The following is a 56,846-nucleotide window of genomic DNA, read 5'->3' on the forward strand; positions in this document are numbered from 1 at the left end:
TGGTATAGGAACCTCAATATTACGAGTTTGCCTCTTTCTATTAAATACTTATCTTCAATTGTCAACAGACCCTAGCCACCAACCCAGCAGCCAGAGCATTCTCTAAAAATAGAAAAGCGCAATCGCCATGGATGTTTCAACAGAAAAACCGGACAAGCACCCCACGAAGAAAACTGTTCATGGGGAGTTACCGCCAAGCTGGGTTCGTGTTGTCATCGTCTTGCTATTGCTCATTTCGTTACTTGTATCATCACTATCAATTCTCGCTCTGCTCTACCAAAGCGGTGATCTCTTAATTCTAGCCAAGGAAAATGCCCGGGCAATGATTGGTATTCCATGGGCAGGAGGCGCAGCATTTATAGTCGTCCTAGTCTTGCGCACCTCTTTCGGGGAAATCGACTTTAAGTTTCTTGGAATGTCATTCGCAGGCGCATCAGGGCCTATTGTTATGTGGGTTTTATGTTTCTTGGTAGAAGTTTATGCTATCCAACTACTGTGGGAAACATGATAATTACAATTATGGGGTTACTGTTCCACACTCGGAGAAATATTTAGGTCCAGGTTTGATTCAGGCGATTCGTAAACAAGCCCATTCGGACAATTGATATGAGAATACAGTACCCCATTTTGATCGAGAAAGGCACTAAAGGCAACGCGTGGGGAGTTATCGTTCCGGATCTGCCTGATTGTTTCTCGGCTGCGGATGCAGCGGGCATGAACCGTTCCGCATTCCTGACTGAAGCGGCAATCAGAAAAATGTCCTCGTAAGCCGCGCTCTTTGTTAGATTTCCGGACTGAACGAAGAGATGCTCAACAGTTAGGTGGACTAGTTCAGGTTTTCATCCAATTTACTTAATACACACCATCCGCACCTGATGAATATCGGTAATTCCCTGTAGCACCTTCTCGATGCCGTCCTGCTTCAGCGTGCGCATCCCATCGCCCAGCGCTGTCACCAGCATTTCCGCCACGCGCGCACGCTCCTGGACATTCTTTTTCAATGCATCACTGGCCGTCATCAGTTCATGCAATCCCACCCGGCCGGAGAAACCGGTACCGGTACAATCATCACAACCGACCGGCTTGCACAAGGTAATTTCACCTTTGTCATTACCGTATTGTTTAACCCAATCGTCGTGGATTGCCTTACGCGCTGCTTCCGGATCCGCTTTAAACCGATCAATATGATTCAGTTCTTCGCAATATTCCATTAATAATGCCTTGATCTCACGTTCACTGGCTACATACGATTGCTTACATTTACACAAGCGTTTCGCCAGCCGTTGCGCCAGAACGCCCAGTAGCGCATCAGAAAAATTAAAGGGATCCATTCCCATATCCAGCAAACGAATCACGGACTCCGGCGCGCTGTTGGTATGTAATGTGGCAAAAACCAGATGCCCGGTTAACGAAGCTTCGATACCGATACTGGTGGTTTCCTTGTCGCGCATCTCGCCGACCATGATGATGTCCGGATCTGCGCGCAAGAAAGACCGCATGATCACGGGAAAGGTCAAACCTGCCTTGACATTGATTTGCACCTGACGTAATCCCTTTTGTGTGATCTCAACCGGATCTTCCGCAGTCCAGATTTTGGTTTCAGGGCGATTAAGATGCTTCAAAATGGAATGCAGCGTGGTTGTTTTACCCGAACCCGTAGGACCACACACAAAAAACAAGCCATAGGGCTTACTGATGATTTTTTTCAGCTCTTCCAGGTTGCGGGCGGTAAAACCCATTTTATCCAACGGGATGGGTTCTCCAGCCGACAGAATACGCATGACAACATCTTCCATGCCACCCGCAGAAGGAATGGTGGCAACACGCAGCTCAATATCCAAGGGGGAAAATTTTCTAAACTTAATCTTGCCGTCCTGCGGTCTGCGTTTCTCGGAAATATCCAAATCACACATGATCTTGATCCGCGTCACCAGTGGATTGCGATAACTGGCTGGAATCTCGATGTAGGGCATTAATGAACCATCCTTACGGAAGCGAATTTTGGTTTTCTCTTTTCCTGTATAAGGCTCTACATGGATATCCGACACGCCCATCTTGTAAGCATCCACAATGATTTTATTGACGAGCTTGACCAGTTCATTATCCGAAGCTGCTGAAGATTCTTCTCTTTCGCTGGTGATTTCCTCAGCCGTCTCTCCTTCAAGATTAAACAGCATTTCGGTAATATTACCCGTAGCAATCTCATCCTGGCTGCCACCATAGAATTGTTCAATGGTTGCACCAAATTCACGCTTGGTGGTAACCACATAGATAATCTTGTGTTTGGGAAAAATCGTGCTCGCAATGCGCTGAGATTTAATCCACTCAGGATCCAGCGTTAAAACCACCAGGCCATCTTTCGTTTCATCAATGGGCATCCAGGCATTACTTTCCACATAATCCTTTTTTAAATTCTTAAGCAGATCCATCGGTTTGATCCGATCTTTCTTAAAAGGCTCATAACGAGTATCAAAAAATGCAGAAAGCGCTTTACCGATGAGTGGCAAACCAATCTGCAGCTCGTCTACCAGTACATCTTCCAGGTCACATCCTTTCTTGCGCGCAGAACGCGTGGCCAATTCAAGTTCAGCTGCGGAAATCACCGCATCGAAAATCAGATAATCATATTTTGACTTGGGTACTTGAGCGGATTTTGAACGTTGTTTAAATACCGTTGTTGCAAGCACCCGGCAGATTTCAACCACACCGTCAACAGCGATTGCTGTAAATGGCTGCCCGCCTTTATGATTGATAACCTGAACCACGCCCATTAATTCTTGGGTATCCTCACTCAGAACCGGTGCAACGAGCATTTGTTTGGTACGATAACCGGTACGCTTTTCCGCTTCATATGAAAAAGTAATCAATGTATTGATCTTCTTCAATTCACTTTTGTTGTAAACATCCTCAATATTGACAACTTCCTTCTTCAAACTCACGTAACCTGTAATCGTACTTTCAAGCACCGGCAATTTCAAATCTTGAATCGAGTCGAATCCTGTTTTAACCCGGGTGGTCAGGAATGCTTGATCCTCACTCAGGGTATAAATAATCAGCCGGTCTGCATTGAACAAAACACACAGATCCTTGCTCACTTCCAGCATGATCTCATCCATATCACTGGCAGCATGTATCTTACTGATAGCTGATTGTAGATTTCCGGAAAAACTCGCTTCACTGTTATCCGTAGCATCGTTTCGCATCAGTGTTGTAGTGGTTGTATTCATGACATCAATTCTCCAGAATTCCCTAAAACTCAAATAACTGATTTTTCTCAAGCTTACGCGGATTAAATTTCGCCATACACTGCTGTATTTCATTCATGGTTATTTCAGCTTCACCCGGCTTCAAGTGAGAGATAAATATTTCAGCATTTCGTTCGAGCTTCTCCAATTCCTCTGCCAGCAAACTGGGACAAAAATGCTTGGATCTAATGGCAATCTCTCTTTTCTGATTGCAAAAAGCCGATTCAACGATGAGATACTTTAAATTCTCAATCTTATTGACGACAACCCATAACGCATCATTGGTTGTCGTATCCCCGGTAAATACAAGACTGGCTCGGCCTGAATCCAACTGATAACCGACCGCTGGAACAGCATGATTTGCGGGCAATGGCGTAATTCTGCGTTCCTTCAGACTGATGGTATTATCCAGTGATAAGGCTTCATAGCGCATATACGGTGAGCAATCATTAGGAATTTTTGTAAAATCCGGCCATAGATGCCAATTAAATAAATGCTTTCGCAAACTATCCAATGTCGCTTGCGTCGCATGGATCGTGATGGGTTTGGCTCGTATAGAACCAACCGTATCAACCAGAAAAGGAATACAAGCCACATGATCCAAATGTGCATGCGTGACAAAAACATGATCAATTTTGATCATTTCATCCATACTCAGCGTGCTCACGCCAGTTCCCGCATCGATTAAAACATCATCATCCAGCAACATGGCACTGGTCTGCGCACCGTCCCCTATCCCGCCGTCACATCCCAAGATTCTGAGCTTCAATCTATTGGCCTCAGAAAAATAGCTTACTTAACCAATAAAACCGGAATATTTGATAACTGCATGACTTTACTAGTCACCGATCCCAGTAGCAGGCCTTGTATATTCCCTTTTCCACGTGGCCCCATGACAATCTGATCATAGTGCTTCTCGGCAGCAAAGCGGACAATCATTTCAGCCGGATCGCCGACAGTAATATGATACTGGTAGGCAATTCCAGCTTGAGTAAGTAAATCGCGGGCATTCTGAAGACTTTTCAACCCTTCTTCCTGATGATATTGTTTGATATCCGCCTGATTGATAAATAATGACACATTGCCATCCAGTGGGTGCTGAACACTCAGCAAGTGAAGCTCCGGTTTTTCCTTATACCAATCCAGCAACTGAATGAAGTCAGTCACTGCTTGACTGGAATTATCGGAACCATCGACAGGTAGTAAGATTTTTAACATGATCAATCTCTCAGTTTCATATATCGATAAGCAAACAATTACTGTTTGGGAGCTGTGTCGTCGACCAGATCAATCACTGGCTTGACTTTAACTTGTTGCCGGGCAGCTAATACTTTGCCCGCAGTAATTACAATTAATGCAGCAGCAACCGGTGCAATCCAATGCAAATACTTCGCTTGTGTACTGACCCATTCTTTGGTAACCACATCAGTCACCACCATGTCACCGGCAATCCATCCTAGCAAACCGGCACCAATGACAATCGTTACCGGATAACGATCCATGATTTTCATCACCAATTGACTACCCCATACAATGATGGGCACACTGATCACCAAACCAAAAATCACCAGACCGATATCGTCCTTGGCGGCACCGGCAATGGCAATCACATTGTCCAGGCTCATCACGGCATCAGCCACAATAATGGTTTTGATAGCGCCTACCAAAGTTGTACTGGCATCAACCTCGTGTGCGCCTTCCGGTTCAGGTTGCAGTAATTTGACGCCAATCCATATCAGTAAGGCCGCACCGACAATCTTTAAGTAAGGCACCGCCAACAGACTTAATGCAAAAAAGATCAGTACCACACGTAACGTAATGGCGCCGAAAACGCCCCAGAAAATTCCCAGCTTGCGTTGCTGTTCAGGCAACCGCCGACAGGCAAGCGCGATCACCACTGCATTATCTCCACCCAGCACAATATCAATCGCAATGATTTGCAGGACAGCAATCCAGAATTGCGGACTATCAAAACCCATTTAATTTTTTCCTAACAAAAATACAATCCAATCAAAAGAAACATCACCTTAGTTTCAATAATACTTACTACGTTCCAGTCTCAACCCCTATGAACTTCAGCAGTTCATCTTTTTGCTGCAATGTATCGTTATAACCCAATTCTATTAAATCCCGGCAAAAAGGCGCCTCAAATAACACATAACTTAATAAGGTCGACCCATTAGGTCCCATTGCACCGATCGCACGATAGAGATAACGCATGATCCACGGTAAGGTATACGCATATTTTTGTGCAATTTCGTTAATACCCTCGCTGGGCGCTATCATCATTGCTTCAACGGGACGCAGCGATATATTTTTTTCCTTAATCAGCTCGCGGGGAATCAGTTTAATTGTTTCGTTAATGCGCAATAACCGCTCCAGATCAACATCCAGGCTATCGACAAATATACTGTTCAGTGCATGACCGGCAATCTGCGCAAAAGGCGGATAACTCGTAGCGCTGACACGTTTGGGTTCATCCGTGACCGGTTTACGTACACCAATAATCAGCACCTTATCGGCTCCCAGATGAAGCGCCGGGCTAATCGGCGCTAACTGGCGCATTGATCCATCGCCAAAGAATTCGCGATTCAATTTCACGGCGGGAAAAATAAAGGGTATCGAGGAAGACGCCATCAAATGCTCCGCGCCAATATCCACGGGAATACCTAATCGTTGCGCTCTTTTCCACGGCAATACTTCTCTTGCTGCCTGATAAAAAGTCACCGATTGCCCCGAGGTATAACCCCATGCGGTCAACCCCAATGCATGCAATGCGCCTGAACGAATAGCATATTGAATAGAACGAAACGAAAAGCGACTTTTCAGTAGTGCTGCTAAGGGTGCGTTATCCAGTAAAGAAATCGCATTATGCTGACCATATTCAGTCGATACTAATGACAATAGACAGCGTAAAGTATTATGCATCACGCCTACAAAGTCTGATCGATAAATCTGGTCTACATGGAAATTTGACCAAACAGCTTCGAGTTGCTGCACGCCTTCTGCAAAATTATTCGCTGAAACCGCAATGCTGGCTGCGTTAATGGCGCCCGCTGAGGTTCCACAAATCACGGGAAAGGGATTGCGTGTCTTATCGGGCAATAATTCAGCAATCGCCCGCAATACACCTACTTGGTAAGCTGCTCGCGCCCCACCACCGGTTAGAACCAGCCCAACCTTCGGCATGGCTATTGTTGTATGCTGCTCATACACGGATACGGACTAAGAATTCTGCTTGCACTTTCTCCAACGCATCCCGCAAGGTTTCTTCAGGTAAACTATTCAAAGAGCTTGATAGCATCTTTGCCGCCTGACAGGCGGAATTCGGCAATACCGTGCTGTCCAGATTGGCAACAAAAACCGCGGCAGCTCCTGCAGCATTCAATAAACTTTGGCGCTCATTCATTAATATTTCCACTTCTTCTCTTAACATGAAAATCTCTTGTTCTTTCAGTATAGTATTAGGCATATGATGATCTCTTATGACATCGAAACAGTGTGCAACTTGTCAAGCACTATATCAGAACTATAATTCATTTAAGTTTTGAACTCTGTGCTGTTTGCCACCTTTTTCTATCATTTCCAGAAGCAACCAACCATTCAACCACACTATCTATATGATGAACAATCACTTATATACTACACTATATCCGGAAATCGCACCTTATCGGCAAGGATCACTCCCCCTGGACAAGCTACATACCATGTACTGGGAAGAATCGGGCAATCCTTCCGGCATACCCGTGGTATTTCTTCACGGCGGCCCTGGCGCTGGCGCAACACCAGCGCATCGGCGCCTCTTTGATCCGGCATATTATCGCATTGTCATTTACGATCAAAGAGGCGCGGGGCGCTCAACGCCACTGGGTGAAATACGCGATAATACAACGCCTCATTTGATCAATGACTTGGAAGTACTGCGGCAACATTTGGCAATTGAGCGATGGCTGGTATTTGGCGGTTCCTGGGGTAGCACACTGGCCCTTGCCTATGGCGAAGCACATCCTGAACGCTGTTTGGGTTTTATTCTGCGCGGAATTTTTCTTTGTCGCACAGAAGAGATTGACTGGTTTCTGTATGGATTACGCAATTTGTTCCCGGAAGCCTGGCGCGAATTTGTCGCGCCACTATCAGCCACAGAACGCAATGACATTCTTGCCGCTTACTACCAGCGCTTAATACATCCTGATCCGGCCATCCACATACCCGCCGCACGTACCTGGAGCACTTATGAAGGCTCCTGCTCGACACTATTGCCGAATCCAGCCACGGTCAGCTATTTTGCCGGTGACACTGTCGCACTGGGACTTGCGCGCATGGAAGCCCATTACTTCAGTCACCATATTTTCTTACCGGAAAATTCATTACTGGATAACGTACACAAACTGCACAGCATTCCCGCCACCATCGTGCAAGGCCGCTATGATGCGGTTTGTCCGATCATCAGTGCCGACGACTTACATCGTGCGTGGCCGCAGGCTGAATATATCATCATTGACGATGCAGGTCATTCCGTCTGGGAACCCGGCATACAAGCTGCGCTGCTCAAAGCCACTGATCAATTCAAAACACGTAGTGACTGACAGATCGGGGCAGTGATGCAAGACTAAAGAACAGGCGAAGAAATGCAGTTTATGCGTAATAAAGAGAGCACTCTTAGCCTGTTTTAGCACCGTAGCGGCAACGCAGATAGTTTTTCAACTGCCTGCTAGAGATGCAAGCCGCACTCGGTTTTAGGTTTTCCCATCCAGCGGCCGCTGCGGCCTTCGCCTTTCACCGTACAATGCGTGCATCCAATGGAAGAATAGCCACCTTCCACTAACGGATGAAATGGCAGATCATGCTCACGAATATACGCGTCACGCTCTTCACGCGTCACATCAATCATCGGGTTAAACTTAATAATCCCACGACGCTCCTCAAAAATATCCAGGCCCGCACGGTGGTCTGTCTGCCAGTTCATCAGGCTTGATACCCAAATATCGTAATTGGGTTTGATCGCTTCCAGCGGATTGATCTTGTTAATGGTGCAGCAAAAATCCGGATCCGTTTCATACAGCTTTTCTTTTTCACTATATTGATGCTGGTAATCATCCGCCTTCAGATCTTCAACTCTCAGATGGTAGAGCTTGATCAGATAATCGCGATACATCAGGGTTTCCGGAAAATGAAACCCGGTATTAATAAAAAAAATAATCTGTTCCGGCCGGATGCGGGAAATAATGTGCAAAAAATACGCAGAGGTTGCCGCAAAGGAGGACGTCACCATGATTTTTTCAGGCTTGAAATCGGTGTAAAGCTTATGCAAACGCACTTCAAAATTGAGTGGCCGGTAACGCTCATTCAATTCACTGATAGCTTGCGCGCTTAAACCTGCAGTGTTACTGGGACTTTGAACTACGGATGCTACTTCGGACATAAGGAAATACTCATTCGTTAAATAATACAGAATATGTATGGATCGATTTAGATTTGCTCACGACGTGACCGGTTAATTATAAGTGCCTGAAATGACACGAACACCGAGTGGACAACAGATTCATCAAGTAGTAGTGCAAGGTGAGGAAACATTCATCTTTTTTCTCTCTGCAATCTACCGAGTATTCAGTAGGTTGTCAAACACGCTGAGTCACTTTTTCCCGATAATTTCCCGATTCAGATTGCTAATTTCTCAAATTTCGGCTTACCACCACAATTCGCGAAACTTTAATGATACTGCAACAACGCTGACATCAGCATGTCATCAGGGATTGCTAGCATGTCGACAGCATAAATCGAATGTTAGTTGGTACGGCTTATGCGCACACAATCGATACATTTATGACCACATCAGCGGTTGTTATATGTCACGTGTTACTTACAAATAATATATTAGAGGCCACTTATGAAAATGCAAAAAATATCATCGTTGTTAGTACTTGCTGCATTGTGCTTTATCAGTTTCAACGTCATGGCAGCATGCGCGCCACAAGTCCAGACTAAATTAGCCGCAGCGCCCTATGATACTTTGAATGCAATACTTACTCCCGCCAAGGTAACCAGCTTCAGAAACAAACTGAGTGCGGTTAAAGATCAACCTACTTACGCAACCCTGCTCACCGAAGCCAATGCAACAGCAGCGATCATTGCCAATGGTCGTGTCGTCGTTACACTACCGGACGGAACCGTAGTTGTGGATACTGCCAAAGGTGCAACTAATACATTTGCTAATTTTGAAGCCAAAGCAATCAATGAAAATCACAATACCCGCGTTGCTATTTTAGATGCTCAAATCTATGACTGCGGCGTCGGTTTGGAAACCAAAACCAGCTCGACAACAGGCGTTTCGGAAGTTTATCTGGCTAAACGCCTCGGTGCCTATCTGGATAGCGTCGGAACAGTCAGACTGTCACACAAATAAAAGCTGATTAAGGTAATAACCTCGTTATTCAGCTCGAAGTAGTGGGTTGCCATCCGGTAACCCACTGAGTTTTTCCGCGGCAATAAAACGAAATTTGAATTTCCAGAAGACACACCTCCGATTATTTCATCCATAGATTTCCGAAATAACCACCTATTTCCATCATCCAGGCAATCCCCAGATGTACGGCCAAACCGCCCACGATGGATTGTGTTCTATGGGCAATAATACCCAGTATCAATCCACCGAAGAAAGAAGAAATACACTCGAACAGAGGCTTGCCGAAATGAATGCTGCAGTAAAAGGTGGCCATTGGCAAAATAGCGGCCGGCCCGGCATAACGGACAAACGCAAGTACCAAAAATCCGCGGAAGAATAGTTCGATGGTCACAAAATCAATCCCGTAACTGATCTCATACAGCAGCTGATATCCCAGCAGATTGTCTGTGTATGGCGCAATAAAAGCGATTTGCTTTAATCTGGGATAGGCACTCAGAAAATCGGCTTGCGTACTGGCAAAAACGATCAGCGGCACCATCATAGCCAGCATCCACAAATAGGGGCGCCACCGCAAACCCTGAACAGTCATGCCCCAGAAGCTCTGTTGGGTAGGCAGTATCTTATATAAAACGATTAATGGAATCAGCACGACCAGGAGTTTAAACGGCAGGGTGGTAATCACGGTCAGATAATTACCCCACATCCCTTCCATGATATTTTCCAGTGGATTGGCAACGCTCACTTTTAATGCAAATACAGCAGGCGCAATCACAAGTAACAGCCCAAACACTGGCGTGACAATTACCAATTGCCGTCTGAGTGCGATGGCAAATACATAAGGAATGATGAAAGCACAGCAATAAACCAAAAATAGCGCAATGAATTGCTCAAGCCGGGAATCAAGACCGGCGATGATTTCACGTTCGATACCCAGTTGATAGTTCAGGGCGATCAGAATGCCCATCCATACACTGCAAAAAAGTAACAGCCATTTATCAATCGCTAAAACATATTCGCGCAGATACGTCAGGATAACCGTCATGTGAAGGAAATTATTGGCAATGACAAAATTCTGATTCAATCTCAGATTCAGTTTTCAAATTTGGCAGCAAACGGATAGGATGTTGATGATACTCATGATCAAATTGTAGAATCATTGATCCTGAATGACCTCACGATAAATCGCTTGCATCACGTCATTATTGTATTCCTGAATCAGAATCTGCGACCTAAACAACGCCTTGAGTTCAACCAGGCTGATTACAATCAGTAACAACACCCCAATGAACGCCATTCCGGTGAATAATAAAACTACGCCAAGCAGAAATATGCAAAGATTAATTGAACCCCGGATCCATTTCCCCAGATAAAAATGATGCAACCCGGCAATGAACAAATAGTTCAATGTGGCATAGGTATCCGGATCCTTCAGATCCTTTTCCACCCGTTTGAAAAATAGTAATCTTTTTTCGTCGGGTAATGCACGCACCAGTTGCCTGATACGCTCTTCATCTTCCTGAATCGCTTCTTTCGTTTTCATACAGTGACTCAGCGAGCCAGCGTGATGATCACGGCCTCACGTTTCCAGAAAAGTAAAAAACGCTTCTGCTCGACAAACTGAAATACCAACGTCCAACCATCCGCGGCTTCTTTGTTGAGAGTTACTTCCAAGCGCTTGATTGGAATACCGGATGCCCCCAGAAAAACCGTTCCCAGTCCTCCTTCAGTCACATATAACACTTTATATTCCTTATAAGCCATTATTTCATCCCCTTCGATTTAATCAGATTTATACCTAAAGCTTATGCGCTGCAACCAATCGATCCATGATACCGAACAACAAACCCATACATTATACCGGCTCAAACTTCTCTGCATTTCTGATAAATCATTTTCCTAATTCAGAAATTGTCTGTTGAAGCATGAAGGGGTAAACTTCCGATACATTTCTGTTCATTTCTTAGTTGAAAATAGAAATTTAATTTTAAAACTGAATACAGGAGTTTTTTTGATGGAAAGAATTGTCAAGTTATCTGTAATATTTTCAATATTTTTCTTTTTCTCTACTCAAGCAGCCGCTCAAGCGGGCGCTTCCGATAGCTATTTTGGAAACGCGAGCGAGAAATTTGTCAGTGGCATTGCAAATGCAGCTACCGGTTGGATAGAGTTACCAAAAAACATTATCCTGACTTCACAAAAAGAGGGACCGCTTTACGGTATTACAATTGGAACCGCAATGGGCGTTATGCACACAGTCGGTCGTAGTCTAGTGGGAGTGCTGGATGCGGCTACTTTCTTTATTCCAACCAAACCATCCGTTAATCCGCCATATATCTGGCAAGATTTTTCGAGAGAAACTTCTTATTAATGTAAAGATTTTTCTTTCTACGCAACATATAAAAATAGAAAAACGCCGCTTGATCACATCATGCGGCGTTTTTTAATGGTTTTCTAAAAAATCCTAACGTTGCGCTTCAAGCGCTGCAATTCTTTCTTCTAATGGCGGGTGTGACATAAACAAGCTTTGAATGCCCGAACCGATGCCGCCGGAAATGCCGAAAGCAGCGAGTTGGTCTGGTAGGTGCACTTGTTGACTGGTTAATTGCAGACGTCGCAACGCGGCAATCATCTTATTTCTACCAGCAAGGCTCGCGCCACCGGCATCTGCACGAAATTCACGCTGACGGCTAAACCACATTACGATGATGCTGGCCAATATTCCCAACACAATTTCCGCAATGATGGTGGTAACCCAGAATGCAGGGCCGTGACCATTCTCAGTTTTGAATATCACGCGATCAACCGTATGACCAATGACACGCGATAAGAAAATGACGAACGTATTGACCACGCCCTGTATCAGCGCCAGTGTAACCATATCGCCATTGGCGACATGACTGACCTCATGCGCCAGAACCGCTTCAGCTTCGTCCTGACTCATGGTATTGAGTAAGCCCGTACTCACAGCGACCAAGGCATTATTTCTTGACATACCGGTGGCAAAAGCATTGACATCCGGTGCATCATAAATAGCCACTTCCGGCATATCAATACCGGCTGCCTTCGCCTGACGTTGTACAGTAGTTACCAACCAATGTTCTTGTGCATTGCGTGGCATCTCAATGACTTGCGCGCCAGTAAATCGTTTTGCTGTCCATTTCGACATGGCAAGCGACATGAAGGAACCACCAAATCCAAAGACCGAAGCGAATATCAATAAGGAATTGATATTCAGGCCGGTGCCCTGTTCATCCAGGATTCTTTCAACGCCCAATAATCGTAAAGTAATGCTTAAAACAACAATAATGGCCAAGTTTGTCGCTAAAAAAAGCAGTATTCTTTTCATTGTGTTTTACTCCATGTTCTCAATAATCCAAACAGATCGTTACATAAGATCCAATTAATTATTTTCAAGGCAATCAAGCCTGAATTTTCTTGCCAGATTGAATAATTTTTCTACACTGATGTTGGAAGTATGTATTGGATACTCGCATCCATCCGCATAAAATTAGGTACAGAATTCCAAAGAGAGTTCAGGTAGAACAAGGCCCATCAGAAAGATATTGATTTTTTTAGGTAGCCTAGAATTGCCTCGGCAGGAAAATAAGATGTACGATTGCTACTGAATAGTCATATTGACTGACAAGTCCAGAACTAAGGCTGTGCGCCTTTAACAATCTGGAATAATATTTCATTTTGTTTCGTCATGCCGAGATCGCTGCGAGCACGTTCTTCAATTGCTTCAAGGCCTTGTTTCAGATCGTTAACCTCTGCCTCAAGCATATTATTGCGATTTTGCAACATCAAATTGTTCTCACGTGCCGCAGTCACTTCCTGTTCCACTTGCCAGACTTTTTCCCAGCTTGCTTTGCCAAACCACAATGGGTATTGCATTAAGGCAATCAACAAAAACAGTATAAAAGCCAGCAGTTTCATTATTTGAGTTGATAAAATGCTTTCCGACCTGCATAGTTTGCCGAATCTCCTAAATCTTCTTCAATACGTAATAATTGATTGTATTTGGCAAGACGATCGGAGCGGGATAGTGAGCCTGTTTTGATTTGTAATGCGTTCGTAGCAACGGCGATATCTGCAATAGTGGTATCTTCGGTTTCTCCGGAACGATGCGAAATGACGGCGGTGTAGCCGGCACATTTTGCCATTTCAATCGCAGAGAAGGTTTCAGTTAATGTACCGATTTGATTGACCTTGATCAGTATGGAATTGGCAATGCCGCGATTGATTCCTTCTTGCAGGATTTTTGCATTGGTGACAAATATATCATCACCGACGAGTTGAATCGATTTTCCTAATTTATCAGTGAGTAACTCCCAACCATTCCAATCATGCTCACTCATGCCATCTTCGATGCTGATAATGGGATATTTATCGACCCACGAGGCAAGATAGTCAACAAATTGCGCCGGCGTCAGGTGCAATCCATCCGATGCCAGATGGTATTTACCATCCTGGAAAAATTCGGAACTGGCGCAATCAATGCCGATGGCGACTTCTTTACCCGCCTGATAGCCTGCTTGATCGATGGCTTGTACAATCAATTGCAACGCTGCTTCATTATTAGCCAAATTAGGCGCAAAGCCGCCTTCGTCACCAACGGTTGTGGGCATGTTTTTATCGTTGATGAGTTTCTTCAGCGCGCTAAAAACCTCTGCGCCACAGCGAATGGCATCATGAAAATTTGCAATCCCCAAGGGAACGATCATGAATTCTTGCATGTTGATATTGTTATTGGCGTGCGCACCGCCATTAATCAGGTTCATCAGTGGCACCGGCATCGACATCAAACCGGCACCGCCTAAATAACGATATAGTGGCAGTCCTGACTCTTCCGCAGCGGCTTTGGCAACCGCCAGTGATACCGCTAAAATTGCATTGGCACCCAGCCTGGATTTGTTCTCAGTGCCATCCAGATTGATTAATTCTTGATCAATGAAACTTTGATCAACAGCATCCAGCCCCATGAGTGTTTCAGAAATTTCGGTATTCACATTTTCTACTGCTTTCAATACCCCTTTACCTGAGTAGCGTTGTGCATCCCCATCTCTCAGTTCTACCGCTTCCCTGGTTCCAACGGATGCTCCGGAAGGAACAGAAGCACGGCCTAACACGCCTGACTCCAGCAATACGTCTGCTTCAATGGTTGGGTTGCCGCGAGAATCAAGAATTTCACGGGCGATGACATCTACTATTGCACTCATGCTACATTTTCCCTGTTATTTAGTTAGTGTTATTTCTGCTGCTGCAATTACGATAAATTTAATATCTTAGTTAAAAATGGCTGTGTTCCAGATGATTAAAGTCACATGCGAAAAGTATTTATGAATTATTGCGCACGGCGTGTAATTTTTCATCACTGACATATTGGCGATTATCAGAAAAACGGATGGCTGCTTGCACATAAGATTTGAATAGCGGATGGCCCAGTCGCGGCGTAGAAGTAAATTCAGGGTGGAATTGACAACCCAAAAACCACGGGTGCTCGGTCTCAGGCAGTTCTATCATCTCACACAGACTTTCTTCCTTGGATAAACCGCCAATACAAAGCCCTGCTTTTTCCAATTTGGGAATATAAATACTGTTAACTTCGTACCGATGGCGATGACGCTCGATAATTTTATCCGCGCCATAGGTTTTCCAGGCTAACGAGCCTTTTTTCAGAAGACATTCCTGCCCTCCCAATCGCATACTGCCACCAATATCAGAATGTTCATTTCTGGTTTCGATGTGTCCATCCCGGGTACGCCATTCAGTAATCAATCCTATCACCGGATAGGGGGTTTCAGGATTAAATTCAGTGCTGTGAGCCCCTTTCATGTTGGTTTTATTACGTGCATATTCAATGACAGCCAGCTGCATTCCCAGGCAAATGCCTAAATACGGAATACGGTGAGTGCGCGCAAAATTGATGGCCATGATCTTGCCTTCCACGCCCCGCTTACCGAAACCGCCAGGAACCAGAATTGCATCCATATGGATTAAACAATCAGTGCCTTCTTTTTCAATATTCTCAGAATCAACATAAGTAATATTGATCTGACTGTTGGTATGGATACCGGCATGAATCAACGCTTCCGATAATGATTTATAAGACTCGGTTAAATCGACATATTTACCGACGATTGCAATATCGACGGAAAATTTGGGGTATTCCAGTGCATGTACCAATTTTTTCCACACACTCAAATCTGCAGGCTTGGCAAGGATATTCAGCTTATGACAGATGATTTCATCGAGCATTTGTTCATGAAGCAATGCCGGGATTTTATAGATACTGTCTACATCGATTGCCGAGATGACAGCTTCTTCCTGCACATTGGTAAAAAGCGCTATTTTTCTACGTTCTTCCTTAGGTAATTCACGGTCTGAGCGGCACAACAGGACATCAGGCTGTATGCCGATTTCGCGCAGTTCTTTGACAGAATGCTGTGTGGGCTTGGTTTTTAATTCACCGGCCGAACCAATATAGGGTAATAGCGTCAGGTGAATAAAACAGGTGTCATGACGCGGATGCTGTACAGCCATCTGACGAATCGCTTCCAGGAAAGGCAGTGATTCGATATCACCCACCGTACCACCGATTTCGATAATCGCAACTTGTGCATCACCCACACCGGCTTGAATATACCGTTTTATCTCATCCGTGATATGGGGAATGACCTGTACTGTGCCGCCGAGATAATCGCCGCGTCTTTCTTTGCGAATAACACTTTCGTAAATTTGGCCCGTGGTAAAGTTATTAAGCCGGGTCATGCGCGTGCTGATGAAACGCTCATAATGACCCAGATCAAGATCGGTTTCAGCGCCATCTTCCGTCACAAACACTTCACCATGTTGAAACGGGCTCATCGTGCCGGGATCCACATTAATGTAAGGATCCAGTTTCAGCATAGTGACTTTAAGCCCGCGCGTTTCAAGCAGTGCGGCCAGGGACGCGGCAGCAATGCCCTTACCCAGGGAAGATACAACACCGCCAGTTACAAAAACATATTTGGTCATAAGTGACTACAGTAATCAGAATAACGCAAAGAAATCATCAGATCGTTTTTGTATGACATGTGAGCGGACAATGTTATCCAATGTTTGTTAATGAATTTCAGCAAGTAAAACATTCATCATCTGTTCGGCTTGATGGTGATAACTACTACCAAAAAGATTTAAATGATTAAGAATATGATAAAGATTATAGACTATTTTGCGAATATTATACCCGGAATCCAGTGGATATTCGTGTCGATAGGCAGAATAAAAGTCGGTTGCAAATCCACCAAACAGTTCGGTCATAGCAATATCCGTTTCACGATCACCGTAGTACACCGCAGGATCAAACAAAACCGGATTTCCCCTTTCATCGTAAGCGTAATTGCCGCTCCACAAATCGCCATGCAAGAGCGAAGGCGCTGATGACATGCCCGCAAGAATCTTATCCAAATCAATTAATAACCGCTCTCCCAGCGTTTGCAGTTTGCCATTAAATCCATTCACTTTGGCGAGACCCAATTGATAACCTAAACGTTGTGTGCGCCAGAAATCTATCCAATCTGAAGAAAGCGTGTTTATTTGCGGCGTTTGCCCGATGGTATTGTGACGAGTCCAGCCAAATTGCCGCGCAGTGATGCGATGCATGGCAGCCAGTTGCACGCCCAGATCAGATGCTTTGCCACGTGTGCCATGGTTCATATCCAGGTATTCCAGCACCAGCCAGGCAGTGTCGCCATTCTGCCCATAACAAACAGGCAGCGGAACGCGTAACGTATGCGATTGATGAATTTCCATCAAGCCATCCGCTTCCGCTGCAAACATGGCAAGGCTACTTGGCGTATTGAGCTTAACAAAATAGCGCTGCAGGCCATCGACAATACGAAATGCTTGATTAATACAGCCACCTCCGATGGGATAGCTTTCTGTGACGGTAAATTGGCTATTGGTAGCTGCCGAAATTTGTGCACTGATGTCATGCCATACCTGCATGGTGTGAGCCTACCGGAGAATTCTGCCAATATGGTTTACGACAACCATTGCCTGGCCTGATGAATGGCTGCCTGCACTTGATCCGGTGCGGTGCCGCCGGTATGTCTGCGGCTTTCCATCGAGCCTTCCAGCGTTAAAACAGCAAAAATATCCGCTTCAATTTGAGCGGAAAATTGTTGCAGCTCATTGAGCGCAAGATCGTTGAGATCACAGCCTTTTCGTTCGGCAAACTGTACCGTCTTTGCCACAATCTCGTGCGCATCGCGGAATGGAATGCCTTTCTTAGTCAGGTAATCAGCCAGATCGGTCGCCGTAGCATGGCCACGCAATGCCGATCGGCGCATAATTTCCTGATTCACCTGAACACCGGTCAGCATGTCGGCGTAAATTCGTAGCGTATCCGTTAACGTATCGACGGTATCGAACAGGGGCTCCTTATCCTCCTGGTTATCCTTGTTATAGGCCAGTGGCTGCGCTTTCATGAGTGTCAACAACGCAACCAGGTGGCCATTGATGCGACCGGTTTTACCACGCACCAATTCAGGCACATCCGGATTTTTCTTCTGCGGCATAATGGACGAACCGGTACAAAACCGGTCGGCCAATTGAATGAAACCGAAGGATGGATTCATCCATAAAATGAATTCTTCCGACATGCGCGATAAATGCGTCATGATCAGCGCGGCGCAGGCGCTGAACTCAATGGCAAAGTCCCGATCTGAAACGGCATCCAAGGAATTCTTGCAAACGCCTTCAAAACCCAGTATTTCCGCCACTAATTCGCGGTTGATCGGGTAGCTGGTGCCAGCCAGTGCAGCCGCTCCCAGCGGCAATTGATTCACGCGTTTCCTACAATCAATCAAGCGTTCGATGTCGCGCTTCAGCATCTCAAAATAAGCCATCAAGTGATGACCGAATGATATCGGTTGGGCCACCTGCAAATGCGTAAATCCCGGCATGACCGTATGAGTATGCTGTTCTGCCAGGTTTAACAAGGCATGTTGCATGGCTTTGATTAAATCGACAATTTCATCAATCGCAGCACGTAAAAACAGGCGAATATCGGTTGCGACCTGATCATTACGTGATCGAGCAGTGTGTAGTCGTTTACCGGCGTCACCGATCAATGCGGTGAGACGCTTTTCGATATTCAAATGCACGTCTTCCAGCGCCAGTAACCAGGTAAATTGATCATTACGAATCTCATCACGAATTTGCTGCAAGCCTTGCTGGATCGCTGCTAAATCCTCATTGCTGATAATTCCTTGCGCTGCAAGCATCTGTGCATGCGCCAGTGATCCCTGAATGTCATACTCGGCCAGGCGTCGATCAAACCCAATCGATGCGGTATAGCGTTGCACAAGCTCTGAAACCGGTTCATTGAATCGACCCGACCATGTTTTTTTATTGCTTTCTGATACTGACTTATTATCCATTGGGTTACTCTGATTTCTGATTTCCGACTTGCAGGGAAAGCGATTATAAAACATAAATGCCCGGTCAAATGCATCGACAGTCATTTTGCAACACTGCAGTTCTTCAAACTTTATTGATTACCTATTTGATTTAAAGATATTAAATATTAAAACCAGTCGCTATCAGCATTTGTCGTTGAAATTAAATTTTGACGGTGAAATAACACACAACCCGTTTAATTGAGACGCTGCGCTTTTACTTCGATCGGGAATTAGTGGATAATTCGGCCTTTCCCCTGTTACATCATCTACACAAGGAGTTATCCATGACGGATCGGAACAAGCAAAACCAGAATATACAATCCCAAGCTAACACTTTATTTTCAATGTTGAGTGACAAGTTTGAATGGGTGGGTAAAATTCCAACCATGCAATTGCCTGCCAAGTATGCTGCGGTGCTTGTGGGAATCATCGTAATCATCTTCGCTTGGAAACTCATTGCTGTCAGCAAAGTGGAATCTGACATGACCAAGAAACTTGAAAATGAGCGCGTATTGATTACCCAGCAAGCTCGTGAATACGCCGATCAGCAGTATATGAAGGAAGAAGAGCGCTTTGGGCAAGTTTTGTCGTGGGCAGTGCGCGGCGAGTTGATCCGTCACAATATTGATCAAATCGATCAATACTTAGGCGAAATCGTCAAGATGAAAGATACGGAAAGAGTTGTACTGATTGGCGATGACGGTCAATTACTGGTTTCAACCGATAAACGACTTGAAGAAACGAAAGGAACGGAAATATTTCCTAAGGAAATTCTCAACCTGCAAAAGATAACGGTCAAATCTGATGTCGATGGTAAAAAGATCCTGGTGATTCCTGTCATGGGATTGAATAAGAAGATCGCCACTATCGTTGTCAGCTACAAATTGCCAAAACTATAAAGATCAAACCCTGATTCAATAGCGGCTAGCGTAGTTACTTAAAAGGCCTTTGATACATTCAAAGGCCTTTTTGTTTTTAACAGGCTGTTAATCGCTACGTCTAATTTGCGCACCCAACGCAGACAATTTCTTTTCAATGCTTTCGTAGCCGCGATCCAAGTGATAAATACGATCAATGACAGTCTCACCCTGCGCAATCAACCCGGCGATCACGAGACTGGCTGAAGCGCGCAAATCGGTTGCCATGACATGCGCACCATCCAGTTGAGGAATACCACAAACAATCGCAGCATTGCCTTCCACTTCGATATTGGCATTCATACGTTTCAATTCCTGCACGTGCATCAAGCGGTTTTCAAAAATAGTTTCCGTGATGATGGCAGTGCCGTCGGCGATACAATTCAACGACATGAATTGCGCCTGCATATCGGTCGGAAAAGCCGGATGAGGGGCTGTGCGCACATTCACCGACTTAGGTTTTGTATGCATGCTGAGATCAATCCAATTCTTGCCGGAATCAATGCGGGCACCCGCCTCAGCCAGTTTATCCAGCACCGCATCCAGCAGATGCGCGTCGGTATTGTTTAAATGAATTTCACCGCCTGTCGCGGTGGCTGCAACCAGGAAAGTTCCCGTTTCAATCCGATCAGGCATGACCGTGTGTTCTGCACCATGCAGCGTCGGCACACCTGTAATCGTGATGATGTCAGTGCCCGCCCCCTGAATGTTTGCACCCATCGCAATGAGACAATTGGCAAGATCGACGATTTCCGGTTCCCGGGCAGCATTCTCAAGAATCGTTGTGCCATCCGCCAAAGTCGCTGCCATCATTAAATTTTCTGTGCCGGTAACAGTGACAATATCAAAAACAATGCGTGCGCCATGCAGTTTTTTCGCCACCGCATGGATGTATCCGTGTTTGATTTGGATTTCCGCCCCCATCGCCTGCAAACCTTTGATATGCTGATCGACCGGCCGCAAACCAATCGCACATCCGCCCGGCAATGAAATATTGGCTTCCCCGGCACGAGCGAGTAACGGCCCGAGCACCAGAATTGCGGCACGCATGGTTTTAACCATTTCATACGGAGCAACCAGATGGGTGAGCGCAGCGGCTGACAGCACAACCTCCGACGCATGATGGGTCGTGATGTCTGTTCCCATTTGTTTGAGTAATGACAGCATGGTAGTGATGTCACGAAGCGCCGGAACATTATTTATTTTCAAGGATTCCTGCGTCAGAAGTGCGGCGCACAACACAGGAAGTGCCGCATTCTTCGCTCCCGAGATGGTTACTTCGCCGTGCAGTGGCATGCCACCCTGGATAATCAGTTTTTGCATTGCATGAAAGATTCAACTAAAAGTTTTATTAAAATTCCTGTTGGCCGGACATCCGGCAAATAAACAGCTTCAGCCGGTTGAAATGTGCCATGGTTCACTGCATCATACTGCTGTAGCGTACTTACTATATTGTTGTGCACTAGCACCCTACTATAACAAAAAAATATTGCGTAAATTCATCAGGAGAAAAAATGACAAAGCAAATAATCCACACCGCGGATGCGCCACAGGCAATCGGCACCTATTCTCAGGCAGTCCGGGTAAGTGGAGGGGATACCGTTTATCTGTCAGGCCAGATCGGGTTGGATCCCGTCAGTATGCAAATGGCCAATGGGATTGAAGCACAAATTCAACAAGTATTTTCCAATCTGAAAGCAGTGGCGGCAGCCAGCGGCGGCAGCCTGAATGATATTGCAAAATTAAACATATTCCTAACCGATCTCGATAATTTTGCATTGGTCAACGAAATCATGGCCAGTCATTTTGCACAACCTTATCCGGCACGTGCGGCGGTCGGCGTTAAATCCTTACCACGTGGCGCTCTGGTGGAAATGGACGGAGTCATGGTACTGCAGTAATAAAAATCCAATCAAACCAGATGCAATATCGCCCGACACTGCAATGACTGTCAGTGCCAATGTACAGGAAAAATTATCCCGTTTAGGCATTCGTCATGAACTGGATTTGATATTGCATCTGCCGATTCGTTACGAAGATGAAACGCACCTATTCCCAATCGCCGACGCGCCGCCAGGGCAGACAGTACAAGTTGAGGGGGTGATTGTCCATAATGAAGTGGTTGTCCGTCCCAGGCGGCAATTGGTTTGTCAGGTTGAAGACAACAGCGGCATCCTGGTAATGCGTTTTTTGAATTTCTACGGCAGCCAGATCAAAACCTACGCAGTGGGAAAGCGCGTGCGGCTGCTGGGCGAAATCCGCCACGGGTTCTTTGGCGCGGAAATGGTGCACCCCAAATGCCGTATCGTGCGCGAAGGCGAATCCCTCGCCGATACCATGACACCGATTTATCCCACCACCGCTGGTTTGACACAAAAAACCCTGGGCAAGCTGATCGAGCAAGTGTTACAAGATGCGCACACGGTGCAAACGCTAACCGAGACCTTGCCTGAGAAAATCATCAGCACATATCGATTGGCCGGTTTGCGGGACAGCATCATGTGCCTGCACAATCCGCCCCCGGAAGTATCGATAGAAGCCTTGCAAGCCCGCACACATCCGGCATGGCGACGCATCAAGTTTGATGAATTGCTGGCGCAGCAATTATCCATGCGCTTACACTACCGGCAGCGGCGCAGCCATTCCGCCCCAGTGCTTGCGCAAAAGAATACGCTGACGAAACCATTTCTCGAGCAGCTTGCCTTCAAACTGACGGCTGCACAAATCAAAGTAGCCGCAGAAATCAGCCATGATCTGGCTGCCGCTCACCCGATGCAACGCCTGCTGCAAGGCGATGTCGGTAGTGGCAAAACCATTGTCGCCGCACTGGCGGCGTTGCAGGCGATTGAAAATGGTTTCCAGGCCGCTATCATGGCGCCGACGGAAATCCTTGCCGAGCAGCATTTCCAGAAATTATCCGCCTGGTTTGAACCATTGGGAATTGGTGTTGCCTGGTTATCCGGCAGTCAGAAGAAAAAACACAAGCAAACGATACTGAACGACATCGCGCTCGGCACCGCGCAACTCGCCGTGGGGACGCATGCCTTGTTTCAAGAGCAAGTGCTATTTCATCAGTTGGGTTTGGCGATTATTGATGAGCAGCACCGCTTTGGCGTACACCAGCGTCTGGCGTTGCGCATGAAAGGTGCACAGTCCAATCTTGTGCCGCATCAACTCATGATGAGCGCCACGCCGATTCCGCGCACCCTGTCGATGAGTTATTTCGCCGACCTGGATGTATCGGTCATCGACGAATTACCACCCGGCCGAGCGCCAATCGTAACCAAATTAATCGCCGACGATCGTCGCAGTGAAATCATTGCGCGCATTCAATACGCTTGCCAGCAAGGCAAGCAAGTATATTGGGTATGTCCGTTGATTGAAGAATCAGACACTTTGCAACTGCAAACCGCCATGGAAACCTATGAAAATTTATGTCAGGTGTTCCCGGATTTAAACGTCGGCCTGGTACATGGGCGTTTGCCAACGCAGGAGAAAACCGAAGTGATGGCGTTGTTTAAACAAGGAGACATTCAATTATTAGTCGCCACCACCGTCATCGAAGTGGGCGTGGATGTGCCGAATGCATCCTTGATGGTGATTGAAAATGCCGAGCGCATGGGTTTGTCGCAACTGCACCAATTGCGCGGTCGCGTCGGACGCGGATCGGAAGCCAGCATTTGTATTTTACTGTATCAGAAACCTTTGTCAGACATTGCCCGCAAGCGGCTCAGAATCATATTTGAACACACGGATGGCTTTGAAATCGCCCGCCAGGATCTAAATTTGCGCGGCCCCGGTGAATTTCTGGGGGCGCGCCAGAGTGGCGTGCCGATGCTGCGTTTTGCCGATCTGGAACAGGATGGCGAGTTACTGACAGCGGCACAAACCACCGCGGATGAGATGCTCAACGACTATCCAGATCTGGCGCAACGGCATATTGAACGCTGGTTAGGGGATAAAACGGAATATCTGCGGGTATAAACGACCTGCCAGCGAACGCTACATGATAATTCCGCCACCCAGGCACACCCTGCTTTCATAGATAACAACCGACTGACCCGGTGTAATCGCCCATTGATCTTGCGCAAAATCCACCTGGCAACAATCCTGAGCAAAACTTGCAATCGCACAAGGCGCATCGGTTTGGCGATAGCGGGTTTTAGCAGCGTACACCCAGTTGCAATGCGGTTGTGCTCCACTGATCCACGTCAGATCGGTTGCTTTGAGAGACGGACGCAGCAAATCAGGATGATTGTGGCCTTGCACTGCAATCAGTACATTGCTGCTGGTATCCTTGGCTGATACAAACCAAGGCTCGTCATTGCCATCGCGTGTACCGCCGATTCCCAATCCTTGTCGTTGTCCGATGGTGTAATACATCAGCCCGATGTGCCGGCCGATCACTTTTCCTTCAGGGGTTTGGATTTCTCCGGGTTCATGCGGCAGATAGCGATTCAGAAATTCCCGAAATGGGCGCTCCCCGATAAAGCAGATCCCTGTGCTGTCTTTTTTGGAGAAATTGGGCAACTTCAATTCCTTGGCGATCTTGCGTACTTCGCGTTTATACAAATGCCCAATTGGAAACAGTGTATTGGCAAGCTGTGCTTGATTCAGGCGATACAAAAAGTAACTCTGATCCTTGGTGCCGTCTTCGCCCTTCAGCAATTGAAACAAGCCGCCAACTTTCCTCACCTGGGCATAATGCCCTGTCGCAATATAGCTGGCGCCCAATTGAGTGGCATGATCCAGAAACGCCTTGAACTTGATTTCAGCATTGCATAGCACATCCGGATTGGGCGTTCGTCCGGCCTGATACTCGGCAAGAAAATGTGAAAAAACACGATCCTTATATTCTGCTGAGAAATTCACCACTTCGATCGGAATATCAATCACATCGGCGACTGACACCGCATCCAGAAAATCCTGACGGGAAGAGCAATATTCATCGGTATCATCATCTTCCCAGTTTTTCATGAACAAACCCACCACTTCATGACCCTGCTGCTTCAACAAATAGGCCGCCACAGAAGAATCCACACCGCCCGACATGCCGACAACCACGCGCTGTTTTTTCATTGACTCATGACTCATAGTAAGTCAGCAGCTCCAGTGGATAACGTTTGCCGGCGATATGATCGCGGATACACTGCATGACCAGCGGACTGCGATGACGGCCAATCATGTGATGAATCTCATCCAAACCAAACCAGGCTGCGCGCAAGATGCCGTGATCCAATATGCGTTCAGGGTCATGACTCGTAACACGACCACCAAATGCAAAACGAAGATAGGTCACATCCACGCGCTGCGAGTGCCATTGATAAATACCCAGCACATATTCGGGCACAAAGGTATACGCTGTTTCTTCCAGTGTCTCCCGTATGGCCCCCTGCATGATGGATTCTCCAGGATCCAAGTGGCCTGCCGGTTGATTTAAAAACAAACCGGAACCCGCCTCCGGTTCTTCCTCCACCAGCAAGTATTTTCCATTTTGCTCAATAATGGCTGCTACTGTTACATTGGGTTTCCAGATCATAGTTTCATATTGGATAGATAATCATGAAAAATTTAGCAAAGATTAATATCCGTGCTCTACATTTGATGCGCTTATTATCGCATTGGTGCTATCCGTTCGGTTGAGATTCGTCGCGTGACACCGGAACTAATAGCATCTTTGTCATATAAATAGCTTAGAATAGCTATGCAATTATTTTGCTATACGGATAAGCCATGATTCGACATGGCCCCATACACACAACCAAGTTGTCAATATATTTTATCTTTCCTATCCCCATGTTTCTTATTGATTTCATTCTCCACATTGACAAACATCTCCAGCAACTCTCCTCAGAATACGGGTTATGGATTTATGGCATTCTCTTCCTGATCATATTTTGTGAAACCGGGCTGGTTGTACTGCCTTTATTACCCGGAGACTCATTATTGTTCGCCGCAGGCTCGCTTGCATCATTGGAAAATTCGCAACTTAATCCCCATGTCCTGTTTGCCGGACTATGCATTGCAGGTATTTTAGGGGATAGCGTCAATTACTGGATCGGCAAAAAAGCCGGCCCCAAAGTTTTTACCTCGCAGGAATCCCGTTTCTTCAAACGCGAATATCTCGATAAAACCCACGCGTTTTATCTCAAATATGGCGCCAAAACGATCATCATCGCCCGCTTCATTCCCATTATTCGCACCTTCGCGCCATTCGTTGCCGGCGTTGGAACCATGCCCTATCGCACCTTCATCACTTATAACATCGTGGGTGCCATACTATGGGTCGGGATATTTATTTATGCCGGCTTCTATTTCGGGCAACTGCCGATGGTACAACAAAACTTCAAGCTCATTATCCTGGCCATCATTATTCTATCGATAACCCCGCCCATCATTGAATACCTCAAGCATCGCTATAAAAATAAAAATGCATCCCAATAAATTGATCCGTCTCGCGTAAGCACCACATTCTCAGCAATACATTTCGCAGTGAAGACCTACATCATGTATACCGATCTCTTATAGTAAGTCGATATAGATCAACGCGTTTGTCATACATTCCCTATTCTTGCCAAGAATTTCTCTAAAAAATTCGATAGTTATGTCGCTATAACAATTCAAATTTTTTAAGCAGCATGTTTGATCCCATTAATAACCAAATTTGCGCAAAAGGGAGCACCAGAATATGGAAGGACTTATCGTTGAACCATCCAGAACATATCAAAAACTTCTATCATCTGCGATCGAATCGGGCGGGCTTGAAACCCAGCAGGTGTCAAGTGGTAGTGAAGCCTTGATGCTGCTGAGAAAACAACCTTTTGATCTGGTGTTTGTTGCCATGCATTTACAGGACATGGATGCCTCGATGTTTTCCTCACACTTGCGGGCTGACTTGCGCACCCGGCAAATACCCGTAGTGATGGTTACTTCGAATGAAGATAAAAAATTATTGGATGAAGCATTTTCCGCAGGTGTCACAGAAATATTTGCCAAACATGAACTGGACAAAATCACCAGTTACACTGCCCAATTTTCCCGAAAGAACGGCAGCAAAACGATGTCAGGACGAATATTGTATATCGAAGATAGTCCATCAGCCGCAAGCATGACATCAGCAGTGTTAAGAGAGAGCGGATATACGGTCGATCATTTCGCTAGCGGCGAGGAAGGTATCGCAGCGTTCCAGAAATATGCTTACGATTTGGTCCTCACCGATATATTGCTCAAAGGCAAATTAAATGGTTATGGCACTGTAAAGGCGCTACGGCACCTCGAGGATGAAAGTAAAAAATATGTACCCTTGCTGGTATTTTCAGTTCTCGATGAAGTTGCGCACAAAGTGGAATTGTTGCGTTTGGGAGCCAATGATTATGTCACCAAACCACTTATTCAGGAAGAATTACTTGCCAGAGTCAGTAACCTCATCACCAGTAAAAAGCTACTTGACAAAGCAATCACACAACAAAATCTCTTACAAGAACTGGCAATGAAAGACCCGTTGACCGGTCTATATAATCGCTATTTCCTGATGGAAGCCGCGCCATCCAAAATGTGCGAAGCGGCGCGATACGATATTCCATGCAGCCTGGTTATTGTGAACATGGATCAATTCAAGTCAGTCAACGAAAATTATGGCCATCCAAGAGGTGATACGGTACTGAGAGAAGTAGCTTCCCTATTAACCAAGTCCATCCGTCAAGAAGATATCGCCGCTCGTTTTGATGGAGAAGAATTTGTATTACTACTGTCGCACTGCAATGCTTCGAATGCGGCGATCGTTGCAGAAAAGATTCGCAAATCCATCGAAAATTTGCACCCGTCAGATTTGGATGCAACCGCAAGTTTCGGCATCGCTGAAATACGCCAAGATTCAACAGAAAATTTCTCTGAAATATTCAAAGCAGCCAGAGAAGCCATCCGTCAAGCACAATCAAATGGCGGCAATCAAGTGATGACACGCTTATAATTCTACTTCTACTTAGAAACAGCATTAATAATCCAGTCCCATCGGGTAATGCTGCGCATAGTTTCCTGGCTTGATTCAAGGTTTCTTAGCGCGCTTTCCAGATGAATCTCAAGCGCATCCAGACGGGGTATGTTAACTTCTCCCAAAACGCCGTACACTTTTGACGTGGATACTAAAACTTGTCAGAAATTAAACCGATTGTCACCGGCGTGGCCTTTGGTAGCAGCTTGTAACAGAGTTATCAGTCGATTCTTGCTTAAACATTGAATGATTGTTGAATAGCAGGCTTCAATGATTTGCCACCCAATCGTTTAAGCAAATCCACATAAGCATTAATTTCGTCTCGGATTACGCCATCAGGCAACAAAGCTTTAGTAACCACTATCCGGGCCAACTGAGGATGTACTCTTATCACACCTTGTCTATCGACCACAAAGTCTGCCCGCCGCCATCGCTGCGTAGTCACTCCAGTGAAAATAACTTTATCAATGACTGAAGCCGTGCAGCGGCTCTATCAAATTCTTTATCTGGCCAATAACCATTTCATCTTGAAAGGGAGATATTCGAACTACCGGAACATTGTGTTGATCCATTCACCCACGTCCATCCTGCAAATCCAGATAAGTTTGGATTCCCCGGTGTAATAAAGAAGTCCATTACGATTTGAGTCGTGCCCCCACCCTCTTCGGAAATATTTCCAAACATTCCCAGTTCCTCATTATCCAGTATGTCACCGATGGCAGATCCCCCTGGAAATTTTATCGTTACCGTATCGTTTAATTGATTAATCTCAACAATTCCGTTAATCAGCTTCCTTGGCACGCTGCCGCAGTCAGTTCCTGCACTTGTTTCTTTCTAATGGATCCTAAGGATTATGCAAAGAATTTTACCGAGGAGAAAATGGGAGTATGTAATCGTAAAGCTCTATATATCGAGGTATCCGCTAAGACCCTTGGCCATCCTGCCTGGGCTGCCAATATCGAAGGCTGTGCCTTCCCACAAATGGCAGAAAAACTCGTCTGAGTTCCTACATCCAGGAGTGCCTCTGACTATGGGCCAATGTTTTATGGAATCAGGCGTAGCTTTGAATTTATATTGGGGTTGCACCCGCAAAACTTTTAAGATTGCAACTCGTTCATTTATCATTAGCTCCATCGAGAGAATAAGTAAGTACGGGTGCTACGGGCGCTGCAATTGTATGCATTGAAATACAAAACAATACCCAAATAATTAGACCGCTAACAAGCTTCATTCATTTCCTCTTTTTGCTTTGTGTTCTATGTGGGATTCTATTTTTTAATCACCTGCTTTATTTATATCACTACAAAATCCAAATTAGTCATCGCCAACCCGGCGCTGAGCGTAGCAATTGAGGAAAGTACGAAAAATAGAGTTGTTGAAGTATATTCAAGTATCGAAGCTTATGCAAAGGAGCTTATTTCATGCGATGGAGGTTATGAAAATGTTTTTGATAACCCTGAGGATATAACATTCGACTTTGCTAGAGACAAAATGGCAGTTAACGGTCGGTCAAAATTCTCTGCAAGCTCTATGGTAATAATGAAGAACTCAATTAGAGCAGCAATATTTATTCATTCAGTGAAAGACAGAAGGGCAAGATTGCCGAGATTTATCCTAATGGATAATATGGAGGACAAAGGTATGACTGCCGAAAGAAGTCAAAATTTTCAGCGTGTTCTAGTGAGAAAATGTGATGAATTGGAATATGACTATCAAGTCATATTTACAACATCGATGATTGATGAGGAACTAAACAAGTCTGACTATGTAGTTGGACCCTTTTATAAAAAGGGCGAACACACTTTAAATATAAGCTAATTTTTGTTTATATTTAAAAGTTTCTCGCTAGTATATCTAATATTCGTTTATATGTGACCAGAGAACCGTTGTATTTGCATTTGGTCATAAGCAGGCTGTCGAATTGTAATAAGCCCACACTAAAGAAATGTCAGACATAATCTGAACCACTACATTTCAGAACTAAATAACGCGAGCTGTTACAACCCAATCATTAAATTAGAACTTTTTTGCAGACACTATGTTATCGCCAGTAATTATCCACCAATTTATCGTCTACATAGAGTCTACATTGGTTTTATATAATTTTTATATATAACGTAACTTATTGTTTTTATGGTGCCGACACCAAGAATCGAACTCGGGACCTTCTGATTACAAATCAGCTGCTCTACCATCTGAGCTATGCCGGCACGGCACAATAATAAAATGAATCTAAACTGAGAGAGTTATTTGATTACTCGTAAATTGGGTTTACTTGCATTCTTAGACTGATAAGTCAAAGAATCTGTAGTTATATTACTTTCTTCATTATTCAATATTTTTTTATTCTCATTTCCCTCATCAAGCGTGAATGCTATCCCTTGATTTACTTCTTTTGCGAATATACCTTTAATGGCGCTCATCGGTATTTCTAATTTTCTTGACACACCATTAAAACGTGCCATAAAGCAAATAATCTCATTACCAATCATAATATTATGCACAGCCCCCGCACTAATATTAAAGATTATCTCGTCATTCTTGATATATTCTATTGGCATATCAAGTCCTGGATAAGCTTTTACAGAAATAAAGGGTGTAAAACCATTATCAATACACCAGTCATAGATAGAGCGAACTAAATATGGTTTGGTAGAATTGGCACTCATTTTCGCATAACTTTCTCTGAAGCTGACAGTGCGTCAATGAACAGTGGGCGACTAAATAACCTTTCTGCATACTTCAACAATGGGGCTGCTTGTTTAGGCAAACGAATTTCAAAATGCTCGAGACGCCACAATAACGGTGCTATTGCTACATCAAGCATTGAGAATTCATCACCCAGCATAAACTTCTGTTTATCAAAGATTGGAGAAATCATCGTCAGATGATCTGCGATCACCGAACGTGCTTTATCTATTGTCTTTTGATCTGAGCTATCAAACGCAGCAATATGGCAGAATAATTCTTGTTCAAAGCGATATAACAATAAACGCGCACGAGCACGCATTACTGGGTCTGCAGGCATCAATTGAGGATGAGGAAAACGATCATCAATATACTCATTGATGATGTTTGACTCATAAAGCACCAGATCTCGTTCTACGAGTACAGGTGCTTTACCGTATGGACTAATTACCGCCAAGTCTTCTGATTTATTATTTGGATCAACGTCAATTACTTGAAAATCCATATCTTTCTCGTGCAGAACAATCCGGCACCGATGACTGTATGGACACGTAATTGTTGAATATAATGTCATCATAACTTCTATTCTCTGACCTAGTTACCAATATATTCAGCAAGTTTAACGTCAATGAATATCTTTCCAATATTCTCTTTTTAATGCGTAGGATAAAATCAGCATACCTAAAAGAAAAGCCATTACTGTAAGACCCAATTCCTTACGAGCATTGGCGTGAGGTTCGCCTAAATAAACCAGATAATTAACCAGATCACCGACAAATTTATCAAATTCAGCCTTGGTCATTTCTCCTTGCTTATCAAGAACCAGGGTCTTTTGCTCACCTTTATCACTTGTTTTAACAACCAGTTTCTGCTCACCCTGTAATTGATATAATACGTGAGGCATCGCTGCTCGATCAAAAACCAGATTGTTCCATCCGGTCACTGTGGAGTCGTCACGGTAAAATGCCCGTAAGTAAGTATATAACCAATCCGCTCCTCGCGAGCGAGCTATCACTGATAAGTCAGGTGGCACAACGCCAAACCATTCCTCGCCTTCTTTTTTCCACATTGCTGACTGCATCAGATCGCCAACTTTTTGACCTGTAAATACCAATTTATCAAGAATTTGTTCATTGGTGAATCCGATATCACGATGGCGATTATAGCGCATGAAACTTGCACCGTGACAAGTTAGGCAATAATTGACAAAACTTTCTGCCCCCCGCTGCAACGAAGCATTGTCAGTTGTGTTAACTGGAGCACTATCTAATGGCATACCAGACTCAGCAGCGAACAAACTAAATGGAGCCATACACACAACAAATATAAGAATCGTTATTTTCTTCATTTTTTTACTCTTTTACTCTTTTTGGCTCAGGTTTTGTTTTATCTATCTTGCTATACCATGGCATTAAAATAAAGAAAGCAAAATAGATGACTGTAAAGATTTGCGCTAATAAAGTATATAAAGGAGTCGGAGATTTTGTTCCGAGCCAACCCAATACAAAAAAGCTAATCACAAAAAGTGTTAAGGCTGTTTTGAAATATGCGCCTTTGTAGCGTATTGATTTAACCGGACTTCGATCTAACCAGGGCAAGAAACAGAAGATAACCACTGAACCAGCCATCAATATCACACCCCATAGCTTTGCATCTATCCACAGAAAATTAACAGTCACCGCCCGTAGCATTGAATAGTAAGGCGTGAAATACCAGACTGGTGCAATATGATCCGGTGTTTGCAGTGTATTAGCGGGTATGAAATTATTGTACTCTAAGAAATAGCCGCCCATTTCCGGAGCAAAGAAAATAATTCCACAAAACACCATCAGAAATACTACAACACCAACTATATCTTTAACTGAATAATAGGGGTGAAATGGTATCCCATCTACCGGAATGCCTGTTGTGGGGTTTTTATTTTGTTTTATCTCGATGCCGTCGGGATTATTTGATCCAACTTCGTGCAGCGCTAAAATATGCGCAAAAACTAGTATTAAAAGTATTAAGGGCAATGTTACGACGTGATAAGCAAAGAAACGATTGAGTGCAGCATCTGAAAGTGTAAAATCTCCCAGCAGCCATTGTTGAAGCGTTTCTCCAATCGTTGGAATGGCTCCAAACATACTCACAATCACTTGTGCACCCCAGTAAGACATTTGCCCCCAAGGCAGAATATATCCGGTAAATGCCAAGCTCATCAGCACAAAGAATATGACCATACCGATCAGCCACAACAGTTCGCGAGGCTTCCGATAAGATCCATACATCATTCCGCGGAACATGTGCAGATAAACCACGACAAAAAACATGGATGCACCTGTGGAATGCATATAGCGGATTAACCAGCCATAATCCACATCACGCATGATGTATTCTACTGAAGAAAAAGCCAGACTAGCATCCGGCTTGTAATTCATAGTAAGAAAAATTCCGGTAATCAGTTGATTGACCAGTACCAATAAGGCCAATGAGCCAAAGAAATACCAGAAATTAAAATTCTTGGGTGCATAATACTCAGAAAGATGCGCTTTCCAGTTGGACGTTAATGGAAAACGTTTATCGACCCATTCGATCATTGAACTAAATAACTTACTCATTTACGCAGATCCCTCACTTTCAGATCCAATTAAAAGACGACTATCGCTCAAATATGTATGAGGAGGAACAACCATATTGGTTGGAGCCGGTACACTTTTATATACGCGCCCTGCCAAATCAAATTTTGACCCGTGACAAGGACAGAAAAAACCGCCTAACCAATCTGGACCCAGATCAGCAGGAGCAATTTCTTTCCTAAACACAGGCGAGCATCCTAAGTGCGTACATACACCTTCGGTAACCAGTATTTCTGGCTTAATCGAACGTGTACGATTCTTAGCGTATTCCGGTTGCTGTTTCTTGTCTGAATTCGGATCGGCTAATTCGCCTTCCACTTTTACAAGTGTTTCCAGCATCTCCGGCGTGCGGTTCAAAACCCAAACAACTTTTCCACGCCACTCAACCATTAAGAGCATGCCGGGCTCAAGCTTTGATATATCAACTTCTACCGGTGCTCCTGCTGCTTTAGCTCGTTCACTAGGCATCATACTTAACAAAAAAGGCGTTGCAATCGCAGCGCCCGCAATACCACCTGCCACAGAAGTGGCAGCGACTAAAAACTTCCGCCTGCCACTCATTTCATCATTGATGCTGAAACTATCTGCCATATTCAACTATTCCATCAGTAATATTTTTCACAAAAAACTATTAATCAATAAAACGGCAAACTCACTTTACGCTAATCTCACCAGCACTTTTGTAAAGCTTAAATTATAAAAGTGCGCAGTATAACATAACCATTATAGGATTATAGAGAATACTTAAAAGTATTTATAACTTACTATAATATATAATGAAATTATAAAAATTGAATTAACAATCCGACTCTATAGCGCAGAGATTCATCATTTCATTTTATAAGAACCGAACCCATACAGCGCCATAACTGATTTCAAAAATACATTCCCACAGATCTTCTCATCATCTCCAACCTGGATCTGTTGATATTCTCAGAAAACCATTTCATAAATAGGAAAAAGCTCACATTATTGAGCTTTCCATATGATCAAAAAAAAAACAAATTTGCGATGCTTAATGATGATTTCCAGTCAAAGCTGGGGAAAATCTTCTTCAAGAAGCCATTGACAATAAATACAATCTACATGACGGTAGCAGGTAATCGCTCCGAGCGGATTAGTCATTTATGGCGAGACTGATTATGGCGTGTGAAATTTATGACTATCGATATCTATGTGAATGTCGACAAACCCAAGCTACTTAATCTTACCGTGACATTGTTTATATTTTTTACCCGATCCGCATGGACATGGTTGATTGCGGCCTACTTTGTCATTCTGGCGCACAAATGGCTGTTTCTCATTTTGATCGTTTACATAGTTTGCATCTTCATCCAATGCTTCGTTATAGTCGGCATGATGGAATTGCACATTCTCTGGTGAGCGCAATGTTTCAGTTACAGCCTCAACTTGTTGTTCATTCTTAATTTGTACGGTCAAAAGTATTTTTGTTACCTCACTCTTGATTTCTTCGAGCATATTGGTAAACAACTCAAAAGCTTCTCGTTTATATTCCTGTTTTGGATTCTTTTGTGCATAACCACGCAGATGTATACCTTGGCGCAAATGATCCAGTGCAGCCAAATGTTCTCGCCAATGCGAATCCAAGCTCTGCAACATCACAGCACGTTCATAGTGATGCATAATCTCAGCCCCAACTTTCTCTACCTTAGCTTGATATTGCTCATTCGTGAGATTAATAATGCGCTCATACAAGTTCTCTTCATGTAACTCCGGTTCCTGCTCAAGCCATTTTTGCAGCGGAAAATGCAGTTGATACTCCGCCACAAGCATTTTCTCCAAACCTGCTACATCCCATTGCTCTTCAACACTGCCCGGCGGAATATGTTGACCGAATAAATTACTTAAAACATTTTCACGTATCACCGCGATCGTTTCTGAAATATCATGCTCTGCTTCTAATAGTTCATTACGCTGCTGGTAAATCACATGTCGCTGATCATTAGCGACATCATCATATTCCAGCAGCTGCTTACGCATATCAAAGTTTCTCGCCTCAACTTTGCGCTGGGCATTTTCAATAGCACGAGTCACCCAAGGATGTTCAATCGCTTCTCCTTCTGGCATCTTAAGGCGCGTCATAATATTGGCTACACGATCCGACGCAAATATGCGTAACAATGGATCTTCCAACGATAAATAAAAACGACTGGAACCTGGATCCCCCTGTCTGCCCGAGCGTCCGCGCAACTGGTTATCCACACGGCGCGACTCATGCCGTTCAGTACCAATAATGTGCAAACCACCTGTATTTAAAACCTCTTCATGAGTTACTTTCCATTTTGAATGGACTTCGTTGATACGTTGCTCTTTTGCATCCTCACTCAATTTCTCATCATGCCGTAGCCGTTCAATTTCCGGTTCCGGATTACCTCCCAATACGATATCGGTACCACGACCCGCCATATTGGTCGCTATGGTAATCATTTTTGGCCGACCGGCCTGGACAACAATATTCGCTTCACTGGCATGCTGTTTGGCATTCAGAACTTGATGCGGCAGTTTCTCTCGATCCAGCAACTTGGACAACAATTCATTATTCTCAATAGACGTCGTACCCACCAAAACTGGTTGTCCACGTTCATAACATTCCTTGATTCCCTGAATAATGGCTTCGTTCTTCTCTTTCGTGGTACGAAACACCAGATCCATACGGTCATCACGAATCATCGGTCGATGCGTTGGGATGATCACCGTCTCCAGTCCGTAAATTTGTTGAAACTCAGCAGCTTCCGTATCCGCTGTGCCCGTCATACCGGATAGCTTCTGATACATACGGAAATAATTCTGAAAGGTAATGGAGGCAAGTGTTTGATTTTCTTTCTGAATGGCAACACCTTCCTTCGCTTCCACGGCTTGATGCAACCCATCGGACCAGCGGCGACCAGCCATCAAGCGTCCGGTAAACTCATCAACAATCACCACTTCACCATCTTGCACGACATAATGCTGATCTAGAAAATATAAGCTATGTGCCCGCAAGCCTGCGTTCAAATGATGAATCAAATTAATATAGGCCGGATCATAAAGACTGGATCCAGGTTTCAACAATCCAGCGCCAGCCAGCAATTTTTCTGCATGTTCAAAACCAGCTTCACTGAGCGTAACCTGATGGGATTTCTCATCCACACTGAAATCACCCTCTCCCTCTTCTGTCTCTTGCCGGATTAACTTTGGAATCAACGCATTGATACGCACATAAATCTCTGTATCACCTTCCGCTTGCCCGGAAATGATCAATGGCGTGCGCGCTTCATCAATCAAAATCGAATCCACCTCGTCAACAATTGCAAAATTAAGCGCGCGCTGAGCACGTTCATAGGGATGGGTCACCATATTGTCGCGCAAATAATCAAAGCCATATTCATTATTAGTGCCATACGTAATATCTGCGGCATAAGCCGCCTGCTTATCGTTGTGCGGCATGTGCGCATAAATCACACCGACACTCATTCCGAGAAACTGATAAATTTTCCCCATCCACTCGGCATCACGCTTTGCCAGATAATCATTGACCGTCACGATATGCACACCATTACCTGACAATGCATTCAAGTAAGCCGGCAAAGTCGCCATGAGCGTTTTACCTTCACCTGTACGCATCTCGGCAATCTTACCCTCATGCAGCACCATACCGCCGATGAGCTGCACATCAAAATGACGCATCTCCAGAACACGCTTACCGGTTTCCCGCACCACCGCAAATACCTCCGGCAATAATGCAGTCAGCGTCTCTCCGTCCTGGATGCGTTGTTTGAATTCATCTGTTTTGGCACGTAAATCAGCATCTGATAATCCCGCAATGGTCGATTCCATTTCGTTAATAGTGCGCACAGTTTGAGCGTACTGTTTGATCATTCGATCATTACGGCTACCAAAAATCTTTTTAAGTAGATTACCTAGCATAAAGTCTCTGAAAATTCTGTTTAAACAATGTACCTAAAAATAAAGGGTGAGACTCTTACCTCACCCCACAAAAATACTAAAGAAAATATCGACTCAATTTGAACCACTTACCTGTGAATTTAAAATTCTTAAACCAAAAACCACCAAACATGCATTTATTCATGAATAATCAACAATTCCTACAGGCATTGAAAAACGATCTGCGTTGCCATTACAGTGTTAAAAACAGGCCCAAAATGCTCATCTATTAAACGTTTTGCAGCGGCCTGCTACTCAGTTTAACTCGGTCTTTTTAAAAATCTGGATGGATTCAATGGCTTGTCTTTATGTCTAATCTCGAAATGCAAATGGGATCCTGTAGAACGTCCCGTATTGCCAACTTCCGCTATTTTCTGTCCTTGTAACACAACTTGCCCCAGCTCTACCAAGCGTTTCGATGCATGGGCATAACGACTCACCAGATCACCGCCATGATCAATCTCGACCATATTACCATATTCAGGATGGCGATCCGAATAGACCACTATTCCACCGGCAGCAGCTTTTATCGGTGTACCTACTTCCGCAGAGAAATCCACCCCTTCGTGGAACGCTCTCTTCCCCGTAAACGGATCTATGCGGTAACCGTAACCTGAAGAATACCAATCCGTCTCAACAGGCATTTCAGAAGGCAACACATATTTCGTCAACCGATCATGACGCAATAAAGAATCTAACGCCCCCAGCTTATCCGATCTTTCATCCAGCATGCTGGATAACTCTTGAAGCTTATGATTGAACTCACCAAAAGTTAATTCCTCGGATGCAAGATCGGTACGTGCACCACCCTGCCCCGGCACGCCATTAAACAAAAGGTCACGCGACTTAATTCCGGAAGATTCGGCCAAACGTTCGCCGAGAGCATCTAAACGCAACAACTGTGCTTGCATTTGCCCCAGTCTACTTGCCATGATATTCAAATTGTCTTGTAAATGCGTTTGAATCTTCTGATGCCTTTCTTCTTGCGGACTCACCAATACTGCTCTTAACACCGGTGTATCGATTCGATCGGCATAACGTAAAGAAACAAAATTCAAACTCAAAGCCAATGTTACGATGATCAATAGAAAAACGCTTATTAATACTGTAATGTACTTTCCTGTCAGCGTTATTTTTCTTGCGCGTTCTGATTTATTAGAAATAAAAATAATATTCATATATTGTATTCACTGGATATTTTTCAATAGCCATGACCTCTTATAAAGTTAATTCTTATCTTAATCTGCTTGGCAAGACAGCTGAATATGAAAACTTATTCTCTTTAGCTCAGCAATTATATAGAGATCAGTTAACATTCTCTAAACTTATCCCTGCGCATTTAGCGCAATATTGCAATATAGGCCGGATCTCTAATGGCAGGTTGACGATAATGGCTGAGAATGGTGCTGTCGCATCAAAACTAAAGCAAATTTCACCCTCATTGCTGCTCAAACTGCAAAAACTAGGGTGGGAAGTTACTGCAATTCAAATTCTGGTGCAAGCACATTTCTTTTCCAGAAATATAAAATCCTTTGTAGATGAAAGAGATAGCAATAACAAAAAAATAATACTGAGCCAAACCGGCAAAGATTGTTTAAATCAACTGGCCACGACACTGCCTGATTCCGAACTCAAGAACACTATCCAATCATTTCTAAAAAAACATCAGGATTATTAAACCTGCGATTCCTCGTGGCAAAACCAGAGGGAATCGCAGGTTAAAATCCAAAACTCATCACTAAACCTTGATGTTCCGGATCATCAGTATCATAAGCGCCATCGAATCATTGCAAAAATATTGGCACTATTCCAGGCAACAGTTGTCTACCGTTTTTCATCTTCCTTAAACGTCTCGTATATAATGTGGCACTAACAAGCTTCATGCACATTACAATACAAATCTTCTGAATTGGATGTCAAAGCGCTTAATTCCTTGTCATGACAGCTCAATCTTTCATTATGCAGCAACTCTGTTTTAACTCCTCAATCGGAATTACAGAAACAATCTTATGAATGTTTTTTACGAAGAAACTGGAACCTTTAAAGTGGGTACCATACTGGCCGACAACACAACCTCTCTGCAAATCGAGGCTGTCCATGGCAAGCGTTCAAAGATCAAGGCAACATCAGTGCTTTTTCGATTTGCTACGCCCCCCTTATCTGAATTCATGGACCATGTGCAAAAAGTAGCCGATGAATTGGATCCCAATTTTCTATGGGAATGCTGCACCCAGGATGCAGAATTTACCAGCGACACCCTTGCCGCTGATTATTTTGGTCACACCCCCAGTCCGGTTGAAGCCGCCGCCATATTGCTGCTGCTTCAGAATGCACCCATGTATTTTTATAAAAAAGCGCTGGGACGCTATAAAGCAGCACCGCCTGATGCACTGAAAGCCGCATTGGCCAGCCAGGAAAAGAAACGCCTGCAAGCAGAGCAACAGGCACGTTATGTTGAGCAATTAAACCGCTTTGTCCTGCCCGAGGAATTTAAACCGCGCATATCTAACTTACTCTACAAGCCGGATAAAAATTCCATTGAATGGAAGGCACTCGAAGCAGTCTGCACAGAGAAAAAGCTTACGGTGGTCAAACTGATGGAAAAATGCGGCGCCATTGCGTCCTCGCATGACTATCACTTCAACCAATTCATCTGGGAACATTTTCCTGAAGGTGTTCGCTTTGGTGAACTGGGATCACAACCAACGCTCCATGACTTTCTTGATCTGCCGATCTCGGATGTCGTTGCATTCAGCATTGATGACGCTTCGACGACAGAAATTGACGATGCTTTTTCTGTTACCTCATTGCCATTCGGAAGCTTTCGCATTGGTATCCATATTGCAGCGCCTGCACTGGGCATTGATCCTGAATCAGCACTCGATCAAATTGCTGCAACGCGCCTATCGACGGTTTATCTGCCTGGAAACAAAATTACCATGCTGCCGGACGCAATCATCAATCATTTCACACTCACTGAAAACCGACTGCAACCCTCACTGTCGTTATATCTTGACGTAGCCGATGATTTTACTGTGATCAGCAGCGAGAGCAAAATTGAGAAAATAAAAGTTGCAGCAAATTTACGTCACAACATGCTGGAGCAGCACTTCAACGAAACTTCATTGAACAAGGGAAGTTTTGCACATACCTTCAGCAAGGAATTAAGCCTGTTGTGGAAATTTGCTTGCAAGATGGAAAATCAACGTGGCAAAGCGAATGACACCAATAATGACAAAATTGATTATAGTTTTGAAATCAACGATGATCATGTCACAATCAGCGAACGCCGCCGCGGCTCACCGATCGATAAGGTGGTGTCCGAATTGATGATTTATGTCAACACCGAATGGGGCAAGCAATTGACCGATGCGGGCATTACCGGCATTTTTCGCAGCCAGGCCAATGGTAAGGTAAAAATGAGTACTTCACCCGCCCCGCATCAAGGTCTGGGTGTTCCGCAATACGCCTGGAGCAGTTCTCCCATGAGGCGCTACGTCGATCTGGTCAATCAACGGCAACTCATCGCGCTATTGCGTGGAGAGCCTCCTCCCTACACCAAAGAAAGCAATAGCCTTTTAATCGCCATGCGCGACTTTGAAACAGCTTATGGTATTTATGGCGAATTCCAGCGAGCCATGGAACGTTACTGGTGCTTGCGCTGGTTATTGCAAGAAAAAATTCAGATTACCAATGCCCAGGTCATTAAAGAAAATCTGGTAAAACTGGATCGTATTCCGCTGGTAACACGAGTACCTTCGCTGCCGGAAATCGCACCCGGTACTTACGTGCAACTTAAATTGTCCGAAATCGACTTGCTTGAACGCAGCTTGCACGCAGAATTCCTGCAAAGACAGGATGCGTAGATTAATCGCCAGCAAGCCGTTGAAAAGCGTTTTCGAGGCTACCGATGCCAGGCAAAAGCAAGCGAGAAAACGCAATTTATGCGCGATCAATGCGCACCTTGTGCCTGTTGTTAACACCGCAGCGACAACGCAGATAGTTTTTCAACCGCCTGCTAATCATGTGACAAGCAAATCGTTGTTGCCTACAATATCAGGATTATCTGAGCAATCCAGACTTAACTTTCAAGGTTTGATCCTTTGGCTGTTACCATTCACACACAACAAACTGCATCTACAGTAGCCGGCAGCCATCAACATTCCCAAGCCAATCGCCTGCGTGTGGCGATGGTTACTTCGCTGCTCTTGCATGTCATTGTACTATTGGGAGTGACTTTTCAATTTCCGCAGCCCAAATTGGATAAAATCGCCACATCGCTGGAAGTTGTGCTGGTCAACAATAAAACGCCGACAAAACCTACAAAAACAGAACTACTCGCACAAGATAATCTCGATGGTGGCGGCAATACGGATGACAATCGTCGTGCGAAAACACCTTTTCCGGTGTTGCCCAAAAGCAAACCGCTCACAAGCAAACCAACCAATAAGCCGGTAACCGATGACATCGTAGCGCAACAAAAAGTCAAGCAATTGGAACAAGAAGCCAAAAAACTCATGGCTGCTGTCGCTGAAACCAAACAAGCTCAGCAACTCAGTGCACAACCCGATGAAACTGAAAACCAAGACACTCCTCCCGATGCCGCTGATTTATTAATGCGCAGTCTTGATATTGCGCGCTTGAGGGCACAGATCAATCAGGATCATGATGATTATCAAAAACGCCCAAAAAGAAAATTTGTAGGCGCACGCACCAAGGAATATCGTTTTGCCCGCTATGTCGAGGATTGGCGCATCAAAGTCGAGCGCATCGGTAATTTGAATTACCCCGAAGCCGCCAGAAAAGGCAAGCTCTATGGCAACTTACAACTCACTGTCAGTATTCGGGCGAATGGCAGCCTGGAAGCGATTGAAATCCATCGTTCATCCGGAGAGAAAATTCTCGACGAAGCCGCCATCAATATCGTGAAACTTGCCGGACAAAACGGATTTGCGCCTTTCCCACCGGATATTAGCCAGGATACCGATATTCTGCACATCACCCGAACTTGGGTGTTTGCCCCTTCGGATATGCTATTGAGCCAGTAGCAATCCAGAGGTGACCGAGATCGATTGATAAAACTCAACCGTTAACCATTTTAACCACAGAATTTCCTACTTATGCTCGATTCTTATGCGGTCATTGGCAACCCCATTGCACATAGCAAATCGCCCCTCATACACACCGCCTTTGCACAACAAACCCACCAGCCCATGCAGTATGTTGCCATCCTGGCTGCGCTGGATGATTTTAAGTCAACGGTGGAAAGTTTTCGCCATCAAGGCGGCAAAGGGTTGAATGTCACTGTACCGTTCAAATTGGAAGCTTTCCAGCTTTCAACCCGTTTAACCGAGCGCGCAACCATCGCTCAGGCGGTCAATACGCTTAAATTTGACGATAATGAAATTCTTGGTGACAACACCGACGGTGCAGGATTAGTGCGTGACATCGAATTGAATCTGGGCGTCCCCATTGCCACCAAACGCATACTACTCTTAGGTGCAGGCGGCGCAGCACGGGGGGTGATCCTACCACTGCTGCAACAAAAACCATCCCTTCTGGCCATTGCCAACCGTACACCACACAAAGCAGAAGCGCTACAACAACAGTTTAGCGCTTATGGCAACGTGGTTGCAGGCGATTTCATGCACTTCTCCGATGATCAGTTCGACATCATCATCAACGCAACTTCCGCCAGCCTGCACGATGCGCTGCCTGAATTGCCAATCGGTATTTTTGCACAAGCCACCCTCGCCTACGACATGATGTATAGCCGAGAACCGACACGCTTTCTCAAATTTGCGCAACAAAATGGCACGCGCCAGATAGCCGATGGCATCGGCATGCTGGTCGAACAAGCCGCCGAATCGTTCTACTTATGGCGCAACGTCAGACCGCAGACAAAGCCTGTCATTGCACTGTTGAAATCACCAATGTGAATTTAATTTTGCACTGCACATATCTTTTCAACTGGAAGCAATTTCACTGCAATCCATCAAACAATCTTATGGTATTGGCATAGCACAGAAGGTTATACTCTCCGGTCATCAAACTGCAAACTACTCAGCGTATAAACGCACTGAACTCACTCACAATAATAAGACTGTCTTGCTAGCGCAAATCCGTTATGACCGAAACCGACAATAACAACGACAACGAAGATTCGCCCACCCCGCTAAACCAGGCCACTTATTTATTGCGTAAATACAAGTTGGTGGAAGGTCTCGTGCATTTGCAGGATACGCCTGACGACACGCTTGTCGACTCTTCCGTGCAAAAACAGAATCTGGCCGAGTTACAAAATTTTTTGGATCAACTGCATCCCGCTGATATTGCGCTTATCCTGGAAGCACTGCCGCTGGAAGACCGGCTTTTAATCTGGAGCATGGTCAAAGCGGACCGGGACGGAGAAGTCTTGCTGGAAACCTCCGATGCCGTTCGTGCCACACTGATCACCGACATGCACAATCGGGAATTGGTCGCGGCGACGGAATATCTGGATGCCGACGAGATCGCCGACCTTGCGCCCGATTTGCCGCAGGAAGTGATGGACGATGTTTTCCGCTCGTTACCGGTTGAAGAACGCGAACAACTGCGTGCGGCCATGTCGTACCCGGAAGATTCCGTAGGCGCACTGATGGATTTCGATGTCATTACGATCCGTGAAGATGTCCGACTGGAGGTGGTTCTACGCTATTTACGCCGACTGGAAGAAATGCCGGATCATACCGATCAGCTATTCGTCGTGGATCGGAATGAGCAATTGAAAGGCGTATTGCTGATCAACCGGCTGCTGGTCAGCGACCCCGATATCCTGGTGGCAGAAGTGATGGCCAAAGAAATGATCAAACTGCGTCCGGACGATGTCGCGCAACAGGCTGCCAATGCGTTTGAGCGCTACGATCTGGTTTCCGCTTCCGTGGTGGACGACAACGGCAAATTACTGGGACGCGTCACCGTCAACACCGTCATCGATTTTATCCGCGATAAAGCTGAGAATGAAGCGCTGAATCTGGCCGGTTTGAGTGAAGAGGAAGATCTCTTTGCGCCAGTCTTAAAAAGCGTTAAAAATCGCTGGGTCTGGCTGGCGATCAATCTGGTCACCGCCTTCATCGCTTCACGGGTTATCGGCGTGTTTGAAGATTCCATCGAAAAACTGGTCGCCCTCGCAGCACTCATGCCGATCATCGCCGGCATAGGCGGTAATTCCGGCAATCAAACCATCACCATGATCGTACGCGCACTGGCACTGGATCAAATCAACACCAGCAGCGCCTGGAAATTGATCGCCAAGGAAATCGGCGTCAGCGCAGTCAACGGCCTGCTATGGGGCGCCGTGGTCGGCCTGTTTACCTTCGCGATTTACCAAAACGCCGAACTGGGTCTGGTCATGACCCTGGCGCTGATGCTGAATCTACTACTGGCGGCGTTATTAGGCGTACTGATTCCGCTGACATTGCGTAAACTCGGACGCGACCCGGCCCTGGGTTCCAGCGTGATGATCACTGCTGTGACGGATAGTGGCGGATTCTTTATTTTTCTGAGTCTGGCGACTGTTTTTTTGTTGTAAATATATTCTTGTCATCGCGCTAATTGGCAAGCTGGTTCACCCAAACCCGCCAATACCTGTTGTAATCAAGTGTATTTGTGTGGCACGTTCAATCAAGTTGTGCCACACTATTCACCATCATGCCGAAATTAACCACACAAACCGAAGTCCAGCTCGGCCCACAAGGCCGATTGGTAATACCCGCTTCACTCAGACGTTCGCTTGGATTTGAGTCCGGGGATAATTTGATTGCACGTATGGAAGAAGGTCGTTTGATCCTGGAAAAAGCTGAAACGATCAAGCAGCGTCTCAAGACCCGTTTTGCCCAACTGCCGAAAACCACCAGTTTGGCGGATGAATTAATTGCGGAACGGCGGGAAGAAACGAAACGGGAAACCGTTGAATGACAACGGTTCTGGACGCTTCCGCCTTGCTGGCTTTTCTGCAAAGTGAACCGGGGAGCGATCAAGTGGAGGCGACTCTGCCGGAAGCGGTCATTTCCAGCGTGAATTGGGCTGAAGTCGTGCAAAAATCTATCGCGGCAGGTGTCGATGCCGCAGGATTGCGGGAAGATCTGGAAGCGTTGGGGTTGACGGTCTTGCCTTTTACCGCCGAAGAGGCTGAAATCGCGGCACGACTCTGGCAGCAAACCCGCCAAGTTGGCTTGTCGCTAGGTGATCGAGCCTGCCTGAGTGTAGGTATCCGATTGGAAACGGTGGTGCTCACCGCCGATCAAATCTGGACCACGCTGGATTTACCGATTACTGTGCGTAGTATTCGCTAGGAGATTTTCGGTGGAACCTCCATGTGACGGAACCCGTAAACGGTTCCGCCTTGCGCAGGTTCTTTATTTTTCTGAGTCTGGCGACTGTTTTTTGTTGTAAGCAGGCTATGATGTCGCATTTGCTGACATAATTTGGCTGGTAACTGTAATATTTAATCTTAACTATGATGACACGACTCTATCTAAGTATTGTTGTATAAGTCGTGTTGTATATATTCGTTAGCAATCTCAAATGCGCATAAGTATCAAATTGAAATTCTGGTTCCTTGAACACTACTGGTGGTTGCTTTGTATCGTCATCACGTCCACCAGCGCCATCTTGATCGTGTTGAAGGAACCCCTCACAACGATCGTCACAGTAATCGGTGCACTACTCTCTTTGATCTACTTTCTTCAGAAACAGAAACTTGAAGAATTACGCCTGTTCCGTGAATTATTCAAGGAGTTTAATGAACGCTACGACGCAATGAACGAACAATTGGCAAAAATTCTTGAATCTAAGGAAGTTGAAGTCTCACCACAAGAGAAAGAAACCTTGATTGATTATTTCAATCTGTGCGGGGAAGAATATCTTTATTTCATTCGAGGCTACATTGACCCAATAGTCTGGGAGGCTTGGTTCAATGGAATGAAGCTCATCCTCTCCGTTCCAAGAGTAGAACGTGTCTGGTCGATTGAGAGGAAGACCGGTTCCTACTATGGTTTGCCACTTTAGGCAAAACAAGTAAGTATCTAGCCCTTTCATCGAGAATATTTTCCTCCTGCAGGTCGGATCAAACCTCTCATGCCAGATATTATGTCCATTCTGAAATGATCTTTAGAATACCTATGAAATTCCTAGTTTTCCTCGGAACAGTGCGAAACAGCATGCCGCCCAACCCTCCCCGGCTTGGCTTAAGAGTCGCGAAAGCTTGTGTGGCGCAGATGCATCAAGGCGATCATTCTGCGGAGCTGATCGATCCGCTGGATTTTGATCTTGGATCGATATTCAAACCGCATTTTGCCTACGCGCAAGGTAAAGCGCCCGCTCAGCTTCAATCCCTGGCGGAAAAGATCGCAGCCGCTGACGGATATATCATGGTGAGTCCTGAATACAATCATTCGATGAGCCCCGCCTTGGCGCATTTGCTCAATCACTTCGGCAGCTCGCTGTTTTCTTATAAGCCCAGCGCGATTGTCACTTATTCGGCGGGGCAATGGGGTGGTGCCAGAGCTGCGGTGGGGATGCGCACTTTTCTGTCGGAGCTGGGCTGCTTGCCGGTTTCGGCCATGGTTCAGATTCCCAAGGCGCATGAGGTTCTCGCTGAAGATGGCAAATTTCTCGAGAATGTCGATGCGGAGAGATGGACCGACTATTTTGATAGAACCCTCACGCAGCTTACGTGGTGGGCATCCGCTGCGCGAAATCAGCGGCACGAAATCGATCCGCACAAACTGGTAAAAGCATTTAAAAGAGATCCATCGCAAAGAAATCCCCCTTAAGGAGTCTCTGGATAACTCATCTTTGTCATTCCGAACGCAGTGAGGAATCTTTGGGAATCAGCCATACAGATTTCTCGCTCTGCTCGAAATGACAGTTATGCATTTCCCTAAATGAATAAATTGTCCGGCAGCACAGTGCAAATCTCCCCCCAAGCTGCGCACTTGATAGGATGAAATTGGCGAATGTTTCAAATGCTTCATGCCCAAGCAGATGCAGCACGTATAATACAACCCGGTTAACAATTCACCCTGCAACTATGCCTAGCCCTGAAAACATCCAGTACCCACAAATCAAAAACCCCTTGCAAGGCGTGACCCTGGAAGCACTGCTGGTTGAGTTGCATGCGCAATATGGCTGGGAGGGACTGGTCAAAAAGGTGGATATCAATTGTTTCAAACAGGATCCCAGCATCAAATCCTGCTTGAAGTTTCTACGCAAAACACCGTGGGCAAGAGAGAAAGTCGAAGCCGTCTACATCCAATTTAAACAAGGCAAACCATGAGTGAATTCAGTCTCGCAGGCCGCGACACCATTGCATTGAATGATCTATTGAAAATCACCGGCTCGTGCGGGAGCGGCGGTGCGGCCAAGGCCGTGATCGCCAAAGGCAAGGTCAACGTGGATGGTCAGGTCGAGCTGCGCAAAACCTGCAAGATTCGCGCTGGCCAGGTGGTGGAGTATGCCAGGGAAAAAATCACCGTGACGCCCTAGGAGCCTGTTGGACTTAAGCAATCGTAGCGAGCCGGGTGGGAGAGCGAGTGCGGATTTTCTCTATTTCGAGGCGCAGTAGATCTATGCAACGAGAAATTGAGGAAATATGAACCGTTATCCCACTGGCGCAGTAGATTGACCTTAAGTCCGACAGGCTCCTAAGTTATCCGATTCAAAAAAGCCAGCGCAATGGCAGCACATTCGAGTATGCTACGCGGCTATTCAGACCACAATCACGAATCATGACGCAATATCAACTCTTCGCCACCACGCCGAAAGCGATGGAAGGCATTCTCGCCAATGAAATCCAAGCGCTCGGCGGGAAGAATGTGCAGCAAAAAATGGCCGGTGTGGCTTTTCAGGGCGATCTGGCGATGGCCTATACCGCCTGTTTATGGTTGCGCACCGCCAGCCGCGTGCTATTGTTGCTCGGCAGCTTCGAGGTTAAATCCCAACAGGATCTCTATGATGGCATCCAATGCATCAACTGGTCCGAACATTTGAATGCTGATGACAGTCTGGCGGTATCGTTTAGCAGCAAAAATAATGCGGCGATCAACAACACCCATTTCGGCGCGCTCAAAGTAAAAGATGCCATCGTCGATCAAATGCGCGCCAAGTTCGGCAGCCGACCCAATGTCGATACCGAGCGCCCCAGCATCCGCGTCAATGTCTATCTGCACAACGACACCGCTCAGCTCAGCCTGGATTTATCCGGCGAGAGTTCGCATAAGCGTGGTTACCGCGAAGTCAGCATTGCCGCGCCGATCAAGGAAAATTTAGCAGCGGCCATTTTGCTGCGCGCCGGCTGGCCGGAAATCGCCCGGCAAGGCGGTTCGCTGCTCGACCCGATGTGCGGCTCCGGCACCCTGCTGGTGGAAGGCGCGCTGATCGCCGGAGATATCGCACCGGGTTTGCAGCGGGATTATTTCGGCTTTTTGGGCTGGAAGCAGCACGACGCCGCACTGTGGCAAAGTATTTTAGGCGCAGCGCAGCAGCGCCGCGAAGTTGGCTTGAATAAATTGCCGGCGATCGTCGGTTTCGACCAGGATCGCCACACCGTCACCGCCGCGTTGCAGCACATTGAGAACGCCGGTTTACAAGGCAAAATCCACGTCGAAAGGCGCGACATCACCGATGCCGCAGCCAAAGAAAGTTGGCACAAAGGCTTGATCGTCTGCAATCCACCGTACGGCGAACGGCTCGGCGATGAAGAACAAGCCGCCCTGCTCTATCGCCAATTCGGTGAAGTCTTGAAACAGCGTTTCGCCGGTTGGCAGGCGGCAATCATCATCGGCAATCCGGAGTTGGGTTTTAAATTGGGCATCCGTTCGCACAAACCGATCACGCTGTTCAATGGCGCGCTGGAGTGCAAGTTATTGCGCCTCACGGTTGAGGAAAAAGCTTTCTTCGAACCGAAAGCCAAGTCGCAACAGGAACGCATCGAACACATCAGCCGCCGCGCCCAGGTCGGGCAACCCGACAGTCAGGCGGAAATGTTCGCAAACCGCTTGCGCAAGAATCTGAAAAAACTGACCAAGTGGGCCAAACAAAATCAGGTGCATTGTTACCGCTTGTACGATGCCGACCTGCCGGAATACGCGGTGGCCGTGGATGTTTATCAAGGCGAGCAAACCTGGGTCAACGTCCAGGAATATGAATCACCGAAAACGATTGATCCCGCCAAGGCCAATCAGCGGCTGGCCGGGGTGATGGCGGAAATACCCAAAGTGCTGGAAATTCCCGCCGAGCAGGTGTTTCTAAAAATACGCCGCAAGCAGAAAAGCACCGACCAATACGAAAAACAAGGCGATTCCCGCCGTTTTCACGTCGTTGAAGAAGGCGGCTGCAAGTTCTGGGTGAATTTTGAGGACTATCTCGACACCGGTCTATTTCTCGATCACCGGCCGCTGCGTTTATTGATTCAGCAACAAGCCAAAGGCAAGCGCTTCCTGAATTTATTCGCCTATACCGGCAGCGCCACGGTACATGCCGCGATCGGCGGCGCTGCGTCCAGCGTCACGGTCGATATGTCCAACACCTATGTGGATTGGGCGAGACGAAATTTCGTCCTCAACGGCATCCGCGATGATCACCAGCTGGTACGCGCCAATTGCCTGCAATGGTTGGCCGAGCAAGCGAGTGCAAAACAAAAACCGCAATTCGACTTGATCTTTCTTGATCCGCCCACTTTTTCCAATTCCAAGAAAATGGATGAAGTCTTTGACATCCAGAAAGACCACGTGCAACTGATTCGCAATGCCGCAGCACTGTTGGCACCGGGTGGAAATTTATATTTCTCAACCAATTTTCGCCGCTTCAAAATGGATCAAGCAGCATTGGCGGATTTGATCATTGAAGACATCAGTACAAAAATGATACCGGAGGATTTCGCCCGCGATGCCAAGATCCATTATTGCTGGAGCATCTCTCGGTGAGCGTCACACAACCATAAACCAGCTTCCCGCTTTGCCTCTTTGATTATCAATTACCCCCAAGAGTCAGGCGGCGCTTCGGTTTGTGTGATTAATTCCGGCATCATGTTAATATGATGGGAAAACTAAATGCTATATACCAATCAACAAAGCAAGCAAAATAAACAATCTTAACGCATCAAATCTTGCAATCTGCATAAGATATTTCGCATTCCACACTAAAAAAGGCTTGGCATCTACAGGTGAATAAACGCACTGAAAAGTAAATAAAGTCTTCTACAAAACTATCATTAATAACACGATCGGTATGGTTCTTTTGTCGGCCTCATCCTACCGTGCCTACATTATTCATCGCTTATGAAAACAGCAATCCATGAGATATCATTCAACTCAAGCACGATTACCCGCATATTGGCAGCAGTGACGGTTATTTTGATCCTTGCCAGCATCGGCGGGCAGCTCTTGAAATTCACGTTTGGCGCTGATTATCTTAAAAGGCTTGTGCTACTCTTCAATCTTGATGAAGAACAAAATATTCCAACCTATTTCTCTGTATTACTCATGCATTTTGCGGCCCTGCTGCTTGCACTCATCGCTGTATTCAATAGGCAGCAAATGATGCCGCATGTATCAAAATGGGCAATTCTTTCATTTGGATTCCTCCTTATGGCATTCGATGAGTCCTCGCAATTTCATGAGAAACTCATTTGGCCATTCAGAGCACTGCTCAAAGAGCTGTTGGCTGATGGTGCCGCCCTCGGCGTCTTTTATTTCACTTGGGTCATACCGGGTATCATACTCGTTGCAACTCTCGCACTGTTTTTTCTGAAATTCCTGCTGTATCTCCCTACGGCAGTAAGAATCAGGTTTCTGATCGCTGCAACCCTCTATATTGGCGGAGCTGTCGGTTTTGAATTGATCGGCGGCCGTCATTCCGAATTGTACGGGGAAGAGAATTGGAGCTACATTATGATTACCACTATTGAAGAAAGTCTCGAACTATCAGGACTTATTTTCTTCATTTGGGCACTGCTAAAATACTGCGAGGATCACTTTAGCGCTATGCAGCTTCGTTTTGAAACCTAACCCAGTTGTCGATACAAAATATCCTCCAATACCAAATTTGTTATCCCTGAAGAATTTCTCGTTAAGCAAGCATAGAGAACTCCGTAGCAAACTGCTACAATTAGTCAATTACTATTCATCGATGAGATAGAACCATGGCAAAGTCAGCTTCTCCGATTCGGTTGCAGGAAGATTTAATGCAGGCTGCCGCATTGACGGGTGAGCGATTCCATCGCAGCACGGCTAAGCAAATTGAATATTGGGCGGAAATTGGATGCAACGTGTCCAAAATGTTGGATCCGGACGACCTGTTGTCAATTTCAGCAGGGCTGGCAAAAATCAGAGTTGAACCCGTTCATAGTGAACCGATTGATCCCAGCGAAGTATTCCAATCGCTTGAAGCTGAGCGTGTGAGCGGAATATTGCCGCAAACAGTGACCAGCAGTGCAATGAAGTATCAGATTTCGTTAACCCATCCTGGCTATCTGGAGCAAATCAATCCGGATAGCACAATAAAAACAGGAAAATTCCAGGGTGGCGTATTTATTGAAATGAATGAAACAGCAACTTGAGTACAAAAAAACAACTTTGGGTGCTGGCTGGTGGAAATGGCGCAGGTAAAAGCACTTTTTACCGCACGCGGCTGGCGCCAAAAGGTATACCGTTTGTTAATGCCGATATCGTAGCAAAACTGCTTTATCCGCATGCCCCGGAATTACATAGCTATGATGCGGCAATGCTGGCGGGACAGATGCGCTTACAACTGTTGCGGGAAGGACGCAGCTTTTGTTTTGAAACCGTGTTCTCGCATCCCTCAAAAATCGATTTTGTCGCACAAGCAAAAACACTTGGCTATGAAATCATATTAGTGCTTATTCACCTGAACGATATTTCACTCAATCAAGCGCGCGTAGCACAACGGGTCAGCGAAGGCGGACACCATGTTCCGGATGACAAAGTGCTGAGCCAAATTCCCAGGGTGCTAAAACTTATCAGGCAAACGCTGCCGTTATGCGATCAGATTTATATTCTGGATAATTCACGCACAGACAATCCGTTTCAGCAAGTTGCCGTCATCCGCAGTGGCCAGATTAACTATCAACAACATGCCATGCCCGATTGGGCCAAAGAATTACTGTCAGACTATTTGGCGGAAAAATAAGACTGAATTGCCAACTCAGGAATGTCAAGGTACCTGATCTGATGACTTGCTAGAAATTTAAATCACACATTGAAAACGCTAGTACTATTTTTCTACAGTTGTTAAAAATTACCCATTAATATATCTTTTATAATATATTATAGTAACCCTCATGAATGGAAACGAAATTATCAAACGCCTAAAATCTGAAGGATGGCGAGTGAAACGGGTTCGTGGCAGCAATCACATGATGGAAAGGGGTGGTCGCGTCGTACCAGTACCCGTTCATGGTTCCACTGAAATCGGGAAAAGCCTGCTGGCAGCAATCGAAAAACAAACCGGAGTTAAACTAAAATGAATACTTTGTATCCAGCGATTTTTGAGCCGCAAGAACCCTCCGGCTTCTTTGTGCACTTCATTGATATCCCCGAAGCCATTACACAAGGGGAAACCGTTGACGAATGCTTATTTAACGGCTCGGAGGCTCTCTCTTTGGTATTAGAGGAATATCTTGATTCCGGTAGGGATGTTCCGCTACCAACCACCAATTGCCAGAATGCTCATTACATCGCCCCGGATGCCAAGATCCAGTCTGCTTTGCTGGTACGCTGGGCGCGTGGTGATCGCTCTTTGGCTGAAATCGCCCGCGCTTTGGAAACTTCCTGGCCATCCGCTCAGAGACTGGAAGATCCGCATCATTGGCCTTCCTTGAAGCAGCTTGAAAAGGCTGCTTCGGTGTTAGGTAAGAAACTGGTATTGTCGTTGGAGTAGATTTATATTTTTCATCTCACTCATTCAATCGCACATCGAAAGACCTGACTGGGAAGTCGGCAAAGATATCTCTGAGTCTCAATTATCAGACTCAGATAAGGAATCCAGCAGTGACTCAATCTACGTTAATATCGATACGTTTGATAAGACTGCTGTACTAATTAGCGGGAATCAGATGGTGCAGATTAGTGATGCAATTTCCGTGACACTAATACTAGCCCTAAGCTCAGAAGGTTGGAAAGATGGAAATGCGATGTTCATCCAAAATACCGGCATACTTAAGCTTGGTCGACACCGAATCTCAAAAGAAAGCGCATCGCAACTAGCCAATATACTCCGAACAAAGATTGCTGGATTGGCCTCAAATGAACTTGCAGAAGCAGAGAAGCCTATAAACGATTTGATAAGAATTGCTAGTTTAGGTGCTTTCACGATTGATTTCGTTGATTGTCAATGAATACAGAATGCACAGAACTTCCGGGACAAGAGCATGATTTTGTTAACCACCCGATAAATCCCGCCCATGCACAATCCGATACAACACTGGCAGCACCAGCAACGTCAACGCAGTCGACGATAAAATCCCACCGATCACCACTGTGGCCAGCGGTCGTTGTACTTCCGCACCGGTGCCGGTGGCGAGCGCCATTGGCAGGAACCCGATCGATGCTACCAGTGCGGTCATCAGTACAGGGCGTAGCCGGGTCAGTGCACCGGTTTGAATTGCATCATCCAAAGACAACCCTTGCTCTCTCAAACCCCGAATAAACGCCAGCATCACCAAGCCATTCAGAACCGCCACGCCGGATAGCGCGATGAATCCTACGCCAGCGGAAATGGACAGTGGGATGTCACGCAACCACAAGGCGAATATGCCGCCGGTCAACGCAAAGGGAACGCCGGTAAACATCAGCAGCCCATCGCGCACGTTACCGAACATCGTGTACAACAGGATGAAAATCAGACCGAGCGCAATCGGTATCACGATCTGGAGGCGCTGCGCCGCGGAAATCATCTGCTCAAACTGGCCGCCCCAGGTAGTCCAGTAGCCATGGGGGATACGTACTTTTTCGTTGACCAATTGTTCCGCTTCCTGCACAAAAGAACCCAGATCACGGCCGCGTACATTGGCGGTAATCACGATTCTGCGTTTGCCATTTTCCCGGCTGACCTGATTGGGGCCCTGAGTCATCTCGAATTTGGCGATTTCGCCCAAGGTGACAAAAACCGGTGCAGCCGGCTGAGCTGCCTGAGCCTGAGCAGCCTGCGGCGTCATGGGCGCTGCAGCAACACTCTGCATCGGAACACTGACAGGCAAACGTTTCAGTGCTTCAACATCCACCCGCAAATGCTCCGGCAGCCGTATTTGCAAATCAAAGCGCCGGTCGCCTTCAAAAATCATGCCGGTACTTCTACCACCCACCGACATGGCGACCACATCCTGCACATCACGGCCATTCAGCCCGTAACGCGCCATTTTTGCGCGATCCATCTGAATGGAAAGCACCGGCAATCCGGTGATCTGTTCGACTCTGACATCCGCCGCGCCGGGAACAGTTTTAAGCAGACCTTCGATTTCTTCTCCCAGATCCAGCAAAGTATCCATATTATCGCCAAACACTTTGACGGCGACATCGGCGCGCACGCCCGACAGCAATTCATTGAAGCGCATTTGTATCGGCTGCGTAAATTCGTAATTATTACCCGGAACCTTATGAACAGCCTGTTCCATTGCGGCAATCAACTCCGCTTTGGTGCGATGCGCGCCGCTCCATTCCGACTGCGGTTTGAGGATGATAAACACATCCGCGACGCTCGGTGGCATGGGGTCGGTGGCTATTTCGGCAGTGCCGATTTTGGAAAACACCCGATCGACTTCAGGAAATTTCTTGACCGTTTCTTCCAGTTCGTTCTGCATTTCAATCGCGGTAGTCAGACTGGTACCCGGAATGCGGATGGCATGCAATGCGATATCACCTTCATTCAGACTGGGCACAAATTCGCTGCCGACCCGTGTGGTCAGCAAGCCCGATAAAATAACAATAACAATGGCGATCGTAACCGTGAGTTCGCGGTGATTCATGGTCGCAGTCAATAGCGGCGAATAAACTTTCTTTGCCCATGCCATTACAGGACTTTCCGTCTCTTTCACCTTGCCGGATAGAAAAAATGCAATCGCAGCCGGAACAAAGGTAAGCGAAAGCACCATCGCGCCAATCAATGCCGTCACCACGGTGAGCGCCATCGGGTGAAACATTTTTCCTTCCACCCCGGTCAATGCAAAAATGGGTAGATACACGATGATGATGATCAGCTCGCCATAGATCAACACGCGCCGCGCTTCCCTGGAAGCATCGAACACCAATTCGAGACGTTCGGTGAGTGTCAGTTCACGCCCTAATCGCATCTGCTCATGCGCGAGCCGCCGAATACTGTTCTCGACAATGACGATGGCACCGTCCACGATAATGCCAAAATCAATCGCCCCCAAACTCATCAGGTTAGCGCTCACATGATTGGTCACCATGCCGGTAAACGTAAACAGCATCGATAGCGGAATCACGAAAGCCGCAATCAGCGCGGCACGCAGATTGCCCAGAAACAGCAGCAATACCACGATAACCAGCGCGGCACCTTCGAGCAGGTTGGTCGCTACCGTATGAATGGTTTTTTCAACCAGCGTGGTGCGGTCATAGACCGGTGTTGTCACAATGCCTTCGGGCAAATTGCGATTGATTTCTTCCAATTTGCTGGCCGCGGCCTGAGCAACGAGCCGACTGTTTTCTCCAATCAACATGTGCACCGTTCCCAGCACCACTTCCTTGCCATTCTGAGTGGCGGCACCGGTACGTAATTCCCTGCCAATCAGAATATCCGCGACATCCTTGACGCGAAGAGGTGTTCCCTGCCGCGCGCCAAGAATGATATTGCCGATTTCATCCAGATTGGCAATTTGTCCGGGTATGCGAACCAGATACTGCTCCCCGCTTCTTTCAATATAACCGGCACCCACATTCAGGTTGTTACGTTCCAGCGCAGTTACCAGATCGATCAATGACAATCCGAAAGCAATCATTTTCTCCGGATAGGGCACGACATGAAATTGTTTGACATAACCGCCTACCGTGTTGATTTCCGTCACACCTTTCACCATGCGCAGTTGCGGCCGGATGACCCAATCCTGGATTTCACGCAAATCGGTCGAAGTATATTCAGTGCCATCCGGTTTCTTTGCACCTTCTTCGGCATCGACGGTCCACATAAAGATTTCGCCCAAACCGGTGGAAATAGGTCCCATCATCGGCTCAATACCAATGGGCAAGCGGCCTTTGGCTTCCTGGATGCGCTGACTGACTTGCTGGCGCGCAAAATAAACATCGGTGCCGTCTTTGAAAACCACGGTGACCTGCGACAAGCCATAGCGCGAAATAGAACGGGTATAGTCCAGATGGGGTAAACCCGCCATGATGGTTTCAATTGGAAACGTGATGCGCTGCTCGGCTTCAATCGGCGAATAACCCGCCGCATTGGTGTTGATCTGAACCTGTACGTTGGTGATATCCGGCACGGCGTCGATCGGCAACTTCTGATAGCTGTAGACGCCGATGATTGCCATCATCAAGACTGCCATCAGCACGATGCCGCGTTGATAGAT

56 protein-coding genes and 1 tRNA gene are annotated in these 56,846 nt (G+C 45.9%); 29 read left to right on the forward strand and 28 right to left on the reverse strand.

The window, feature by feature from the left end; translation table 11 throughout:
* The first annotated feature begins 127 nt into the window (after window positions 1–127).
* Window positions 128–508: a hypothetical protein gene (locus Q0K92_RS06130; protein WP_297324927.1), complete on the forward strand. Its 381-nt coding sequence runs from the start codon at window positions 128–130 to the stop codon at window positions 506–508.
* A gap of 98 nt (window positions 509–606) precedes the next feature.
* Window positions 607–768 (forward strand): type II toxin-antitoxin system HicB family antitoxin, encoded by a 162-nt coding sequence (locus Q0K92_RS06135; protein ID WP_297324928.1) that lies wholly within the window; start codon window positions 607–609, stop codon window positions 766–768.
* 80 nt (window positions 769–848) lie between these two features.
* Here Q0K92_RS06135 and Q0K92_RS06140 read toward each other — a convergent pair whose 3' ends face one another.
* The 6 genes from Q0K92_RS06140 to Q0K92_RS06165 all read right to left on the reverse strand — a co-directional run bounded on the left by Q0K92_RS06140 (window position 849) and on the right by Q0K92_RS06165 (window position 6,717).
* Window positions 849–3,227: a GspE/PulE family protein gene (locus tag Q0K92_RS06140; RefSeq protein ID WP_297324929.1), complete on the reverse strand. Its 2,379-nt coding sequence runs from the start codon at window positions 3,225–3,227 to the stop codon at window positions 849–851.
* Between the two features lie 22 nt (window positions 3,228–3,249).
* Window positions 3,250–4,014: a 3',5'-cyclic-nucleotide phosphodiesterase gene (locus Q0K92_RS06145; protein ID WP_297324930.1), complete on the reverse strand. Its 765-nt coding sequence runs from the start codon at window positions 4,012–4,014 to the stop codon at window positions 3,250–3,252.
* A 23-nt stretch (window positions 4,015–4,037) separates the two neighbouring features.
* The gene (locus Q0K92_RS06150) at window positions 4,038–4,463 is read right to left on the reverse strand and encodes a universal stress protein (protein ID WP_297324931.1); all 426 of its coding nucleotides are present in this window, start codon (window positions 4,461–4,463) and stop codon (window positions 4,038–4,040) included.
* Between the two features lie 38 nt (window positions 4,464–4,501).
* Window positions 4,502–5,224, reverse strand: coding sequence for a TerC family protein (locus Q0K92_RS06155; protein WP_297324932.1), 723 nt, complete (start codon window positions 5,222–5,224; stop codon window positions 4,502–4,504).
* 67 nt (window positions 5,225–5,291) lie between these two features.
* Window positions 5,292–6,434 carry a patatin-like phospholipase family protein gene (locus Q0K92_RS06160; RefSeq protein WP_297324933.1) on the reverse strand — a complete coding sequence of 381 codons (1,143 nt, stop codon included), beginning with the start codon at window positions 6,432–6,434 and terminating at the stop codon, window positions 5,292–5,294.
* A gap of 19 nt (window positions 6,435–6,453) precedes the next feature.
* Window positions 6,454–6,717, reverse strand: coding sequence for a hypothetical protein (locus Q0K92_RS06165; protein WP_297324934.1), 264 nt, complete (start codon window positions 6,715–6,717; stop codon window positions 6,454–6,456).
* A 151-nt stretch (window positions 6,718–6,868) separates the two neighbouring features.
* On the opposite strand from Q0K92_RS06165, the gene pip reads away from it, so the two are divergent.
* Window positions 6,869–7,831: a prolyl aminopeptidase gene (gene pip / locus Q0K92_RS06170; RefSeq protein WP_297324981.1), complete on the forward strand. Its 963-nt coding sequence runs from the start codon at window positions 6,869–6,871 to the stop codon at window positions 7,829–7,831.
* Between the two features lie 125 nt (window positions 7,832–7,956).
* Here pip and Q0K92_RS06175 read toward each other — a convergent pair whose 3' ends face one another.
* Window positions 7,957–8,667: a phosphoadenylyl-sulfate reductase gene (locus Q0K92_RS06175; RefSeq protein ID WP_297324935.1), complete on the reverse strand. Its 711-nt coding sequence runs from the start codon at window positions 8,665–8,667 to the stop codon at window positions 7,957–7,959.
* A gap of 465 nt (window positions 8,668–9,132) precedes the next feature.
* On the opposite strand from Q0K92_RS06175, the gene Q0K92_RS06180 reads away from it, so the two are divergent.
* Complete coding sequence (locus tag Q0K92_RS06180; protein ID WP_297324936.1) at window positions 9,133–9,648, forward strand: hypothetical protein; 516 nt, start codon at window positions 9,133–9,135, stop codon at window positions 9,646–9,648.
* A 121-nt stretch (window positions 9,649–9,769) separates the two neighbouring features.
* Here Q0K92_RS06180 and Q0K92_RS06185 read toward each other — a convergent pair whose 3' ends face one another.
* The 3 genes from Q0K92_RS06185 to Q0K92_RS06195 all read right to left on the reverse strand — a co-directional run bounded on the left by Q0K92_RS06185 (window position 9,770) and on the right by Q0K92_RS06195 (window position 11,409).
* Window positions 9,770–10,729, reverse strand: a complete 960-nt coding sequence (locus Q0K92_RS06185) for a CPBP family intramembrane glutamic endopeptidase (RefSeq protein ID WP_297324937.1) — start codon at window positions 10,727–10,729, stop codon at window positions 9,770–9,772.
* Between the two features lie 72 nt (window positions 10,730–10,801).
* Window positions 10,802–11,188, reverse strand: a complete 387-nt coding sequence (locus tag Q0K92_RS06190) for a TM2 domain-containing protein (protein WP_297324938.1) — start codon at window positions 11,186–11,188, stop codon at window positions 10,802–10,804.
* Between the two features lie 8 nt (window positions 11,189–11,196).
* Window positions 11,197–11,409, reverse strand: coding sequence for a DUF4177 domain-containing protein (locus Q0K92_RS06195; RefSeq protein WP_110339375.1), 213 nt, complete (start codon window positions 11,407–11,409; stop codon window positions 11,197–11,199).
* Between the two features lie 154 nt (window positions 11,410–11,563).
* On the opposite strand from Q0K92_RS06195, the gene Q0K92_RS06200 reads away from it, so the two are divergent.
* Window positions 11,564–12,016, forward strand: coding sequence for an exosortase system-associated protein, TIGR04073 family (locus Q0K92_RS06200; RefSeq protein WP_297324939.1), 453 nt, complete (start codon window positions 11,564–11,566; stop codon window positions 12,014–12,016).
* Between the two features lie 93 nt (window positions 12,017–12,109).
* Here Q0K92_RS06200 and htpX read toward each other — a convergent pair whose 3' ends face one another.
* The 6 genes from htpX to argH all read right to left on the reverse strand — a co-directional run bounded on the left by htpX (window position 12,110) and on the right by argH (window position 19,073).
* Window positions 12,110–12,994, reverse strand: coding sequence for a protease HtpX (gene htpX / locus Q0K92_RS06205; RefSeq protein WP_297324940.1), 885 nt, complete (start codon window positions 12,992–12,994; stop codon window positions 12,110–12,112).
* 308 nt (window positions 12,995–13,302) lie between these two features.
* The gene (ftsB, locus tag Q0K92_RS06210; protein ID WP_297324941.1) at window positions 13,303–13,584 is read right to left on the reverse strand and encodes a cell division protein FtsB; all 282 of its coding nucleotides are present in this window, start codon (window positions 13,582–13,584) and stop codon (window positions 13,303–13,305) included.
* Window positions 13,584–14,867, reverse strand: a complete 1,284-nt coding sequence (gene eno, locus Q0K92_RS06215) for a phosphopyruvate hydratase (protein WP_297324942.1) — start codon at window positions 14,865–14,867, stop codon at window positions 13,584–13,586. Before eno ends, ftsB begins: the two co-directional genes overlap by 1 nt.
* A 118-nt stretch (window positions 14,868–14,985) precedes the next feature.
* Window positions 14,986–16,665, reverse strand: coding sequence for a CTP synthase (locus Q0K92_RS06220; protein WP_297324943.1), 1,680 nt, complete (start codon window positions 16,663–16,665; stop codon window positions 14,986–14,988).
* Window positions 16,666–16,752: 87 nt separating this feature from the next.
* Window positions 16,753–17,637 (reverse strand): fructosamine kinase family protein, encoded by an 885-nt coding sequence (locus tag Q0K92_RS06225; RefSeq protein ID WP_297324944.1) that lies wholly within the window; start codon window positions 17,635–17,637, stop codon window positions 16,753–16,755.
* Between the two features lie 35 nt (window positions 17,638–17,672).
* Window positions 17,673–19,073 (reverse strand): argininosuccinate lyase, encoded by a 1,401-nt coding sequence (argH, locus tag Q0K92_RS06230; protein WP_297324945.1) that lies wholly within the window; start codon window positions 19,071–19,073, stop codon window positions 17,673–17,675.
* Window positions 19,074–19,378: 305 nt separating this feature from the next.
* Here argH and Q0K92_RS06235 point away from each other — a divergent pair, with 305 nt between their 5' ends.
* Entirely contained in the window at window positions 19,379–19,993 is a 615-nt protein-coding gene (locus tag Q0K92_RS06235) for a hypothetical protein (protein WP_297324946.1), read from the forward strand.
* Between the two features lie 87 nt (window positions 19,994–20,080).
* On the opposite strand, the gene murA is transcribed toward Q0K92_RS06235, so the two are convergent.
* Window positions 20,081–21,334, reverse strand: coding sequence for a UDP-N-acetylglucosamine 1-carboxyvinyltransferase (gene murA / locus Q0K92_RS06240; protein ID WP_297324947.1), 1,254 nt, complete (start codon window positions 21,332–21,334; stop codon window positions 20,081–20,083).
* Window positions 21,335–21,525: 191 nt separating this feature from the next.
* Here murA and Q0K92_RS06245 point away from each other — a divergent pair, with 191 nt between their 5' ends.
* Together Q0K92_RS06245 and recG are read left to right on the forward strand one after the other, a co-directional pair.
* Complete coding sequence (locus Q0K92_RS06245) at window positions 21,526–21,912, forward strand: RidA family protein (RefSeq protein ID WP_297324948.1); 387 nt, start codon at window positions 21,526–21,528, stop codon at window positions 21,910–21,912.
* A gap of 43 nt (window positions 21,913–21,955) precedes the next feature.
* Window positions 21,956–23,995: an ATP-dependent DNA helicase RecG gene (recG, locus tag Q0K92_RS06250; protein WP_297324949.1), complete on the forward strand. Its 2,040-nt coding sequence runs from the start codon at window positions 21,956–21,958 to the stop codon at window positions 23,993–23,995.
* Between the two features lie 18 nt (window positions 23,996–24,013).
* Here the strand turns inward: recG and mnmA are convergent, their stop codons facing one another.
* Together mnmA and Q0K92_RS06260 are read right to left on the reverse strand one after the other, a co-directional pair.
* Complete coding sequence (gene mnmA / locus Q0K92_RS06255) at window positions 24,014–25,090, reverse strand: tRNA 2-thiouridine(34) synthase MnmA (RefSeq protein WP_297324950.1); 1,077 nt, start codon at window positions 25,088–25,090, stop codon at window positions 24,014–24,016.
* A gap of 4 nt (window positions 25,091–25,094) precedes the next feature.
* Complete coding sequence (locus Q0K92_RS06260; RefSeq protein WP_297324951.1) at window positions 25,095–25,550, reverse strand: NUDIX hydrolase; 456 nt, start codon at window positions 25,548–25,550, stop codon at window positions 25,095–25,097.
* A gap of 257 nt (window positions 25,551–25,807) precedes the next feature.
* On the opposite strand from Q0K92_RS06260, the gene Q0K92_RS06265 reads away from it, so the two are divergent.
* The 3 genes from Q0K92_RS06265 to Q0K92_RS06275 all read left to right on the forward strand — a co-directional run bounded on the left by Q0K92_RS06265 (window position 25,808) and on the right by Q0K92_RS06275 (window position 29,819).
* Window positions 25,808–26,455, forward strand: coding sequence for a DedA family protein (locus Q0K92_RS06265; protein WP_297324952.1), 648 nt, complete (start codon window positions 25,808–25,810; stop codon window positions 26,453–26,455).
* A gap of 244 nt (window positions 26,456–26,699) precedes the next feature.
* Entirely contained in the window at window positions 26,700–27,980 is a 1,281-nt protein-coding gene (locus Q0K92_RS06270; RefSeq protein WP_297324953.1) for a diguanylate cyclase, read from the forward strand.
* A gap of 1,281 nt (window positions 27,981–29,261) precedes the next feature.
* Entirely contained in the window at window positions 29,262–29,819 is a 558-nt protein-coding gene (locus Q0K92_RS06275; protein WP_297324954.1) for a hypothetical protein, read from the forward strand.
* 316 nt (window positions 29,820–30,135) lie between these two features.
* On the opposite strand, the gene Q0K92_RS06280 is transcribed toward Q0K92_RS06275, so the two are convergent.
* The 8 genes from Q0K92_RS06280 to Q0K92_RS06315 all read right to left on the reverse strand — a co-directional run bounded on the left by Q0K92_RS06280 (window position 30,136) and on the right by Q0K92_RS06315 (window position 38,430).
* Window positions 30,136–30,211: transfer RNA gene (locus Q0K92_RS06280), tRNA-Thr, on the reverse strand.
* A gap of 36 nt (window positions 30,212–30,247) precedes the next feature.
* Window positions 30,248–30,670 carry a ClpXP protease specificity-enhancing factor gene (locus tag Q0K92_RS06285; protein ID WP_297324955.1) on the reverse strand — a complete coding sequence of 141 codons (423 nt, stop codon included), beginning with the start codon at window positions 30,668–30,670 and terminating at the stop codon, window positions 30,248–30,250.
* Window positions 30,667–31,266 (reverse strand): glutathione S-transferase N-terminal domain-containing protein, encoded by a 600-nt coding sequence (locus Q0K92_RS06290; protein ID WP_297324956.1) that lies wholly within the window; start codon window positions 31,264–31,266, stop codon window positions 30,667–30,669. The genes Q0K92_RS06285 and Q0K92_RS06290 overlap by 4 nt, the downstream gene beginning before the upstream one ends.
* A gap of 48 nt (window positions 31,267–31,314) precedes the next feature.
* Entirely contained in the window at window positions 31,315–32,037 is a 723-nt protein-coding gene (locus Q0K92_RS06295; RefSeq protein ID WP_297324957.1) for a cytochrome c1, read from the reverse strand.
* A 4-nt stretch (window positions 32,038–32,041) separates the two neighbouring features.
* Window positions 32,042–33,289: a cytochrome bc complex cytochrome b subunit gene (locus tag Q0K92_RS06300; RefSeq protein WP_297324958.1), complete on the reverse strand. Its 1,248-nt coding sequence runs from the start codon at window positions 33,287–33,289 to the stop codon at window positions 32,042–32,044.
* Window positions 33,290–33,898: a ubiquinol-cytochrome c reductase iron-sulfur subunit gene (gene petA, locus Q0K92_RS06305; protein ID WP_297324959.1), complete on the reverse strand. Its 609-nt coding sequence runs from the start codon at window positions 33,896–33,898 to the stop codon at window positions 33,290–33,292.
* A gap of 606 nt (window positions 33,899–34,504) precedes the next feature.
* Window positions 34,505–37,234 carry a preprotein translocase subunit SecA gene (gene secA / locus Q0K92_RS06310; RefSeq protein ID WP_297324960.1) on the reverse strand — a complete coding sequence of 910 codons (2,730 nt, stop codon included), beginning with the start codon at window positions 37,232–37,234 and terminating at the stop codon, window positions 34,505–34,507.
* Between the two features lie 278 nt (window positions 37,235–37,512).
* On the reverse strand, window positions 37,513–38,430 hold the full coding sequence (locus tag Q0K92_RS06315) for a M23 family metallopeptidase (protein ID WP_297324961.1): 918 nt from the start codon (window positions 38,428–38,430) through the stop codon (window positions 37,513–37,515).
* A gap of 32 nt (window positions 38,431–38,462) precedes the next feature.
* Between Q0K92_RS06315 and Q0K92_RS06320 the strand changes: the two genes are divergently transcribed.
* The 18 genes from Q0K92_RS06320 to Q0K92_RS06405 all read left to right on the forward strand — a co-directional run bounded on the left by Q0K92_RS06320 (window position 38,463) and on the right by Q0K92_RS06405 (window position 53,648).
* Entirely contained in the window at window positions 38,463–38,930 is a 468-nt protein-coding gene (locus Q0K92_RS06320; protein ID WP_297324962.1) for a DUF721 domain-containing protein, read from the forward strand.
* A gap of 331 nt (window positions 38,931–39,261) precedes the next feature.
* Window positions 39,262–41,118: an RNB domain-containing ribonuclease gene (locus tag Q0K92_RS06325; protein ID WP_297324963.1), complete on the forward strand. Its 1,857-nt coding sequence runs from the start codon at window positions 39,262–39,264 to the stop codon at window positions 41,116–41,118.
* Between the two features lie 237 nt (window positions 41,119–41,355).
* Window positions 41,356–42,300: an energy transducer TonB gene (locus Q0K92_RS06330; RefSeq protein ID WP_297324964.1), complete on the forward strand. Its 945-nt coding sequence runs from the start codon at window positions 41,356–41,358 to the stop codon at window positions 42,298–42,300.
* A gap of 72 nt (window positions 42,301–42,372) precedes the next feature.
* Entirely contained in the window at window positions 42,373–43,191 is an 819-nt protein-coding gene (aroE, locus tag Q0K92_RS06335) for a shikimate dehydrogenase (protein ID WP_297324965.1), read from the forward strand.
* Between the two features lie 188 nt (window positions 43,192–43,379).
* On the forward strand, window positions 43,380–44,822 hold the full coding sequence (gene mgtE / locus Q0K92_RS06340) for a magnesium transporter (protein WP_297324966.1): 1,443 nt from the start codon (window positions 43,380–43,382) through the stop codon (window positions 44,820–44,822).
* Between the two features lie 119 nt (window positions 44,823–44,941).
* Window positions 44,942–45,208, forward strand: a complete 267-nt coding sequence (locus Q0K92_RS06345; RefSeq protein ID WP_297324967.1) for an AbrB/MazE/SpoVT family DNA-binding domain-containing protein — start codon at window positions 44,942–44,944, stop codon at window positions 45,206–45,208.
* Complete coding sequence (locus Q0K92_RS06350) at window positions 45,205–45,585, forward strand: type II toxin-antitoxin system VapC family toxin (protein WP_297324968.1); 381 nt, start codon at window positions 45,205–45,207, stop codon at window positions 45,583–45,585. Before Q0K92_RS06345 ends, Q0K92_RS06350 begins: the two co-directional genes overlap by 4 nt.
* Window positions 45,586–45,817: 232 nt before the next feature.
* A complete protein-coding gene (locus tag Q0K92_RS06355) occupies window positions 45,818–46,300 on the forward strand; it encodes a hypothetical protein (protein WP_297324969.1) in 483 nt (160 codons plus the stop codon).
* A 113-nt stretch (window positions 46,301–46,413) separates the two neighbouring features.
* Window positions 46,414–47,067, forward strand: coding sequence for an NAD(P)H-dependent oxidoreductase (locus Q0K92_RS06360; protein WP_297324970.1), 654 nt, complete (start codon window positions 46,414–46,416; stop codon window positions 47,065–47,067).
* A 257-nt stretch (window positions 47,068–47,324) separates the two neighbouring features.
* Window positions 47,325–47,570, forward strand: a complete 246-nt coding sequence (locus Q0K92_RS06365) for a VF530 family protein (RefSeq protein WP_297324971.1) — start codon at window positions 47,325–47,327, stop codon at window positions 47,568–47,570.
* A complete protein-coding gene (locus Q0K92_RS06370) occupies window positions 47,567–47,779 on the forward strand; it encodes an RNA-binding S4 domain-containing protein (protein ID WP_297324972.1) in 213 nt (70 codons plus the stop codon). The genes Q0K92_RS06365 and Q0K92_RS06370 overlap by 4 nt, the downstream gene beginning before the upstream one ends.
* A gap of 242 nt (window positions 47,780–48,021) precedes the next feature.
* A complete protein-coding gene (rlmKL, locus tag Q0K92_RS06375; RefSeq protein WP_297324973.1) occupies window positions 48,022–50,217 on the forward strand; it encodes a bifunctional 23S rRNA (guanine(2069)-N(7))-methyltransferase RlmK/23S rRNA (guanine(2445)-N(2))-methyltransferase RlmL in 2,196 nt (731 codons plus the stop codon).
* 354 nt (window positions 50,218–50,571) lie between these two features.
* Window positions 50,572–51,300: a hypothetical protein gene (locus tag Q0K92_RS06380; protein WP_297324974.1), complete on the forward strand. Its 729-nt coding sequence runs from the start codon at window positions 50,572–50,574 to the stop codon at window positions 51,298–51,300.
* 134 nt (window positions 51,301–51,434) lie between these two features.
* Complete coding sequence (locus tag Q0K92_RS06385) at window positions 51,435–51,851, forward strand: hypothetical protein (RefSeq protein WP_297324975.1); 417 nt, start codon at window positions 51,435–51,437, stop codon at window positions 51,849–51,851.
* The gene (locus Q0K92_RS06390; protein ID WP_297324976.1) at window positions 51,848–52,441 is read left to right on the forward strand and encodes an AAA family ATPase; all 594 of its coding nucleotides are present in this window, start codon (window positions 51,848–51,850) and stop codon (window positions 52,439–52,441) included. The genes Q0K92_RS06385 and Q0K92_RS06390 overlap by 4 nt, the downstream gene beginning before the upstream one ends.
* A 151-nt stretch (window positions 52,442–52,592) precedes the next feature.
* Complete coding sequence (locus tag Q0K92_RS06395; RefSeq protein WP_297324977.1) at window positions 52,593–52,778, forward strand: type II toxin-antitoxin system HicA family toxin; 186 nt, start codon at window positions 52,593–52,595, stop codon at window positions 52,776–52,778.
* Window positions 52,775–53,191 carry a type II toxin-antitoxin system HicB family antitoxin gene (locus tag Q0K92_RS06400; RefSeq protein WP_297324978.1) on the forward strand — a complete coding sequence of 139 codons (417 nt, stop codon included), beginning with the start codon at window positions 52,775–52,777 and terminating at the stop codon, window positions 53,189–53,191. Before Q0K92_RS06395 ends, Q0K92_RS06400 begins: the two co-directional genes overlap by 4 nt.
* Window positions 53,192–53,369: 178 nt before the next feature.
* Window positions 53,370–53,648, forward strand: coding sequence for a hypothetical protein (locus tag Q0K92_RS06405; protein ID WP_297324979.1), 279 nt, complete (start codon window positions 53,370–53,372; stop codon window positions 53,646–53,648).
* Between the two features lie 42 nt (window positions 53,649–53,690).
* Here Q0K92_RS06405 and Q0K92_RS06410 read toward each other — a convergent pair.
* Window positions 53,691–56,846 (reverse strand): CusA/CzcA family heavy metal efflux RND transporter (locus tag Q0K92_RS06410; RefSeq protein ID WP_297324980.1); only part of this gene is annotated, 3,156 nt, incomplete at its 5' end.

Origin of the sequence: Nitrosomonas sp., from assembly GCF_024282095.1 — a bacterium.
Classification (GTDB): Bacteria; Pseudomonadota; Gammaproteobacteria; order Burkholderiales; family Nitrosomonadaceae; genus Nitrosomonas.

Coding starts and splice junctions, on each gene's coding strand:
- Q0K92_RS06130 (WP_297324927.1), top strand. CDS start 128: ATGGATGTTTCAACAGAAAAACCGGACAAGCACCCCACGAAGAAAACT.
- Q0K92_RS06135 (WP_297324928.1), top strand. CDS start 607: ATGAGAATACAGTACCCCATTTTGATCGAGAAAGGCACTAAAGGCAAC.
- Q0K92_RS06140 (WP_297324929.1), bottom strand. CDS start 3,227: ATGAATACAACCACTACAACACTGATGCGAAACGATGCTACGGATAAC.
- Q0K92_RS06150 (WP_297324931.1), bottom strand. CDS start 4,463: ATGTTAAAAATCTTACTACCTGTCGATGGTTCCGATAATTCCAGTCAA.
- Q0K92_RS06155 (WP_297324932.1), bottom strand. CDS start 5,224: ATGGGTTTTGATAGTCCGCAATTCTGGATTGCTGTCCTGCAAATCATT.
- Q0K92_RS06160 (WP_297324933.1), bottom strand. CDS start 6,434: ATGCCGAAGGTTGGGCTGGTTCTAACCGGTGGTGGGGCGCGAGCAGCT.
- Q0K92_RS06165 (WP_297324934.1), bottom strand. CDS start 6,717: ATGCCTAATACTATACTGAAAGAACAAGAGATTTTCATGTTAAGAGAA.
- pip (WP_297324981.1), top strand. CDS start 6,869: ATGAACAATCACTTATATACTACACTATATCCGGAAATCGCACCTTAT.
- Q0K92_RS06175 (WP_297324935.1), bottom strand. CDS start 8,667: ATGTCCGAAGTAGCATCCGTAGTTCAAAGTCCCAGTAACACTGCAGGT.
- Q0K92_RS06180 (WP_297324936.1), top strand. CDS start 9,133: ATGAAAATGCAAAAAATATCATCGTTGTTAGTACTTGCTGCATTGTGC.
- Q0K92_RS06190 (WP_297324938.1), bottom strand. CDS start 11,188: ATGAAAACGAAAGAAGCGATTCAGGAAGATGAAGAGCGTATCAGGCAA.
- Q0K92_RS06195 (WP_110339375.1), bottom strand. CDS start 11,409: ATGGCTTATAAGGAATATAAAGTGTTATATGTGACTGAAGGAGGACTG.
- htpX (WP_297324940.1), bottom strand. CDS start 12,994: ATGAAAAGAATACTGCTTTTTTTAGCGACAAACTTGGCCATTATTGTT.
- ftsB (WP_297324941.1), bottom strand. CDS start 13,584: ATGAAACTGCTGGCTTTTATACTGTTTTTGTTGATTGCCTTAATGCAA.
- eno (WP_297324942.1), bottom strand. CDS start 14,867: ATGAGTGCAATAGTAGATGTCATCGCCCGTGAAATTCTTGATTCTCGC.
- Q0K92_RS06220 (WP_297324943.1), bottom strand. CDS start 16,665: ATGACCAAATATGTTTTTGTAACTGGCGGTGTTGTATCTTCCCTGGGT.
- Q0K92_RS06225 (WP_297324944.1), bottom strand. CDS start 17,637: ATGCAGGTATGGCATGACATCAGTGCACAAATTTCGGCAGCTACCAAT.
- argH (WP_297324945.1), bottom strand. CDS start 19,073: ATGGATAATAAGTCAGTATCAGAAAGCAATAAAAAAACATGGTCGGGT.
- Q0K92_RS06235 (WP_297324946.1), top strand. CDS start 19,379: ATGACGGATCGGAACAAGCAAAACCAGAATATACAATCCCAAGCTAAC.
- murA (WP_297324947.1), bottom strand. CDS start 21,334: ATGCAAAAACTGATTATCCAGGGTGGCATGCCACTGCACGGCGAAGTA.
- Q0K92_RS06245 (WP_297324948.1), top strand. CDS start 21,526: ATGACAAAGCAAATAATCCACACCGCGGATGCGCCACAGGCAATCGGC.
- recG (WP_297324949.1), top strand. CDS start 21,956: ATGACTGTCAGTGCCAATGTACAGGAAAAATTATCCCGTTTAGGCATT.
- mnmA (WP_297324950.1), bottom strand. CDS start 25,090: ATGAAAAAACAGCGCGTGGTTGTCGGCATGTCGGGCGGTGTGGATTCT.
- Q0K92_RS06260 (WP_297324951.1), bottom strand. CDS start 25,550: ATGATCTGGAAACCCAATGTAACAGTAGCAGCCATTATTGAGCAAAAT.
- Q0K92_RS06265 (WP_297324952.1), top strand. CDS start 25,808: ATGTTTCTTATTGATTTCATTCTCCACATTGACAAACATCTCCAGCAA.
- Q0K92_RS06270 (WP_297324953.1), top strand. CDS start 26,700: ATGGAAGGACTTATCGTTGAACCATCCAGAACATATCAAAAACTTCTA.
- Q0K92_RS06285 (WP_297324955.1), bottom strand. CDS start 30,670: ATGAGTGCCAATTCTACCAAACCATATTTAGTTCGCTCTATCTATGAC.
- Q0K92_RS06290 (WP_297324956.1), bottom strand. CDS start 31,266: ATGATGACATTATATTCAACAATTACGTGTCCATACAGTCATCGGTGC.
- Q0K92_RS06295 (WP_297324957.1), bottom strand. CDS start 32,037: ATGAAGAAAATAACGATTCTTATATTTGTTGTGTGTATGGCTCCATTT.
- Q0K92_RS06300 (WP_297324958.1), bottom strand. CDS start 33,289: ATGAGTAAGTTATTTAGTTCAATGATCGAATGGGTCGATAAACGTTTT.
- petA (WP_297324959.1), bottom strand. CDS start 33,898: ATGGCAGATAGTTTCAGCATCAATGATGAAATGAGTGGCAGGCGGAAG.
- secA (WP_297324960.1), bottom strand. CDS start 37,234: ATGCTAGGTAATCTACTTAAAAAGATTTTTGGTAGCCGTAATGATCGA.
- Q0K92_RS06315 (WP_297324961.1), bottom strand. CDS start 38,430: ATGAATATTATTTTTATTTCTAATAAATCAGAACGCGCAAGAAAAATA.
- Q0K92_RS06320 (WP_297324962.1), top strand. CDS start 38,463: ATGACCTCTTATAAAGTTAATTCTTATCTTAATCTGCTTGGCAAGACA.
- Q0K92_RS06325 (WP_297324963.1), top strand. CDS start 39,262: ATGAATGTTTTTTACGAAGAAACTGGAACCTTTAAAGTGGGTACCATA.
- aroE (WP_297324965.1), top strand. CDS start 42,373: ATGCTCGATTCTTATGCGGTCATTGGCAACCCCATTGCACATAGCAAA.
- mgtE (WP_297324966.1), top strand. CDS start 43,380: ATGACCGAAACCGACAATAACAACGACAACGAAGATTCGCCCACCCCG.
- Q0K92_RS06345 (WP_297324967.1), top strand. CDS start 44,942: ATGCCGAAATTAACCACACAAACCGAAGTCCAGCTCGGCCCACAAGGC.
- Q0K92_RS06350 (WP_297324968.1), top strand. CDS start 45,205: ATGACAACGGTTCTGGACGCTTCCGCCTTGCTGGCTTTTCTGCAAAGT.
- Q0K92_RS06355 (WP_297324969.1), top strand. CDS start 45,818: ATGCGCATAAGTATCAAATTGAAATTCTGGTTCCTTGAACACTACTGG.
- Q0K92_RS06360 (WP_297324970.1), top strand. CDS start 46,414: ATGAAATTCCTAGTTTTCCTCGGAACAGTGCGAAACAGCATGCCGCCC.
- Q0K92_RS06365 (WP_297324971.1), top strand. CDS start 47,325: ATGCCTAGCCCTGAAAACATCCAGTACCCACAAATCAAAAACCCCTTG.
- Q0K92_RS06370 (WP_297324972.1), top strand. CDS start 47,567: ATGAGTGAATTCAGTCTCGCAGGCCGCGACACCATTGCATTGAATGAT.
- rlmKL (WP_297324973.1), top strand. CDS start 48,022: ATGACGCAATATCAACTCTTCGCCACCACGCCGAAAGCGATGGAAGGC.
- Q0K92_RS06380 (WP_297324974.1), top strand. CDS start 50,572: ATGAAAACAGCAATCCATGAGATATCATTCAACTCAAGCACGATTACC.
- Q0K92_RS06385 (WP_297324975.1), top strand. CDS start 51,435: ATGGCAAAGTCAGCTTCTCCGATTCGGTTGCAGGAAGATTTAATGCAG.
- Q0K92_RS06395 (WP_297324977.1), top strand. CDS start 52,593: ATGAATGGAAACGAAATTATCAAACGCCTAAAATCTGAAGGATGGCGA.
- Q0K92_RS06400 (WP_297324978.1), top strand. CDS start 52,775: ATGAATACTTTGTATCCAGCGATTTTTGAGCCGCAAGAACCCTCCGGC.